The following is a 57,671-nucleotide window of genomic DNA, read 5'->3' as shown; positions in this document are numbered from 1 at the left end:
ACGTGTCGGCGAACTCGTACAGCTCCTCAGCGTGCTGGACGAGGGTCGCGGCATAGGCGGGGTCGTCCTCGGCGAACAGCAGGGAGGACGATGCCATGGCGGCGGCCGTCTCGCCCGCAACGTCGGAGCCGGGGCAGGAGGTGTCGACGCGGTAGGCGGGCCGCTCCATCTGCATCACCTCGGCGGGACCCCACCAGCGGTGGTCCTCGTCGCCGTCGCCGACCTGGGCGTACAGGACGTTCGGCTCGGGGTGGGCACGGATGAAGTAGTCGTTGACCCAGCGGAGATTGTCCTTCAGCTCGTCGAGCTGGTCCGACTGCTCGTACCCGTCGCCGGCGGCGAGACCGCCCCAGGCGAGGAGGGTCGCGGAGGCGGCCATCGGGAGGCCGAACTTGACGTGGTCACCCGCGTCGTACCAGCCGCCGGTGAGGTCGAGACCGACGTCGGCGCCGTCGTCGAGGGCGGAGTCGCCGCGCCAGCTCACGGGGTTGTCGTCGGGGAGATCGCCGGACCGCTGGGCCTGGTAGAAGAACATCGACTTCTGCAGTGCCTCGGCGTAGTTGAACGCCGGCTCGGCCGCCGCCTCCTGCTGGACCGCCCCGCTCGCCGCCCTGGCGGTGGCGCCGCCGGTGGCGAGCGGCACCAGGAGGGCGGCGGCGAGCGAGGCGGCGGCGCATCCCGCCAGGGCGGTGCGGGTGCGGCGGCGGCCGGACCCGGCGGCGGGGACGCCGGGTCCTGGCGTGGTCTGGGGTCTTCTCCGGGGTGACATGTGCGGCCCTTCTCCATGCGGCGGGGGGTGCGGAACCGCCGCCGGGTGGTGGCCGCCGCACACCCGGGCGGGCATGCGGCGGCCAGGGGTTGGGAGCGCTCCCACCCGGCGGCGGCCGTCAGCGGGGTCCGGCGGATCGGCCGGCCGGACCTGGTGCGGTGGCACACGTTCTGGAAGAGGAGGAGGACGCGGGCGGACGAGAGGGCCGCCCCGCGCCCGGGAGGGCGTGCGCGCCCGTCCCGGATGACATCGCGACCCGTCGACGCGTCACCCGGGACGGGCCGCCGTCCATCGCTGCTCGTCCCCGGCAACGGCGGACGGACGGTACCCGCTGCCCGCCGGACACCCCTCCCGCGAGGGGTCCGGAGCGGCTTGCACCACGGCGGGCGCGGGATCCCGGCTCAGACGACGGAGCCGGAGGCCGGGCGCCGGGTCACCGGTCCGCCCCCCGGCTGCGCCGGCTGAACGCGCTGCGCCGGTTGGCTTCCCGGATCGACTGCGGGAGCAGCGGCCGGCGGTCCTTGCCGCTCGGCTCGTCGGGCTCCGCGGACGGGGCGGCGGACGACGGGTCGGGGAGGGCGGCGACGGTCTCGCCGCCGGCTGACGGGCCGGCGCGCCAGGCGGGCTGACGCGTGGCCGGTATGCCGTTGGGGGGTGGCATGATGCGGCCCTTCTCGATGCTGCGGGCTGTACGGCACGAGAGAACCGCCGGGTGCGAGCCACACCCGCGCGACCGATGGGAGCGCTCCCACCCGGCGGTAGTGAACCTCATAGTGGGGACAGCCTCCGTCGCCGTCAACACCTTGCGCGTTCCCTTTTTCAATTGACCCGGCCGGAAGGGGACTCCCCCGTCCGTGGCGGGTTGCATCCCGTGAACGGGCGGACGGCCGCAGCGGGTCGAACACGCCGGCCGGGACCCTCACGGCTTCGACCGTTGAAGCATCGCCGCCGGAGTCGGCCCGGACTCCGGAACCTCGCTCCCGCACCGGGACCCGGCCGGCGGATCGTGTCGCGGACCCACGGCACGGACAGGCGCACCGCGGATCGGCTCGCGATCCCACCCCGCGGCTGCGCGCACGCTCCGGCAACGCAGCGAAGCGCCGCGGCCGGAATCGCCGGACAGGCAGGGCTCACCGTCGGCTCCCGGACACCCGGAACCGCCGGCACTTCGACGCGTCCGCACTCCGGCCGATCGGCCCCGCGCCCACCCCAGCGCACGGCTCACCCGGGCGACGCCCGGAGCGCATCACTTGTGGCTCGCCGCCTCATGCGCCACCGGCAACCCGCCAGTTCCTGCCGCGGAGCGACGGCAGGACGGGCGGCAGATCGCAGCGCGACCCGATGCAGGGAAACGGGCAGTGCACGGCTCGCCCCTCGACGCCCGAAGTCGAGCCAACCGCCCGAGAAACCGTGCTCAGGTCACCAGCCCCCGCACAGGCGCATGCCGGAGCGCCCCGCGCATGACTCCTACCCGGATGGACAGTGCCCTTCCTGCCCCAGCAGGTGAACCGGCGACGTGCCCACCGACCGAACATCCGGAGTCCGTCCGGCGGATCCTGGCGCGGCTCGCGACGTCGGACGCGGTGCAGCGCATGGCGTCGGATCGCAGCCCATGCCCGTCGCACTCGCACGGCACGGCAACGCGGCGGGGCGCGACAGCCGGCGCCGCGGGACAGACGGGACCGACCGGGCCGGCCCGCGGCCGTTCGCGGCCGCCCGCGCCGCTACCCTGTCGTGGGCCGCCGCACCGCGTTCCGAGCACCCTCACTGCCGAGCACGCTCTCTCTCCGGCACCATCGCCTGCCCGCCCGGCGCATCCGAAACGGGCGCACACGGCCAACAGGACGCCCTTGATTCGCCCCCTGCGCCCCCGAGCTTCCGGACGTTCCACGCGCTCGCCGGCTCCGATCGGCGCCGATGTTCTCACCGGCACCCCGGAGCCGGCCCCGTCCGCCCCGGGGCCGTCCGATCACCGTCTCCCACAAGCGGATGGACTGATTCCCCCCCACATGCCGACCCCGCGCTCCGGGCACAGTGCCGGTTCCGTCCATGGCCGGACGCATCGCGCCGCAGGAGCAGGCTCACCGAGGGCCGCCTCCGGCGACGCCATGGCCGGAATCCGCCCCTCGCCCTGTCACGCCCGACCTTGCTCCCGGCGCCGCGTTGCGCAGCCGAATGCCGCTGAAGCCGAGCGTGGAGGTGACGACCGCGTCCCAGAACTCCCACAGGTTGTCGAGGACACGCAGTTGGATCCCCGCCTCCTCGTGGAGCGCCAGGAGGTCACCGACCCGCTCCGGCGGTCCGAGCGGCTCGACGGTCTCCGTCGCCACCCATGCGTGCACCGGCTCGCCGAACGGCCGGAACCGGTCCGCCGGCAACCGGTACGCGTACAGCCGCACGTCCGCCATGCGCCGCAGCCACCGGTACTCGACGGCGTGCACACGCCGGCCCCCGCCTGGCCCGAGGACGCGGAGCCGGTCCTCCTCCGTCGTGCCGGGGACCGTCCACGCCAGGGCGCGGGGGCACTGGCGCGGGAACCAGTAGTCCGGCGCCCGCTCCCCGTCCACCGCCCAGACGTACGGTTCGGACTGCCGGGCGGTCGCCGCGACATGCGGGCGGAAGACGGGAATGGCGGGGTCCTCCGAGAAGTGGAGGACCTCCTGCGGGCCAGGACGCATCCGGCCCTTCTAGCACAGCGGCTCCCCCGTGCACCCGTCCGGCACCCGCCGTTTCCGGCCACCCCCGAGCGACTCGGCACACCATATGATCTTCACGTCACAGCGACACAAAACTCGCGAGCGCGGGCGTCCGGATTCCGGTACCGCAAGGGAAAAACCCGTTGATTTTCGGCTCCCGGCCCCACGAACCTTGCGAGGTTGTCCAGCACCACCTACTCCCCTTCTGGGACACCATGCACCTTCGTGATCTCCCGTACGCCGACCCCGGAGACCCTGACGTACGGTCCGGCTTCCGCTTTCTCGTCTGGCTCTTCCGGTGCCAGCTCGGCGGCCAGGCCAAGGCCCTGCTGTGGGGCACCCTCCATCTGGGCTCGATCGCCGCACTGCCGGTGACCATGGGCCTCGCCATCGACGCCGTGGTGGACAGCTCGGGCGGTCGGCTGGCCACCACCGGGCTCCTCATGCTCGGCATCACCGTCGTCATGACCATCGCCGACACCATGCTGCACCGGTCGGCGGTCACGAACTGGATCACCGCCGCCGCCCGTGTGCAGCAGCTGCTGGCCCGCCGCGCCGCCGAACTGGGCGGGCTCCTGACCCGCCGGGTCGCCGCCGGCGAGGTCGTCAAGGTGTCCACCGGGGACGTGGAGAAGATCGGCTGGTTCGTCGAGTCGTTCTCCCGGTTCGCGGCCGCCGTGGTCGTCACCGCCGGCGTCTGCACGGGGCTCGTCCTCTTCGAGCCGGGGATCGGCCTCCTCGTGACCGCCGGGGTGGCCCTCGTCGTGCTCAGCGTGTGGCCCCTGCTGCCCGCGGCGGCCCGGCGCGCCGACGCCGAGCGCGCCAAGTCCGGGCGCGCCACGGAACTGGCCTCCGACACGGTCGCGGGGCTCCGCGTCCTGCGCGGCATCGGCGGCGAGGAGCTGTTCCTCGAGCGGTACCGGCACGCCTCCCAGGAAGTGCGCGGCGCCTCGGTGCGCAATGCCCGTATGTGGTCGCTGATCGACGCTCTCCAGGTCGTGATGCCGGGACTGCTGCTCATCGCGGTCGTCTGGCAGGGCGCGAGGCTCGCGCAGGACGGCCGGCTCGGGGCCGGGGAGCTGGTCACGGTGTACGCGGCCGTGAGTTTCCTGATGTTCCCGCTGCGGCTCTTCCAGGAGGCCGCGATGGCCTTCACGTTCTCCCGGCCGTCCGCACGGCGTGCCGTGCGGGTGCTCGCGCTGCGGCGTGAGCGTGCCGCCGGCTCGCCGACGGCCGCACAGGCCGGACCGCCGGCCGGTGACCTGTGGGACCCGGCCACGGGGCTGCGGGCCGCCCGGGGCCGGCTGACCGCCGTGGTCTGCGGCGACCCGGACTTCGCCGAGCGGCTCGCCGCACGGCTCGGCGGACACGCTCCCGACGGCCCGGGCGAACCCTCCGTCCGGCTCGGTGATGTGCCGCTGGACGACCTCCCGCTCGCCACCGCGCGCACCGCGGTCGTCGTGCAGGACAAGGACCCGGTCCTGCTGTCCGGGACCCTGCACGAGCTGCTGGATGTCCCCTCTTCCGGCCGGATCACCATGGACGACGCGCTGCGGACCGCCCAGTGCCAGGACGTGCTGGCCACCCTGGCGCAGGCCGCTCCGGAGGGCAGCCGGGACCCGATGCGCGCGCGGATCACCGAACGCGGCCGCTCCCTCTCGGGCGGACAGCGCCAGCGCCTGGCCCTGGCCAGATCGCTGGTGACCGACGCCGAGGTGCTGGTGCTGGACGAACCGACCTCGGCGGTGGACGCCCACACCGAGTCACGGATCGCCGAAGGACTCGGCGGCCTGCGGACCGGGCGCACCACCGTGGTGTTCACGTCGAGCCCGCTGCTGCTCGACCACGCGGACGATGTCGTCTTCCTGCTCGACGGCAAGGTCACCGCGAGCGGCCCGCACCGCGACCTGCTGCGGACCGAACCGGCGTACCGCGCCACCGTCACCCGGGAGCCCGACCCAGGGGCCGACGACGGCACCGACCCGCTCGACCGTCCCACCGCATTCGCCGAGGAGTCCGCATGATCGGCGTCGAGCCGCCCGCCCACGACCCGTCGTCGACAGAGCACACGACCACCCTTCCCGTGGCCGGCCGGGACACCGTCCGGGCCTATGTCCGTGAGCTGCTGCGCCGCCACCGCCGGGCGTTCATCGCCCTGATGGCGGTCAACTCGATCGCCGTCATCGCGTCGATGATCGGGCCTTACCTGCTGGGGCGGGTGGTGCAGGACCTCGCCGACGGCGCGCGGGAACTGCACCTCGGCCGGACGATCGCGCTCTTCGCCGTGGCACTCGCCATCCAGGCGTTCTTCGTGCGGCTGGTGCGGCTGCGGGGCGCGGTCCTCGGCGAGCGCATGCTCGCCGACCTGCGGGAGGACTTCCTCGTCCGCGCCGTGGGGCTGCCGCCCGGCGTCCTGGAGCGCGCGGGAACCGGCGACCTCCTCGCCCGGATCAACACGGACGTCGACCGGCTGTCGAAAGCGATGCGCGAGGCCGTGCCGCAGATGTCCATCGCCGTGGTCTGGGCGGGGCTGCTGCTCGCCGGCATCCTGCTCACCGCGCCCGCGCTCGGCGCCGGCATCGTGGTGGCCGTACCGCTGCTCGTCGTCGTGTGCGTGTGGTACTTCCGGCGCGCGCCCGCCGGCTACCGGGCGGAGGCCGCGGGCTACGCCGCGGTGGCCGCCGCCCTCGCCGAGACAGTCGACGCCGGCCGGACCGTGGAGACCCACCGGCTGGAGTCCGAGCGGGTCGCCCTGTCGGACCGCCGTGTGGCCCAGTGGGCCGGGTGGGAGCGCTACACCATGTGGCTGCGCACCATCCTCATTCCGACGATCAACGTCTACCACGCCATGATCCTGGCGGGTGTGCTGCTGCTCGGCGGGACGTTCGTCCTCCAGGACTGGATGACGGTCGGCCAGCTCACGACCGGTGCGACCCTCGCCCAGATGCTCGTGGAACCGGTCGGCATGATCCTGCGCTGGCTGGACGAACTCCAGGTCGCGCAGGTTTCGCTGGCCAGGCTGGTGGGAGTGCGCGAGGTGGAGAGCGAGGCGGGCGACGCGTCGGAGACTCCCGACGGCCGGGACATCGCGGTCGAGCGGGTCCGCTTCGGCTACCTCGCCGACCGTGACGTGCTGCACGACGTGTCGCTGCGCATACGGCCCGGGACCCGGCTGGCGCTGGTGGGGCCTTCCGGTGCCGGGAAGTCCACCCTCGGCCGGCTGCTGGCCGGCATCTACGCCCCGCGGCGCGGTGCGGTGACGCTCGGCGGAGCGCGGCTGTCCCGTATGCCGGCGGAACGGGTCAGGGAGCAGGTGGCGCTCGTCAACCAGGAGCATCACGTGTTCGTCGGTCCGCTGCGGGACAACCTGCAGCTCGCCAGGACGGCGGCGACGGACGCGGAGCTGTGGGCGGCCCTCGAGGCGGTGGACGCCGCCGGGTGGGTGCGCTCCCTCCCGGGCGGCCTCGACTGCGAGGTGGGGTCCGGCGCGGTGACCGTGACACCGGCGCAGGCCCAGCAGATCGCGCTGGCGCGGCTGGTCCTGAGCGACCCGCACACGCTCGTCCTGGACGAGGCGACGTCGCTGCTCGATCCGCGTGCCGCCCGGCAGCTGGAGCGGTCGCTCGGCCGGGTGCTGGAGGGCCGCACGGTGATTGCTATCGCCCACCGGCTGCACACGGCGCACGACGCCGACCTGATCGCCGTGGTCGAGGGCGGCCGGATCAGCGAACTGGGCAATCACGACGAGCTGGTGGCCGCGGACGGCGCCTACGCGGCGCTGTGGCGCTCCTGGCACGGCTGACCGGTCCGCCGTGCCGACGCGCGGCACGGCACGGGGCGCGCTCGCCGGCTCGGGCCGGCGGGCCGTCCCGTACCCGGGCACGGTGCGTGGTCCGGTCAGAAGGTGAGGAGGGTCGCTCCGATGCCGCCGGCCGCTCCGATCACCATGAACGCCGGCATGAGGACCTTGTTCTCGACCCAGGCGCCGGCCCTGAAGCGCATGAACTGGGGCGTGCCCACCGGGTACCAGCGCTTGCCGGCTATCGGCAGGGGCCACAGGACGGGGCAGCCGGAGATCGTGAGGGCGTCCCCCAGCGTGTGCACGATGGCGCCGAGGGCGATCGGGAGGCCGAGCCACAGGTAGGGCTCCTGATGGAACAGCCAGGTCGATCCGTTGCCCGGCTCGTCGAGGACGTCGGCGATCAGCCAGGCGCTGGTGGCCCCCAGGAGCCAGACCAGGACGTCGCTGGAGACCCGGGCCGCACGCCAGAAGAGCCCCTCGACGGCGAGCACCATGTGCACGAAGAGCGTGAAGAGGACGGCCCAGCGGCCCCAGAGGCCGGCCGCGGCCGAGAAGGCCGCGCCGCACAGGAGCGCCCAGATCCAGGTGTGGGTCAGTGTGCGGTGGCCACTGCTGCGTTTCCGTTCGCCCTTGGCGCGCGTCGTGTTGTAGACGAATTCCGCGATCTTGTCGACGATGCCGGCCAGGGCTTTCGACAGGGGTCCGAAGGCGCGGGATATCGTCGCCGACTTGTGGTCCAGGTCGGGGGCGAGGGCCGCGCCCGCGCAGATCAGGGCGCCCGACAGCAGGACCGGCCAGGGCATCGGGTGGTCCGCCCAGGCGGCGCCGGCTCCGGCGAGAAGCCAGGCCATCGCCCCTGACAGTGAGTGTGCCGGTCCCATCATGGTCTGGCCCCGCCCCTTCGTCGTGCCCGGACGCGCGGGGTCGTCCCGGCTCCGGCGAAACCGTGTCGGCCGCACAGCGTAGCGGCTGGTGATCTTCGCCCGGCCGTCCGGTTCCCCCTCGGAGGACGGATGCGGGCAGTATGGAGCGGTGACCCTTATCGATCAGATGCCGACGCAAGCCGATCCCGATGCTCTCTACGAGGCGTTCTCGTCGTGGACGAGTCAGCGCGGAATCACGCTGTACCCCGCCCAGGAGGAGGCGCTGATCGAGGTCGTCTCGGGGGCGAACGTCATCCTGTCCACCCCGACGGGGTCCGGCAAGTCCCTGGTGGCCGCGGGGGCGCACTTCGCCGCGCTGGCACGGGACGAGGTCACGTTCTACACGGCGCCGATCAAGGCGCTGGTGTCGGAGAAGTTCTTCGACCTGTGCAAGATCTTCGGGACCGAGAACGTCGGCATGCTCACCGGCGACGCGTCGGTGAACGCGGACGCCCCGGTCATCTGCTGCACCGCCGAGGTGCTGGCGTCGATCGCGCTGCGGGACGGCGCGGACGCGGACGTCGGCCAGGTGGTGATGGACGAGTTCCACTTCTACGCGGAGCCGGACCGTGGCTGGGCCTGGCAGATCCCGCTGCTCGAACTGCCGCAGGCGCAGTTCGTGCTCATGTCGGCGACCCTCGGGGACGTCTCGCGTTTCGAGGACGACCTGACGCGGCGGACCGGTCGGCCGACCGCCGTCGTCCGGTCGGCGACGCGGCCGGTCCCGCTCAGCTACGAGTACCGGACGACGGGGCTCACGGAGACGCTGACCGAGCTGCTGGAGACTCACCAGGCGCCCGTGTACATCGTGCACTTCACGCAGGCGCAGGCGGTGGAGCGGGCGCAGGCGCTGATGAGCATCAACATGTGCACGCGTGAGGAGAAGGACCGGATCGCCGCCCTCATCGGCAACTTCCGCTTCACCACCAAGTTCGGCCGGAATCTGTCGCGGTACGTGCGGCACGGTATCGGTGTGCACCACGCGGGGATGCTGCCGAAGTACCGCAGGCTGGTGGAGAAACTCGCCCAGGCCGGCCTGCTCAAGGTCATCTGCGGCACGGACACCCTCGGTGTGGGCGTGAACGTGCCGATCCGCACCGTCCTGTTCACCGCGCTGACGAAGTACGACGGCAGCAGGGTCCGGGTGCTGCGGGCGCGGGAGTTCCACCAGATCGCGGGCCGCGCCGGGCGGGCCGGTTTCGACACGGCCGGCCTGGTCGTGGCGCAGGCGCCGGACCATGTGGTGGAGAACGAGAAGGCGCTCGCCAAGGCGGGGGACGATCCGAAGAAGCGCCGCAAGGTGGTCAGGAAAAAGCCGCCGGAGGGGTTCGTCAACTGGAGCGAGGACACGTTCACCCGGCTGATCGCCGCCGAACCCGAGCCGCTGACCTCCCGGTTCCGGGTGACGCACGCGATGCTGCTCGCGGTGATCGCGAGGCCGGGGAACGCTTTCGACGCCATGCGGCGGCTCCTGGAGGACAACCACGAGCCGCGCAGGCAGCAGTTGCGGCACATCCGGCGGGCGATCGCCATCTACCGGTCGCTGCTGGACGGGGGGATCGTGGAGCGTCTGCCGGAGCCCGACGCCCAGGGCCGGATCGTACGGCTGACGGTGGATCTCCAGGCCGACTTCGCCCTCAACCAGCCGCTGTCGACCTTCGCCCTCGCGGCCTTCGAGCTCCTGGACCCGGAGTCCGACACGTACGCGCTGGACATGCTGTCGGTGGTCGAGTCGACGCTGGACGACCCGCGGCAGATTCTCGCCGCCCAGCAGAACAAGGCGCGCGGCACCGCCGTGGCGGAGATGAAGGCCGAGGGAGTGGAGTACGAGGAGCGGATGGAGCGGCTGATGGACATCAGCCACCCCAAGCCGCTGGAGGAGCTGCTGTTCCACGCGTACGGGGTGTACCGGAAGAGCCACCCGTGGGTCGGTGATCATTCGCTGTCCCCCAAATCGGTGGTGCGGGACATGTTCGAGCGGGCCATGACGTTCTCCGAGTTCGTTTCGCACTACGAGCTGGCGCGGACGGAGGGCATCGTGCTGCGGTATCTGGCCGGCGCCTACAAGACGTTGGAGCACACGGTGCCGGAGGACCTGAAGTCGGAGGACTTCCAGGACATCGCGGCCTGGCTCGGCGAGCTGGTCCGCCAGGTGGACTCCAGCCTCCTCGACGAGTGGGAGCAGCTCGCCAATCCCGGGGAGGAGGACGCCGAGGAGGCGCGGGAGCGGGCCGACCAGGTGAAGCCCGTCACCGCGAACGCCCGGGCCTTCCGTGTGCTCGTGCGCAACGCGCTGTTCCGCAGGGTGGAGCTGGCCGCCCTGGACCGCACCGGTGAACTGGGCGAGCTGGACGGCGAGTCCGGCTGGGACGCCGCCGCGTGGGAGAGCGCGATGGAGGGCTACTGGGCGGAGTACGACGAGCTGGGCACGGGTCCGGACGCCCGGGGGCCGCGGCTCCTGTCGATCGATGAGCGTCCGCAGGACGGTCTGTGGCGGGTGCGGCAGACCTTCCAGGATCCGGCCGGCGACCACGACTGGGGGATCTCCGCCGAGGTCGACCTGACCGCTTCGGACGCGGAAGGCCGCGCCGTCATCAGGGTGATGGACGTCGGGCAGTCGTGAGCGCGGTCCGGTCGGCGCGTGCGGCGGGGTCGCGGGCCTCGGCGAGCGCGATGGCGAGCCTCTCTCGGTGGTGCCGCTCCTCGTCCGGGCCGGTGGTCGTCAGCAGCGCGCCGACGGCGAAGAGGAAACCGGGTGTCTCCTCGGGCACCGGGCCGGTTCCGGGGCCGTGACAGGAGCGGGCGAGCGGCGGCAGCAGCCGGTGCAGGCGCAGGCGCTCGCGTGGATCGGGGACGGCGGTGGACAGGGCCGACGGCGCGAGTACGGCCGCGTGCACGGCGGCGCGCCGCCACGCGTCGGGCGCCTGCCCGGCGAGCTGGGCAGTGCGGCGGGAGCGCCAGTGGAGCGGCCGCCAGTCGTGGCCCCTGCGGAGGGCACGGCGCAGGCTGTCGGGCGCGCGGCCCCGGAGCAGGCCGGGGTTCCGCTCGGCGAAGGCGCGCAGTTCGGCTGCCGGATAGCGCCAGGCGATGACGCGGTGCCGGGTGACGTGGAAGTCGAGGGGCCGGAAGCAGCCGCCCCGTGCCAGCCGGGTGAACCGGGCCGGGCTGACGGCCAGGAGGTCGGCTGCTCCGGTGGCCCCGACCAGGCGCGTGGCCCGACGCAGGGCCGGGGTGAAACCGCCGCCCGCGCGGAGCCTGCCGATCTCGGCGCGTGGGATCCGCGGCTCCCACGAGGTGGTGCACGCGACGGCACGGACGAGGCCGAGCCGCACGGCCGCCTCCACCTCGGCCGGACTCGCCCCCAGCTCACCGGCGGCGTGGCGGAGGCCGACGGCGGATGCGGAGGCGGCGTCCTCGGGGTCGCCGGGCGTGCTGCGGGGGTGGACGGGTGCGTACTGAAGAGACATGGGGATGATCCTCCCGAGTCGGTCGATCACTCTCGGTGATCACCGTACACGCGAGAGTCACGCTCCGCAATACTCTGAGGCTCTTTCACTCCGGAGAGTGACCGCGACGGCTCGGTGCCGCCGCCGTCAGGTGGCGTCCCTGACCGCCAGCCCCATGTGCTCGCCCACCTTGCTGACGAGAAGCGTCATCTCGTAGCCCACCTGCCCGATGTCGGCGTCGCCGCCGGCCAGGACGCACAGGCAACTGCCGTCCCCCGCTGCCGTGACGAACAGCACGCCGTCGTCGAACTCGATCATCGTCTGCCGGACATCGCCGCACCGGAAGTGCTCCCCCACCCCCCGGGCGAGGGAGTGCAGCCCCGACGCGACGGCCGCAAGATGCTCCGCGCTGCTGCGCTTCAGGCCCCGACTGGCGGAGGTGACCAGGCCGTCGCTGGACAGCAGCAGCGCGTGCCGCACGTGCGGCAGACGCTGGGCCAGATCGTCAAGCAGCCAGTCAAGCGTGGTACTCAGTGCCATCCCCAGCTCCCCCTTCTCGTGAGACGACTGCTGTGTCAGCCTTCCCCAGGAAGTCGGCCCGGGCAACCATCCGGTCGCTACCGGCATGCGGTTCACGACAGGTCGTTCCCCGCTCGTCACATTCACCATTTCGAGTGACAGCGCGCCCAGCGCCCCGGAGCCTCCCGGTACGCGTTCCCGGGCCTGCGCGCCATGGGGTACCCTCGGCGTCCGCTTCAGCACTAGTCAAATTTGAGGACCCGTCACGCCGTGACCGCGAGCCCGCTGCCCACCCCCCTCGTCACCGCCCTCACCGCCTGTTCGGCCGTCTTCCTCCCCGCCGACCCGCCCCGCGACGCGCGCATCGCCTTCTGGCGGCCGGACGGGACCCCGCCCGCGCCCGAGGGAGCCGTCCCGGACGCCGCGACGACGGCGGAGTCCGGGACCGTCCGCGTCGTCCTGCGCACCGACGACGGGACGACGGCCGCCGTCACCGTGCCCGCGCTCCTCCTACCCGTCGCCGACGCCCTCCCCGTCCTCACCCGTGCCCGCGCCGCCGGCACCGGCACGGCGGCTGCCTACTGGGGCTCCGCCGCCCTCACCGCCCTCCAACTCGCCGCCCGCGGCCGCCTCCTGCCCGGCCTCAGCGCCTCCGACCACGACGCGTGGCGTCTGGGGCCTCTCACCACCGCCGATCAGGACCGGCTCCGCGACCTGGCCGCCGCCATGCCACCCCACGCCCACGCCGCCCCGCTCCCCGGGGCCACCGGGCAGGACGGCTCCGCGCCACCCCTGCTCCTCCCCCACCCGATGCCCCTCCTGCGCTCCTTTCTCGACGCCGTCGCCGACACCCTGCCGCGCACCCCCGCCGCCGCGATCGCCGCGGGCGGCAGCGCGTTCACCGGCCGTCCCGCCCACCGCCTCCCCGCCCGCCGGAAGTGGGCCGCCGACATCGCGACCGGCCACGACGCGGGCGTCCGGCTCTCCCTGCGCATCGAGGCCCTCGCCGGATCCGCGCGCCGGGACGGCGACGACCCGCCGCCTCCCCGGCTCCGCGCGGTCCTCCAGGTCCACAGCCTCGCGGACCCCGCGCTGCTCGCTGACGCCGCCGACGTATGGGCAGGCACCGCGACGGCCCTCGGCCCCCGCGCCCGCACCGACACCCTCCTCGCCCTGCGCCGGGCGGCCGCCGCCTGGGAACCGCTCACCCCGCTCCTCACCGCCGCCGTGCCCGACGCGCTCGATCTCGACGACGAGGACGCCGGCGCCCTGCTCGGCACGACGGCCTCCCGTGCCCTGGCGGCCGCCGGCATCGAGGTCCACTGGCCCCGCTCGATGGCCGCCGCCCTGACCAGCCACGCCGTGGTCGGACCGGACGACGGCGACGGCGGTCCGGCCGGCGGCACCCCCCGGTCAGCCGCTCCGGGCCTGCTCGCCCCGGACGCCCTGCTCTCGTTCTCCTGGCGCTTCGCCGTCGGCGACACCCCCCTCACCCGCGAGGAGCTGGACCGCCTGGCCGAGGCCGGCCGCCCCGTCGTCCGTCTCCGCGACCGGTGGGTGCTCATCGCCCCGGACGACGTGCGCCGCGCCCTCGCCAGGCAAGACCGCAAGGTCACGGTGCTCGACGCGCTCGCCGCGTCCCTGACCGGCAGCGCCGACGACGGCGCGGGCGGACAGATCGAGGTACGGCCCACCGGCCGTCTCGCCGCCCTGCGCGATCTCCTCTCCGACCCCGAACAGTCCGGCGCCGACGACCTCGCCCCACCCCCCGGCCTCGACGCCACCCTGCGCGGCTACCAGAAACGCGGCCTCGCCTGGCTGCGCCGCATGACGTCCCTCGGCCTCGGCGCCTGCCTCGCCGACGACATGGGGCTCGGCAAGACCGTCACACTGATCGCCCTCCACCTCGCCCGGCAGACGGAAGCGGCGACCGCGGGACCCTCCCTCGTGGTGTGCCCCGCTTCCCTCCTCGGCACATGGCAGCGCGAACTGGCCGCCTTCGCCCCCGGCACACCCGTACGCCGCCACCACGGGACGGCCCGCGACCTCGACGCGCTGCGCCCCGGCGAGGTCGTGCTCACGACCTACGGGACGCTCCGCAGGGACGCCGCGCTCCTCGCCGGCGCCACCGACTGGTCGCTTGTGATCGCCGACGAGGCGCAACACGTGAAGAATCCGTTCTCCTCGACGGCACGGCAGCTCATGACCGTCCCGGCGCGCGCCCGCGTCGCGCTCACCGGCACCCCCGTGGAGAACAACCTCACCGACCTGTGGGCCGTCCTCGACTGGACCACCCCGGGGCTGCTCGGTCCCCTGCCGGTCTTCCGCTCCCGGTACGCCGACGCCGTCGAGGACGGCGACCCCGCCGCCGCCGAGCGGCTCGCCCGCCTGGTGCGGCCCTTCCTGCTGCGGCGCCGGAAGTCCGACCCCGGCATCGTCCCCGAACTGCCGCCGAAGACCGAGACCGACCACGGCACGGCCCTCACGCCGGAACAGGCCGGGCTCTACGAGGCGGTGGTCCGCGAGGGGCTCGCCGAGGTCTCCGGCGCGGACGGCATCGCGCGGCGCGGGCTCGTCGTCAGACTGCTGACGTCGCTGAAACAGATCTGCAACCACCCGGCGCAATACCTCCGTGAGGAGTCCCCGCGCCTCGCCGGACGCTCCGGGAAGCTGGAGCTGTTCGACGAGCTCATCGACACGATCATGGCGGGGGACGCGAGCGTCCTCGTGTTCACGCAGTACGTGCGCATGGCGCGGCTCCTGCAGAGGCACCTCGCCGAACGCGGCATCGACGCGCCTCTCCTGCACGGCGGTACGCCCGTTCCCCGGCGCGAGGAGATGGTGCGGCGTTTCTCGGCCGGCGAGGCTCGCGTCTTCCTGCTGTCGCTCAAGGCAGCGGGCACCGGCCTCACCCTGACCCGCGCCGAGCACGTCATCCACTACGACCGCTGGTGGAACCCCGCCGTCGAGGCCCAGGCCACCGACCGCGTGCACCGCATCGGGCAGCAGCGGCCCGTCCAGGTGCACCGGCTCATCGCCGAGGGCACCGTCGAGGACCGCATCGCCGCGCTGCTGGCCCGCAAGCAGGCCCTGGCCGATGCCGTACTCGGCCCGGCGGGGGCGGCCGCGCTGACCGGCCTCTCGGACGCCGAACTGGCCGAACTCGTCGCCCTGGACCGCACAGTGACCTCGACACCGACGACAGCAACGATGCCCGTGGAGAGTGATGCGCGCAGTGGACAGTGATGACATCGGTGGCCACGACGACGCCGAACGGGTGCTCGCCGCCCTGCCACCCGCGCCCGGCCGCGGCTTCGCGGCCACCTGGTGGGGGCGCGGCTGGCTCAAGGCTTTGGAGGACACCGCGCTCGACAATGCCGGTCTGGCACGCGGACGCCGGCTCGCGCGCGCCGGAGCGGTCGGCGCGGTCTCCCTGCGCCCCGGGCGCCTGACGGCCGTGGTGCGCGACGCGGACGGCGTGCGCTACCGGGCCGATGTCCTGCTGCGCGTCCTGACGGGCGCCGAGTGGGACCGTCTGCTGGACACAGCCGCCCGCGAGGCCGGTCACCTCGCCGCGCTGCTGGACCACGAGATGCCCCGGCACCTGGCGGCGGACGCCGCGGCGGCCGGCGTGGATCTGCTGCCTGTCATCGGCGATCTGGAACCCGCCTGCGAGTGCGGGGAGTGGGCACACTGCGCCCATACCGCAGCACTGGCGTACCAGGTGGCCCGCCTCCTCGACACCGATCCGTTCCTCCTGCTGCTCCTGCGGGGGCGCCAGGAGCGAAGGCTGATCGACGCGCTGCAACGACGCGCCGCGCTCCACGCCCCCGCGCCGGCGCGCACGCCCCCGCGTCCCGACCCGTATCCGCCCGTGCCCGCTGACGAGGCGTACGCCCGTGCCGCGGATCTTCCGCCCCTCCCGGAACCGCCGGGGACCGTCACGGGACCGGTGGAGGTCCCCGATCTCGGACCCGAACCGGTGCGCCCGCCGGACGAGCCGGACGGCGACACCACCGCCGTGCCGGGCCTGCGGGCACTGGAGTTCCTGATCGCCGACACGGCCGTGCGCGCCCGGCGGCTCCTGGCCGAGTCATTGCGCCCCGGGCACGCCGCCACGTCTCCGCCGGCGTCCCTGACACTGTGGCAGGACGCTGTCCGCATGGCCGCGGGACGACCGCCCGAACCCGTCGCGGCCAGGCTCGCGGAACACTCCGGGCGGCCCCGCGCCGAGTTCGAGGCAGCCGTCGCCGCCTGGCCGCTGAGCGGCACCGGTAGTGGAGCCGCGCAGGAGGACGGAACGTGAGCGGCCGCCCTGCCCCCGCCGTACAGGACGGTGAGGAGAGGGCGGCCGTAGGGCAGGGGCGTCAGGCGAGGGACTCCAGCACCGGGTAATACCCTCCGGCGTGGCCCTCGGCGTTGGGGTGATAAGAGTCGCCGATGGGGAGGGTGACGCTGTGGATCCACTCGTCGCCCGAACAGATCTCGTGCCCCGAGAAGGCGGGACGCACGTCGCCGTAGGTGAAGCCGTGGTCGGCGGCGCGCTTGGAGATCACTGAACTCAGGTTGTCCGAAGCGCCGTTGATCGCGGCCCGCGACTGCTCGCTGATGCCGAGGAGGCAGCTTCCGTTGAGCTTGTACATGCGCGGGTAGCCCAGGACGACGACCTCCGCGTTGGGTGCCGCCTCGGCGATCGCGTCGTAGACGGTGTCCAGTTCGCCCGGGAGGGTGTCGGCGATGTAGGCGTTCGCGGTGTCGATGGCTTCCAGGCAGGCGCTCGTGCCCTGGAGGACGCACGCCTGCATGGTGTCGCCGAAACCGGCGTCGTTGCCGCCGATGCTGATGCTGACCAGCGTGGTGTCCGCGTCGAGGGGGCCGAGCTGGTCGGCGATGACGTCGTCGGTACGAGCGCCGGAGCAGGCGGCGAAGTCGAAGGAGTCGGGGTCGTTGGCCTCGGCCCACAGGGACGGGTAGGCGTTGTCGCTGCGGCGGCAGTCGCCGGAGGCGGCGTCGTAGGAACCGGCGCCGTTGCCCGAAGAGTAGGAGTCGCCGAGGGCCACGTAGGCGGTCGCCGCGGCCGGGGCGGGAGCCGCCGCGGCGGCCGTGGGGGCGAGCGCGGCGGCGCCGAGCGCGAGGGCCGCGGCGGCGGCACCCGTCACAAGACGGCGGAGGGGCATGGAACCTCCCAGGGAAGGTCGTGCGGGGGGACGGTGGTGCATGAGCGCCTTACCCTCCCGAAGTTGTGCCCATGCCAAGGGGGTTGCGCGGGTCGCGCGGACACATCAGCGGGCGGGGCGGCGTCCGACACCCCGGTGAACGACCGGACCCGCCGAAGGTGACGCCGGGGGTTGTCGAAAGAGCCGCACGGATCTAGCGTGATCGAACAACAAGGCACAGACATCAACATCCTGGCGGGACGGTGGCGGCCGTCCGCCGGTGCCCGAGGAGTCGCATGCACACCCCTTCAGCGGACGACCGGCTTCCCTACCACGAGGACCCGTCCCCAGGGACCGGCACGCTGCCCCCGCGCGCGTGGTGGGCCGAATCGGATGCCGCCCGGCTCTCGCTGAACGGCAGGTGGTCCTTCCGCCTGACCGGGCACGCGGGCGGCACGGGCGAGGACTTCGTCCGGGACGACGCCGACATCGCCGGGTGGGACGAGATCACGGTGCCCGGCCACTGGGTGCTCCAGGGCCACGGAGCGCCCGCGTACACCAATGTCACCTACCCGTTCCCCGTCGATCCGCCCCGCGTCCCCACCGACAATCCGACGGGTGATCACCGGCGGGTGTTCGATCTGCCGGCGGACTGGCCCGCGGACGGCGAGACCCTGCTGCGCTTCGAAGGCGTCGACTCCTGCGCCCGCGTCTGGCTCAACGGCACCGAACTCGGCACCTTCCAGGGCAGCCGCCTCCCCCACGAATTCGCCATCACCCACCTCCTGCGCCCCACCGGCAACACCCTCGCCGTCCGCGTCCACCAATGGTCCGCCGGCAGCTACCTCGAAGACCAGGACATGTGGTGGATGCCCGGCATCTTCCGCGACGTCACCCTCCACCACCGCCCCCACCACTCCCCCACCGACTACTTCACCCACGCCACCTACGACCACACCACCGGCCACGGCACCCTCCGCATCGACACCGACCAACCCGGCCGCATCACCATCCCCGAACTCGACATCGACATCCCCACCGGCCACACCACCCGCATCCCCGTCCAACCCTGGACCGCCGAAACCCCCCACCTCTACACCGGCCACCTCACCACCCCCGGCGAAACCATCCCCCTGCGCATCGGCTTCCGCACCATCACCATCGACAACGGAACCCTCAAGATCAACGGCCGCCGCATCCTCTTCCGCGGCGTCAACCGCCACGAATTCCACCCCGACACCGGCCGCACCCTCACCCCCGACACCATGCGCCACGACATCCTGCTCATGAAGCAGCACAACATCAACGCCGTCCGCACCAGCCACTACCCACCCCACCCCGCCTTCCTCGACCTCTGCGACGAACTCGGCCTCTACGTCATCGACGAGGCCGACCTCGAAACCCACGGCTTCACCGCCTTCGAGGGCTGGCGCGGCAATCCGGTGGCCGACGACCGCTGGACCCCCGCCCTCGTGGAACGCGCCCGCCGCATGGTCGAACGCGACAAGAACCGCCCCTCCGTCGTCATCTGGTCCCTCGGCAACGAATGCGGCACAGGCCCCGGCCTCACCGCCATGGCCGCCTGGATCCGCGAACGCGACCCCTCCCGCCCCATCCACTACGAGAACGACCCCACCTACCCCGACAGCGACATCTACTCCCGCATGTACGCCCCGCACGCCGAAGTCGACGCCATCGGCCGCCACGAGGAAGAACCCCTCGACGACCCCGAACTCGACGCCCACCGCCGCTCCCTCCCCTTCATCCAGTGCGAATACGCGCACGCCATGGGCAACGGCCCCGGCGGCCTCGCCGACTACCAACGCCTGTTCGAAACCCACGAACGCTGCCAGGGCGGCTTCGTCTGGGAATGGATCGACCACGGCCTCACCAAGCACACCCCCGACGGCCGCACCTACCACGCCTACGGCGGCGACTTCGGCGAGCCGATCCACGACGGCAACTTCGTCTGCGACGGCCTCCTCTTCCCCGACCGCACCCCGTCCCCCGGACTGATCGAGTACAAGAAGGTCATCGAGCCCGTCCGCATCGTCCCGGACCCGGCCGCCAGCACCGTCCGCGTCACCAACCTGCACGACTTCGCGGACACCTCACACCTCGCTTTCACCTGGCGGCGCGAGGACGACGGTGCGCCGGTCGCGGACGGGCCGCTGCCCGTCCCGGTGCTCGCGCCTGGCGAGTCGGCCGACGTCGCGCTGCCCGCCCCGGTGACCGGCGGCGGGCAGGACGCGGAAGCGGTGTGGACCGTGACGGCCGCCCTGGCCGCCGACGCCCCGTGGGCGCCCGCCGGTCACACCGTCGCCTGGGGACAGGCGAACGTCCCCGCCGCCGCCCCGGCGCCGGCCCGCCCGGTCCACGCACCGGCACGGGAGGCGGACGGTATCCGTCTCGGCCCCGGCGTCTTCGACCCACGCACCGGCGCGCTGCTGTCCGTCGGCGGCCTGACGCTGCACGAGGGGCCGCGCGTCGACCTCTTCCGCGCCCCCACCGACAACGACCTGGGCGCACCCTGGGTCGAGGAGGTCCGCGCGGGCATCGCCTGGCGTCAGCTCGGCCTCAACCGGCTGACGCACCGCGTCGACGCCGTCGCGGAGGAAGGGGACGGCCTCACCGTCCGCACCCGCGTCGCCCCGGCCGGCACCGATCTCGGGTTCGCCGCCGACTACCGCTGGAGCGCGGCCGGCGACGAACTGCACCTCACCGTGACCCTGGCGCCCGAACAAGGGGTGTGGCCGTGCCCGCTGCCGAGAGTCGGTGTGCGGTTCGGCCTGCCCGCGGCGTACGGAGCGGCCTCCTGGTACGGCGGCGGCCCGGGCGAGGCGTACCCGGACACGCGTGCCGCGTCCGTGCTCGGCCGCTACGCGATGACCGTGGACGCCCTGCAGACGCCGTACGTCCGGCCGCAGGAGAACGGCGCCCGCACCGACGTCCGCTGGGCCGAACTGCGCGCCGACGACGGCACGGGCGTGCGCGTCGCCGCGGCTCCCGACCCGTTCTGGTTCACGGCGCGCCGCTGGACCAGCGAGCAGCTCGACGCCGCCGAGCACACGGTCGACCTGGAGCCCGGCGACACCGTCTGGGTGAATGTCGACCACGCGCTGCACGGCATCGGCAGCCAGTCCTGCGGACCGGGGCCGCTGCCCGCGTACGTGCTGACGGTGGCGCCGGTGACGTTCTCGTTCCGCTTCCTCGCCCTCCACGGCGGCGTCCCGGCCGCCTGAGCCCGCGCCTCCCGCGTCAGAGTTCCTTGCGCAGTCCCGCCAGGACCGCCTCGGTGCGGCGCGGGGGCGCGGCCTGCGCGCACACCCGGTCCAGCGCTTCGCGGAAGGCGGAGACCTCCCCCGGCGTCTCGTGGAACGTGCCGCCGGTGACCGTCTCGCTGCAGGCCACGTCCGGCAGTTCGGCCACGGGGAACCGGAACAGGTGGAACGGCCCGTACATCCCCGGGTGCGCCCCGGCCGCGAACGGCATGATCTGGAGCCGCACCGAGGGCTGCCCCACGGCCTCGACCAGGCGGGCCAGCTGGGCGCGGAGCACGGCGCGCGGCGCGACGGGCCGGCGCAGGACCGTCTCCTCGGCCACGAGCCACACCTGCGGCGGATGCGGGCCGGTCAGCACGTCCTGCCGCGCGAGCCGCAGGGCCACGAGCCGTTCGAGACGCGCGGCCGGAACCTGCGGATGCGCGGCGCGCAGCACGGCGGCGGCGTAGGCCTCCGTCTGCAGCAGCGCGGGCACGCAGTACGGCTCGTACGCGCGGATCTGGCTGGCCTCGCTCTCCAGGCTCAGGAACGTCCCGAGCCAGTCCGGCAGCACGTCGCGGTAGCCGTGCCACCAGCCGGGCCGGTTGGCCTCCCGGACGAGCGCGAGGAAGGCGTCGATGTCCTCCTGCGCGGTGACGCCGTAGCTGCGCAGGAGCTTCTCGACGTACGGGATCTTCAGTCCGACCTGGGCCTTCTCGATGCGGCGGACCGTTCCGTGGGTGACGTCGAGCGCGATGGCCGCCTCGTCGAAGGAGACTCCGGCCGCCTCCCGCAGATCGCGCAGCCGCTTGCCGAGAACGACCCGGAGCACGGTCGCCCCGCCGCCCACCCGTCCGCCCGTCACGCCGGTTCCTCCCCCGTGCCGGCCCCCTGCCGGCGACCGGGCCGAGTCTGCCATGCCGTGTCCGGACGGGACAGACTGCGAACAGCAGTTCTGGAATTCGCAGGATGACTCTTGCCGGAATGCGACGGGCGGGACCACAGTAGGGGGCGTGGCTTCCTCCCCGCGCACTCCCTCCCTCGAACGGCGCGAGAGCGCCGCCCGTCCCGACGGGGTCCTGCGGTTCCGCCTGCCGGCCCTCGACACCTCGGCCGCCGAGGCGCGGCGGCGTGTGCGACGGCAACTCGCCGTGTGGGGCGTCCCGGAGGAGACCTCGGACAACGCGCAGCTCGTCGTGTCCGAGCTGGTGACCAACGCGCTGCGGCACACCGGCAGCGCCTCGATCGGGTGCGAGGTCGGGCTCCGCGGCGCGCTGGTGCGTGTGGCCGTGTCGGCGGCGGGGCGGGGACCCGGCCGGGTCCCGGGTGCTGCGGGATCGGACGAGGAGTCGGGACGCGGCCTGCTGCTCGTGTGCTCCCTCGCGGCGATGTGGGGCGTGCGCCCCCTGGACGCGGGCCGGGCGCACGAGGTGTGGGCCGAGCTGTCACCGGAGGGTCCAACGGTCTGACGCGCCGGGCGTGTTCGGGTCGGCCGCCCGGGGTCCTGTTGTGCGGGGGCGTGGCACGATCGATCCGCACACACTCCCCCACGTCCGATCACGAACCGTCGGCGATCACCGCCGCACCCACCACGGGAGGCCCGTCCGCCATGACGTCGCACGCCTTCGCGCCGGCCCCGCACCGGCTCTGGTACCCGCGCCCCGCCCGCGCCTGGCTGGAGGCCCTGCCGGTGGGCAACGGCCGGCTCGGCGCGATGGTGCACGGCGGCGTGGCCGCCGAGGAACTCCAGCTCAACGAGGACACCGTCTGGGCAGGCGGCCCTCACCGGTACGACAATCCGCGCGCGGCGGAGTCGCTGTCCGAGGTCCGCCGGCGGGTGTTCGACGGGGAGTGGGACGAGGCGGCGGCGCTCGTCGACCGGGACCTGATGGGAATCCCGGTCCGCCAGGCGCCGTATCAGACGGTCGGCGCGCTGCGGCTGACGTTCCCCCTCCGGGAACCCGTCGGCGGCTACCGGCGGGAGCTTGATCTCGCGCGGGCGGTGCACACCGTCGCGTTCACCCACGCCGGCGTACGCCATCAGCGCGAGGTGTTCGCCAGCGCGCCGGACCAGGCGATCGTGGTGCGGCTGACGGCCGACGCCCCGGGCGCGGTCTCGTTCACGGCCGCCCTGGACGGACCGCTGGCCGAGCGCACCGCCTCCCCGGCGGCGGACACCATCGCCCTGCACGGACGGGGCGGCGACATGGGGGACGTGCCGGGTCAGGTCCGGTTCACGGCGCTGGTCCGTGCCGTGTGCGAGGGCGGCGGAGCGGACGTGCGCTCGGCGGACGGCGTTCTCACCGTGACGGGCGCCGACGCCGTGACGCTGCTGATCACCGCGGGCACGAGTCACGTCGACTGGCGCGACGGCGCGAGCGGCGACCCCGGGGCGCGGGCCGGCGGCGACCTCGGCCGCGCCGCCGGACGTCCGTACGCGGATCTCCTGCGGCGCCACACCGAGGACTTCGGCGCGCTGTTCGGCCGGGCCGATCTGGAGATACCCGCGACCGCCGCGGCAGCCCTGCCGACCGACGAACGCGTGGCGGCCTTCGCCGACGGCGGCGACCCGCAGCTCGCCGCGCTCTGCTTCCAGTACGGCCGCTACCTGCTGATCTCCTGCTCACGGCCCGGCACGCAGCCGGCGAATCTCCAGGGGCTGTGGAACGACCTCACCGACCCGCCGTGGGGCTGCAAGTACACGATCAACATCAACACGGAGATGAACTACTGGCCCGCCGGCCCGGCCAATCTCCTGGACTGCCTGGAGCCGCTCTTCGCGCTGCTCGCCGACCTCCGCGTCTCGGGCGCGCGGACGGCCCGCGACATGTACGGCGCCGGCGGCTGGGTGGCGCATCACAACACCGACCTGTGGCGCGGGACGGCGCCGGTGGACGGGGCGTTCTGGGGGATGTGGCCCACGGGCGGCGCGTGGCTGGCCCTCGCGGTGTGGGAGCACCACCTCTTCACCGGGGACACGGACGCGCTGCGGGCGCGGTACCCGGTCCTCGCCGACGCCGCGCGCTTCTTCCTCGACGCGCTGGTCACCGATCCGCGGACCGGACACCTCGTGACGTGCCCGTCCCTCTCCCCCGAGAACGCGCACCACCCGGGGGACGGCGGCTCGCTGGCCGCGGGACCCGCCATGGACGGCCAGATCCTGCGCGACCTGTTCGCCGCGGTGGACGCCGCGGCGGGCGTGCTGGGCGTGGACGACGAGCTGCGGACGCGGGTGCGCGCGGCGGCGGACCGGCTTCCCCCGATCCGCGTGGGCGCCGTCGGCCAGATCCAGGAGTGGCAGGACGACTGGGACGCGGACGCTCCCGAGCAGGACCACCGGCACGTGTCGCACCTGTACGCCCTGCATCCGGGCGCGCGGATCACGCGGGCGACGCCCGAGCTGTTCGCCGCCGCGCGCACGACACTGGAGCGCCGCGGGGACGCGGGCACCGGCTGGTCACTGGGCTGGAAGATCAACTTCTGGGCGCGCCTCGGCGAGGGGGACCGGTCGTACAGCCTGCTGTCGCGCCAGCTCACGCCCGAGCGCACCGCGCCGAACCTGTTCGACCTGCATCCGCCGTTCCAGATCGACGGGAATTTCGGCGCGACGGCGGGCATCACGGAGTGGCTGCTCCAGAGCCACGCCGGTGAGCTGCACCTGCTGCCCGCGCTGCCCGGCGCGATCCCGGAGGGCCGGGTCCGCGGCCTGCTGGCCCGCGGCGGGTTCGAGGTGGACGCGGCCTGGTCGGGCGGTGCGCTGACGCGGGCGCGGATCGTCTCCCGGCTGGGCCGGCCGCTGCGCGTCCGGGCGGCCGCCGATCTGACGGTCGAGGGACCGGAGGGGACGGTGGCGGGGATCACGCGCCCCGAGGCCGGGGTGCTCTCCTGCCGGACCCGCCCGGGCGGCGTGTACGTCCTGCGGCCGGACCGGACGGGGTGAGGATGACCCAACGGGGAACCAAGGAAGCACCAAGGGAGTTTCAAGAAAGGAAGCTCGTGACTTTACTATCTGATTAATCGCGCGTCGCCTCGTCCAGGGTGCGCGCCGACTGCCCTCGGAGGACCGGAGGAACCGTGGACGTGTCGTTGACCATGTGGGTGCTGACGGTGGTGGCGCTGAGCGCCTTCATCGCGGTCGACTTCTTCTTCGGGCGAAAGCCCCACGAGGTCTCCCTGCGGGAGGCGGGCACCTGGACGATCGTGTGGATCGTCCTGGCCTGCCTCTTCGGCCTCGGACTGCTCGTGTTCGCGGGCGGCCAGCCGTCGGGCGAGTTCTTCGCCGGCTATGTCACCGAGAAGTCGCTGAGCGTCGACAACCTCTTCGTCTTCGTGCTCATCATGGCGAAGTTCTCGGTGCCGACCCAGTACCAGGCGCGCGTCCTGATGGTGGGCGTCCTGATCGCCCTGGTGCTGCGGGCGTGCTTCATCGCCGCCGGCGCCGCGCTGATCTCGACGTTCTCGTGGGTCTTCTACCTCTTCGGCGCCTTCCTCGTGTGGACCGCCTGGAAGCTGATCCAGGAGGCCCGCGCCGACGAGGAGGACGAGGAGTTCGAGGAGAACCGCTTCCTCAAGATGGTCGAGCGGCGCTTCCCCGCCACCGACCAGTACCACGGCACGCGGATGACCATCCGGGAGAACGGGCGCCGCCTCATGACGCCCATGCTGATCGTCATGCTCGCCATCGGCAGCACCGACATCCTCTTCGCGCTCGACTCGATCCCCGCGATCTTCGGTCTCACCGAGGACCCGTACATCGTCTTCACGGCCAACGCGTTCGCCCTCATGGGCCTGCGCCAGCTCTACTTCCTCATCGGGGGCCTGCTGCGCAAGCTGGTGCACCTCTCCTACGGCCTGTCGATCATCCTCGGCTTCATCGGCGTCAAGCTCTTCCTGCACGCCCTGCACGAGTCGGGCGTGCACGTGCCCGAGATCAGCACCGCCCTCTCGCTGGGCGTAATCTGCGCCGTCCTCGCCGTGACGACCGTGACCAGCCTGTACGCCACGCGCGGCGAGCGGGCGCGGGAGCACACCGACAGCTCCGTGTGACCTCGCGCACGGCTGCGGGAACCGGCGGGCGGAGCACCGCGTTCTCTCTGTGACAGAAGTCCGCGCGGCGGCGGAGGGGAGGAGCCCATGAACGGCACACCGGCGGGAGGGGACGACCCGCGGCGTGACGAGTGGGACGGCAGCGGGGACGACCCCTGGGACGGGCTCGTGCTCGACGAGGGGTTCGTGCGCGGCGCGGAGGTCAAGGAGCCCTCCGCCCGCACGCGGATGCTCACCGAGCGGTGGCGGAAGGAGGCGCCCGCCCCGCAGCCGTGGCGCTCCGACACCCCGCCCGCCGGCTGGGTGCACGACCCGGGCAAGGGCCGAAGACGCCGCTGGTTCCGCAGGAAGGGCCGGGACGGCGAGGGCTGAGGTGAAACGCACCTCCCGCGACATCCGCACGGCCAACCGCCACCGGATCCTGCGGCAGGTCATCGCCGAATCCCCCGTGTCCCGTCCGCGTCTCGCGCGCGGCAGCGGCCTCTCCCTGGCGACGGTCGCCACCCTCGTCGGGGAACTGCTCGACCTCGGCCTGCTGGTGGAGGCCGGCCACGAGGACTCCGGCGGCGGCCGGCCGCGCGGCCTGGTCGCCGTGAACCCGCGCGGCGGCGCACTGGTCGGGGTCGACCTCACCGACACCCACGTGCACGTCGAGGTGGTCGACACCGCGCTGCGCGTCCTCGCCCGCGCGAGAGCGCCGTACCGTCCCGCCGGCCGCGCCCCGGCCGAGGCGGCGCGGGAGGTCGCCCGGGTCATGCGCGCCGCGGTGGCCCGCGCGGGCCGGGTCCGCGTGCTGGGCGCGGGCATCGGCGTCCCCGGCTCCGTGGAGCGGGACGGCGGCGTCCTCGTCCACGCACCCGCCTGGGGATGGCACCACGTCCCCCTGCTCGCCCTGCTGCGCGAGCACGTCCCGTACCGGCTCTACCTCGACAGCCCGCTGCGGACCTGCGTCGTCGCTGAGCTGTGGTGGGGCGCCGCGCGTGAGGTGGACGACGCCGTGGTCGTCAGTCTCGGCACGTGCGTCGGTGCCGGGCTCGCGCTCGGCGGCACGCCCTACCGGGGCGCCGGGGGTGGGGCAGGCGAGTGGGGGCACACGACGCTCGTCCCGGAGGGCCGCCCCTGCCGGTGCGGCCGCCTGGGCTGCGTCGAGGCGTACGCCGGGGCGTCCGGCATCGTGCGGAGCCTGCGGGAGAGGGCGCCCGACAGCGCGCCGGTCCGGGCCGGTGACCCGGCCTCGGCCCTCGGGGCGCTCGCCGAGGCGTGCGCCGCCGGGGACCCGTGGGCGCGGCATGTCGTGGCGCACACCGCCGGCCTCCTCGGCAGCGCCATCACGGACCTGGTGAACCTCCTCGACCCCGGCCTCGTCGTCCTCACCGGCTGGGTGTCCCGCGCCCTCGGCACGGCGCTTCTCGACCCGGTGAGGGAAACCGTCGCCCGGTACGCGCTCCCCCGTGCCGGACCGGGCGGCACCGGGGTCGTCCTCAGCCGTGTCCCGGCCAACCCGGTGAGTCTCGGCGCCGCCGCGCTCGCCCTGGAGGGCCTGCTCGGCGGAGTACCGGCGGTCGCCTCCGCCCGCGCCGTATCCGCCGCGCACTCCGCCCGCTAGGGTGACGCGGGATCCGCGAGAGGAGACCCATGTCCGTCCCGGAGCACGTCCCGCCGCACGCCATCGACACCGGTGAGCCGCCCGGGCCGGGCGCCGGCGCACCCCTGCTGCTGGTGCACGGCTGGGGCAGCGACGCCGAGGACTGGTTGCCTCTCCTCCCCCGCCTCGCACCGCGTCACCGTGTCATCGCGGTCGACCTCCCCGGACACGGGCGGACGCCGGATCGCCCCGACCGCTGCTCGCCGCCCGCGCTGGCGGACGAACTGGCCGGCCTGCTGCGCCGCCTCGGCACGGGAGCGGTCGTGGCGGTCGGCCATTCGCTGGGCGGCCAGGTGGCCACCGCGCTGGGTGTGGGCCACCCGGAGCTGGTGCGTTCCGTCGTCACCGTCGCGACGTCCTTCGGCGGCGACCCCTCGCTGGCGCAGCGCATGGCGGCCGAACAGGAGGCGCTGCTCCGCGAGGGCGCGCCCTGGGCCGTGCGCTGGGTCGGCCGCGCGTTCAACGACCGCAGTCCGGCCGCCGTCCGCGCACGCCACGAGGCACTGATCGCTACGGTCGATCCGCTGGTGCTCCACCGCTACCGGCACGTCACCTACCTCGCGCCCGGCTCGCTCGGGCTCCGCCCGGCAGCCGACGCGTACCTGCGCCGCCGTACCCGGCCGACCCTCGCCGTGCACACGTCCGCCGAGGCCGCCGCCCTGGACCGGGAGACCCGTACGCACCCGGACTCGCGGACCGTGCTGTGGGAGGGCATCGGCCACTACGCGCACGAGGAGCGCCCGGACGATCTCGCCGGCCTCCTGCTGGAGTGGTGCGCCGGACCCGGCGGCCGGACACCCGGCGACGCCCGCTGAGACCGACGGCTCCGGTCCCCTTCCCGCGCGGGGAGGGGACCGGAGCCGTGGCCCGGCGACGGCGTCAGCCGCGAGCGCCCAGCAGGTGGTCCATGGCGAGCTGGTCCAGCGCCTCGAACGCCATCCCGCGTGCGGCGGCGGCCTCCGGGTCGAAGTCCTCGAACGCGCTGCGGTCCGCCAGCAGCGCCTCCGGCGTCTCGCCCTCGGCCAGCGTCGGCGTGGCCAGCTCGTCCAGACGGGCCGCGGCCAGCGCCTCCTGGACGGCGGGGTCCGCGCGGAAGGCGGCGGCGCGCTCCTTCAAAATCAGGTAGTTGCGCATGCAGCCGGCGGCCGAGGCCCACACGCCGTCGAAGTCCTCGGTGCGCGGGGGCTTGAAGTCGAAGTGGCGCGGCCCCTCGTAGCCGGCGCTCTCCAGCAGGTCCACCAGCCAGAACGCGGACCGCAGGTCGCCCGCGCCGAACCGCAGGTCCTGGTCGTACTTGATGCCGCTCTGGCCGTTCAGGTCGATGTGGAACAGCTTGCCGGCCCACAGCGCCTGGGCGATGCCGTGGGGGAAGTTGAGCCCGGCCATCTGCTCGTGGCCGACCTCCGGGTTCACGCCGAACATCTCCGGGCGCTCCAGCCTCTCGATGAAGGCCAGGGCGTGGCCGACGGTCGGCAGGAGGATGTCGCCGCGCGGCTCGTTCGGCTTGGGCTCCAGCGCGAAGCGCAGGTCGTAGCCCTTCGAGACGACGTACTCGGCCAGCAGGTCGAACGCCTCCTTGAAACGGTCGAGCGCCGCCCGCACGTCCTTGGCCGCGCCGCTCTCGGCGCCCTCGCGGCCGCCCCACGCCACGTACGTCTCGGCGCCCAGCTCGGCGGCCAGGTCGATGTTGCGCATGGTCTTGCGCAGGGCGTAGCGCCGGACGTCGCGGTCGTTGGCCGTGAAGCCGCCGTCCTTGAACACCGGGTGGGTGAACAGGTTCGTCGTGGCCATGGGCACGACGAGGCCGGTGGCGTCCAGGGCCTGGCGGAAGCGCTTGATGTGGCCCTCGCGCTCGGACTGCGAGGCGCCGAACGGGATCAGGTCGTCGTCGTGGAAGGTGACGCCCCACGCGCCCAGCTCGGCGAGGCGGGTGACGGACTCGGCCGGGTCGAGGGCCGGGCGGGTCGCGTCCCCGAAGGGGTCACGGCCCTGCCAGCCGACGGTCCACAGACCGAAGCTGAACTTGTCGGCGGGAGTGGGCTGGTATGACATGCGGTTTCCTCGGCTCCCCAGTGCGTGAGTGTGCGGCCTATTTCGTCAGGGCCGTTTACAAATTAGTATGCGTAAGCCCGCCGCGGAACCCCCCGTGCCCCCGGCCTTCGAGAGGACGCTCACATGGCCGTACCAGACGGTCCCCTTGTCATCGGCGTGGACAGCTCCACGCAGTCCACCAAGGTGCTGGTGGTCGACGCCGCCACCGGCCGGGTCGTCGCGCGCGGCTCGGCGCCGAACGTCGTCACCCCGGAGCGTGACAGCGACCCCGAGCAGTGGTGGCAGGCCCTGACCGCTGCGGTCGAGCAGTGCGGTCCCGCGGCCGCGCAGGCCGCCGCCGTCGCGGTGGCCGGGCAGCAGCACGGCCTGGTCACCCTGGACGCGGACGGCCGTCCCGTCCGCAACGCCCTGTTGTGGAACGACACCCGCTCCGCGCCCCAGCGCGACCGGCTCCTCGCCGACCTCGGCGGCCCCGCGGCCTGGGCGGAGCGCACCGGCAGCGTGCCGGCCGCCTCGTTCACGGTCACGAAGTGGGCCTGGCTGCGCGAGAACGAACCGGAGGCCGCGGCCGCCACCCGCGCGGTGCGGCTGCCCCACGACTACCTCACGGGCCGGCTCACCGGCCAGGAGGTCACCGGCGGCACCACCGACCGCGGCGACGCGTCCGGCAGCGGCTGGTGGTCGTCGGCCGCCCAGGACTACGACGCGGAGATCCTCGGCCACGTCGGCCTCGACCCGGCGCTGCTCCCCCGCGTCGTCCCCGCCGGCGAGGCCGCGGGCACCGTCCGCCCCGGCCTGCCGCTGCCGCCCGGCATCCCGGTGGCCGCCGGCACGGGCGACAACATGGCGGGCGCGCTCGGTCTCGGCCTCACCCCCGGCGCGCCCGTCCTCAGCCTCGGCACCTCGGGCACCGTATACGCCGTCTCCCGCCGGCGCCCCGCCGATCCCAGCGGAATCGTGGCCGGCTTCGCCGACGCCGGCGACGCCTGGCTGCCGCTCGCCTGCACCCTGAACTGCACGCTGGCCGTCGACCGCTTCGCCGCCCTCCTGGGCCGCGACCGGGAGGCCGTGGAGGCGGGCGGCGAGGTCACCGTCCTGCCGTTCCTCGACGGCGAACGCACCCCCGACCTGCCGTACGCCACCGGTCTGCTCCACGGCCTGACCCACGCGACGACCGGCGGGCAGATCCTCCAGGCCGCCTACGACGGCGCCGTTTTCGCACTCCTCCAGGCACTCGACCTGGTGCTGGACGACGACGCCGCCCCCGACGCCCCGATCCTGCTCATCGGCGGCGGCGCACGCGGCACCGCATGGCGCGACACGGTCCGCCGCCTCTCGGGGCGCCCCGTCCGCATCCCGCGCGCCGACGAACTGGTCGCCCTCGGCGCCGCGGCCCAGGCGGCCGGTCTGCTGCTGGGACACGACGCGGCGGCCGTCGCCCGCGGCTGGGACACCGCCGCCGGCACCGACCTCCCCGCCGTCGAACGGGACGACGCCGCCCGCGAACGCCTGGCCGCCGCCCTCACGGACGCCGGCGCGCTCCTGCGGCGCCGCTGACAAGGGCGCGCACGGTGACCATCCCGAGATCCGCCCCCAAGGCGCAGGCCGAGATGCGGCAGCACAACCTGGCGCGCGTCCTGCACACCGTGGCCGCGGCGGGGCCGCTGTCCCGTGCCGACGTGGCGGCCCGCATCGGCCTCACCCGGGCAGCGGTCTCCACCCTCGTCGACGAGCTGCTGCGGGGCGGCCTGCTGCAGGAACGCGGCCCCGGCAGGTCCGGCACGGTCGGGCGGCCCGGCACACAGCTCCTCGCGTCCGACCGGGGGCCGTGCGGCATCGGTGCCGAGATCGGCGTCGACCACCTGGCCGTCTGCGTCATGGACCTGCGCGGCACCGTCCGCGTGCGCGCCGACCACGAGGCGCGCAACCAGGGCAGCGACCCGGCGGCCGTCCTCGCCACGCTCGGCGGCATGCTGCGCGGCGCGGTGGAGCGGGCGGCCCGCGCGGACCTGCGTCCGGCCGGCCTCGCCGTCGCCGTCCCCGGCCTGGTGCTCAGGGACACCGCGACCGTGCTGCGCGCCCCCAACCTCGGCTGGCACGACAGCGACCTGGCCGACCTGCTGCCGCCCGGGCTCGGCCCCCTCACCGTGGAGAACGAGGCCAGCCTCGGCGCGCTCGCCGAGCTGTGGTCCGGCCCCCCGATACCGGACCGGGACAGCTTCATCCACGTCTCGGCCGAGATCGGCATCGGCGCCGCCGTCGTCGTCGACGGCGAGCTCCTGCGCGGCGCCCACGGCTTCGCCGGCGAACTCGGCCACGTACCGGTCCGCCCCGACGGCCCGCCGTGCACCTGCGGCGGGCGCGGCTGCCTGGAGGTGTACGCCGGGGAGGACGCCGTCCTGCGGGCGGCGGGCATCGAGCCGGGTCCCGGCGTCCGGATGGCCGCCCTGACGGCCCGCTGCGAGGCCGGTGACCGGATCGCGCTGCGGGCCGTGACCCGCGCGGGCACCGCCCTCGGCATCGCCCTGTCCGGCGCCGTCAACCTGCTCGATCCGCGCCGCGTCGTCATCGGCGGCAGCCTCGCCCGGCTCGCGCCCTGGCTCCTGCCGCCGGTCGGGCGCGAACTGACCCGCCGCACCGCCGTCGCCGCGGGCGGGCGCACGACTCCGGTCCCGGTCACCGCGTCGCCCCTCGGCCCCGACGGCCCCCTCATCGGCGCCGCGCGCTCCGCCGTACAGGCCGCCCTGGACGCGCCCGGCACCCTGCTCGCGGGCTGACGGTCCGGCCGCGCCGCCGGGCGCCACCCCACAGGTCGGGCCAATGACGGAACGCCACGCCCCCTTGGCAGCAGGTGTGCCGGGCCGTCAGCATGGGCCGATCGGCCGTCACGCCCCCGGGAGTCCCCATGCCCCAGCGCTCCGGTTCCGTCCCGTCCAGCCGCCCGTCCCGCCGCGCCCTGCTGCGCGGTGGCGCGGCCGCCGCAGCGGCAGGCACCGCTCTGGCCGTGGCGGCCGGGCACGCGCTGGCCGGCCAGCGCGGTGGCCGCGCCGACGGCGGGGCGGAGGCGCCCGTCGGCACCCTGGACTACCCGTGGTCGGAGTGGGTCCCCGCCTCCCCCTCCAACTACACGGTGGCGAACCGGCCCGCGGCCTACCCCATCGAGTACGTCGTGATCCACGTCGCGCAGGAGACGTTCGCCGACACGCTCGCGATCTTCTCCGACCCGTCCGCCGAGGTGTCGTCGCACTACGTCGTCGCCTCGGACGACGGCCGGGTCGCGCAGTGCGTGGAGGAGAAGAACATCGCCTGGCACGCGGGCAACTGGTCGTACAACACCCGCAGCGTCGGCATCGAGCACGAGGGCTGGGTGGACGAGCCGCGGTGGTTCACGGACGCCCTGTACGAGGGTTCCGCACGCCTGACGGCCCATCTGTGCTCGACCTACGGCATCCCCGTGACGCGGGCACACATCATCGGCCACAACGAGGTCCCCGGCGCGACGCACACGGACCCCGGTCCGCTGTGGGACTGGGACCGGTACATCGCCCTCGTGCAGGCAGCCGACCCCTCGTGACCGGCCCGGCGCGGCACATGCGCCCCCGGCCTCCGCGACACGCGGGCGGAGCGCTTTTCATCACATCGGGCTAATAATCACCCATCCGGCCCCGCAGCGCGCCGGCGGCCCGCAGCATCTCCCCCGTGAAGAACTGGCAGCGCATGCGCCGCACCGGCGCCCGGGCCGTGTGCGCGCTCCTCCTCGCCGCCGGTGCCGGCGGGGCGGGCGCGGTCGCCCACGACGGCGACGGCGACGGGCGGGGCGGTGAGCACCGGCACGGCCGGGGAGCGTGGGTCTGCACCTGCGAGGTCGTGGCCGCCGCGTGGGACGGCGGGGCGTACGTCGCCGTCACGCCCGCGCACGCCCACTGCCCGCCGTGGGGGCACTGGCCATGGCCACCGCAGCCCTGGCCGCCCGAACCGTGCCCGCCGCCCGAGCCCTCGCCCACCCCGACGCCCTCCCCCACCCCTTCGCCCACCCCGTCACCGACTCCCGAGCCGACGCCGTCGCCATCACCGACACCCCCGGCCGAGCCGTCACCGGAGCCCGTCCCCGCGCCGCCCGCTCCCGAGCCGACGCCCACCCCGCCGGCGCCCGCGCCGGAACCGGAGCCGGAGCCGAGCGAGCCGCCGCCCGCCCCGCCCGAACCCGAGCCGAGCGAACCGCCGCCCACCGAACCGGCACTGCCGCTCACCGCCGGGCTCGCCGCCCCGCCACCGCGCGAGACCCCCGACACCGGGGGATCCCTCGTCAGCCGCACGCTCCTGGTCGTCGCCCCGGCCGTGCTCGCGGCAGCCACCCTGCGCCCCCGCGCCCGCGGCGGCGCGCCCTCGTCCCGTTCCCGTGCCCACTAGGAGACCGCGGTGTCCGACTGGCTCGCCCTGACCGTCATCATCGTCGCGACGTGCGGCGTCGTCCTGTTCGCCGTCGTCCTGCGCCAGCGCAGGGCCGGCGCCGACGACGACCCCTCGCAGACCCCCGACGTCATCGAGTACATGACGATGATGCTGGGCGTCGTCTACGCCATCGTCCTCGGCCTCGCCATCGCGGGCGTGTGGGAGGCCCGCGGCGAGGCCGAGGAGTGGGTCCGTCAGGAGGCCCAGGCCCTCCACGAGATGGACGAGCGCGCCGACGTCTTCCCCCCGGACGTGCGCGACGCCATCCGCGCCGACATCCACGCGTACGTCTCCCACGCCACCGGCGAGGAGTGGACCGTGCTGCGCGACGAGGGCTCGCTCACCGAGGAGGGCGACCGCCTGCTCGACGCGCTGCGTGCGACCGTCACCGGTCGCGAGCCGGAGACGGTCCGCGAGGTCGAGTCGTACCAGGGCCTGGTGGACCAGGCGGCGGCCGTGGACGAGGCGCGGGCCGGCCGGCTGTCGAGTGCCGAGCCGACGATGCCGGTCGAGGTCTGGATCGGCCTCCTCACCGGCGCGGTGGTCGTCGTCGGGATGATCTTCGCGCTGCAGATCCAGCGGTCGGCGCGGGAGCTCGCGCTCGCGGGGCTGTTCAGCGCGATGATCGCGTTCCTGCTGTTCCTCGTGTGGCACTTCGACGCGCCGTACGCCCGGGCCATCTCGGACGCGACCGAACCGTTCGCCGCCTTCTTCCCCGGCATCGCGGGGTCGTCCTGACGCCCTGGCGGAGTGTCAGCGCGCGGCGGTGAGGCCCGCCGCGCGCGCGACACGGCGCACGGTGTCCAGGCGGTCGCGCGGCTCGAAGGCGGAGAGCGTGAGGAGGATCTCGTCGGCCCCCGTGCGGCCGGCGAGACCGGCGAGGACCCCGGCCATCCGCCGCTCGTCGCCGCGGAGGGCGCCCGCCCGCGCCTCCTCGTAGTACCGGCGCTCCCGGTCGGTCATGGCGCGGGCGAGGATCTCGCCGGGCGGCTCCAGCGGCGGAAACACTCCGAGCGTCCGCGACCGCGCCGTGGCCCACGCCTCGGGCACCTGCCGCAGCGCCGCCTCCTCGTCGCTCGCGGCGACGGCGGCGTTCACCGCGACGACGACGTAGGGCCGCTCGCCGTGGGCACCGGGCACGAAGGCGGCCCGGTAGCGGTCGATCGCCGCGAGCGTCCGGCTCTCGTCGGCCATCCGCGCGATCACGAGCGGCAGCCCCCGTGCCGCCGCGATGTCCGCGCCCGAGCCCGTGGCCAGGACGAACGGCGGCACCCGCAGCCCTTCGGCGGGCAGCGCGCGCACGGATCCGCCGCCCGTGAAGTACCCGAGCAGTTCGTCGATCAGCTCCCCGAACCGCTCGGCCTCCTCCCTGCCCGCCCCGAGGGCGTCGCGCACGGCGCCGACGAAGCCGACCGACCGGCCGAGGCCCATGTCGATCCGGCCGGGGAAGAGGGACTCCAGCACGCCGAACTGTTCCGCCACGACGAGCGGTCGGTGGTTCGGCAGCATCACGCCGCCCGTCCCCACCCGGATGCGCCCCGTGGCCGACGCGACGGCCGCCGCGAGCACGGTCGGCGCGGACCCGGCGATGCCCGGCACACCATGGTGCTCGGCCACCCAGAACCGGTGCAGCCCGAGGGCCTCCACCTCCCGCGCCAGGGCGACGGTCTCCCGCAGCACGCCGGCCGGCGTGCTGCCCCGCCGGATCAGGGCACGGTCGAGGACCGACCAGCGCACCGACCGCAGGACACCGGCGACTTCTCCGTCTTCTCCGCTCACGTCCGGGCCAACAAGGCCGCCTCCCGGGAATTCCCGGTGTCGTCCCATTCACACACCCGGTCGCACCAGCGGGTGAGCAGGACCCGGTCGTGCCCCACGGCGAGCAGGGCGGCCCCGTGCTCGGCCCGGTACTCCTCCACGAGGGCGACGAGCGCGGCCGTCGTCGAGGCGTCCAGCATGGCGGTCATCTCGTCGCAGATCAGCAGCCTGGGGCGGAGCAGCAGGGCACGGGCGAGGCACGCGCGCTGGAGCTGCCCGTCGCTGACCTCGTGCGGGCGGCGGCGCAGCAGGTCGCCGCCGAGCCCGACCGCCTCGGCGAGGCTTGCCGCGCGGCCGGCCAGCTCCCGGTGCCGGCCGGTGGCCCGCGCCGGTTCGGCGATCAGGTCGCCCAGGGAAAGCCGGGGATCGGCGGCGAGCCGCGGCTGCTGGAAGACGACACCGACGGCCGTGCGCAGGCGGCGTGGGGCGCGGTGGCGGAAGCCGGTCACCGTCTCGCCGCCGAGCCGGACCGTCCCGGCCGTCGGGCGGTGCAGGAGGGCGGCGACCCGCGCCAGGGTCGACTTGCCGCAGCCGCTCGGGCCGAGCAGCCCGACGGCCTCCCCGTCCGCCACGGTCAGCGACCGGTCGCTGACCACGGGGACGCCACGGTCGTAGCCGGCGGTGATGCCGGTCAGCTCAAGCATCGGCGGACTCCTGGACGTGGTGGCAGGCGACGCCGTCCGCGAGCGGCGGCAGGTCCGCGCACGCGGCGTCCGCGCGGGGGCAGCGTGCGGCGAACGCGCAGCCGGCGGGCAGGGCGTCGAGTTCGGGCGGCAGGCCGGGGATGGGGGTGAAGCCCCGCTCCGGCAGTGCGTCGAGCAGGCCCGCGGCGTACGGGTGGCGCGGCCCGGGGGCGCCGAAGAACGCGGGGGCGGACGCGAGTTCGACGATGCGGCCGGCGTACATCACGGCCACGCGGTCGGCGATCCGTTCGGCCGCCGCGAGGTCGTGCGTGATGACGAGGAGGCCGCGGCCCTCGTCCGCGTGCCGGCGCAGGGCGGCGACGGTGTGCGCGACGAGGTCGCGGTCGAGTCCGGTGGTCGGCTCGTCGGCGATGAGCAGCGGGGCATCCCCGACGAGGGCGAGGGCCGTGGCCGCGCGCTGGGCGAGCCCGCCCGACAGTTCGTGCGGGTGGCGGTCGAGGTGGTCGGCGGGGAACTTGGCACGCTCGGCGGCGCGCGCCACCGCGCCGGGCAGCTCGGCCCGGGACGCGCCGGTGAGTTCCCGCACGGTCTCGGTCAGGTGCGAGCGCACGGTGCGGACGGGGGTGAGGTGGGCGGCCGGGCTCTGCGGGACGAGCCCGATGCGCCGGCCGCGCACCGCCTTGGCGAGGGTCCGCTCGCCGGCCGTGAGCAGGTCGGTCTCCGGCTCACCGGCCCGCGTGCCCGCCAGGACGGCGCTGCCGCGGAGCTGGGCGTTGGCCGGCAGGAGCCCGAGGAGGGCGCCCGTGAGGACGGACTTGCCGCAGCCGCTCTCGCCGACGAGCGCGAGGCACTCCCCCGCCGCGAGGTCGAAGGAGACGTCCTGGACGGCGGTGATGTGGCGGCCGCGCGGCATGCGGAAGCGGACGGACAGGCCGCGTACGGACAGCAGGGGGGTCACAGGACCAGCTCCGATCGGCGGCGCGGGTTGATCCGTTCGCGCCACGCGCCGGCCAGCCCGGCGATGGCGAGTGTCGGTATGACGATGAACAGGCCGGGGAAGAGCGTCGGCCACCAGTCGCCCGCGGCGAGCGCGCCCCGGGCACTGTTGATCATCGTGCCGAGGCTGGCCTGGTGCGCGGGGATGCCGAGGCCGAGGAACGACAGCGACGACTCGTGCCACAGGGCGTGCGGCACCATGAGGACGGCCGCCAGCCCGGCCTGCGGGAGCACGGCGGGCAGCAGGTGCCGCAGGACGACGCGCCGGCGGCCGGCGCCGCCGGAGATGGCGGCGTCGATGTACGGGCGCGACCGCAGCGACAACACCTCAGCGCGGACGATGCGTGCCGTGGACACCCAGTGCGTGAGCCCCACCGACGCGACGACGGGCCAGATACCGGGCCTGAACATGGCGACGATGAAGATGCCCATCAGCAGGTGCGGCACAGCGGTGAAGGTGTCGACCAGACGCATCAGGAACCGGTCCGTACGCCCGCCGACCGCACCGGCGACGCACCCGATGAGGATGCCGAGGACGGCCGCGACGAGGGCCGCGACCAGGCCCACGAGGAGGGAGACCCGCAGCCCGTAGACGCTGCGCAGCAGCAGGTCGCGGCCCACGTCGTCGGTACCGAAGAGGTGCTCGCCCGACGGCGGCAGGAGGCGGGCCGTGAGGTCGACGGCCTGCTGGTCGACGGGGAAGAGCAGCGGTACGAGCACGACGGCGGCCACGGCGGCCGCCACCAGGACGGCGGAGACCGTGACCCGCACGGTCCGGGTCCCGCGCCGCGCCGCGGTCGGTGTGTGCCAGGGGGCTTCGGTGGTGATGGCCATGGGATTCACATCTCGTCGTGGCTGACGCGGGGGTCCGCGAGGCCGTAGAGCAGGTCCGCCAGCAGGTTGCCGGCGAGGACGGCGAGGGCGGAGAGCACGGTGAGCGACGCCAGCAGCGGGAAGTCGGCGGACGTGGCGGCCCGCACGATGGCCAAGGCGATACCGGGCCAGCTGAAGACGGTCTCCACCAGCAGGGCGCCCGTGATGAGTTCCGGCACACGGGTGCCGACCAGGGTCAGCACGGGCAGCAGGCCGGAGCGGAGGGCGTGCCCGAGGAGGACGGTCCGTTCGCTCAGCCCGCGGGACCGCGCGCCCCGCACCGGGTCCTCGCGCATGGCGTCCGACACGCCCTGGCGGACGTACAGGATGAACCACGGCAGTTGCGAGACGGACAGGACGGCTGCGGGCAGCACGAGGTGGCTCAGGACACCGCCCGCCGTGACGGTGTCGCTGCCGGCGTCGGTGAGGCCGCCCGCCGGCAGGACGTCGAGCCGCAGGGCGAACAGCCACATCGCGAGCAGCGCGAGCCAGAACGCGGGCGCCGCCTGCAGGGCGTACGCGAGCGAGCTGACCACCCGGTCGAGCATGCGGCCGGGGCGGCGGGCGGCGGCCACCCCGAGCGCGGTGCCGAGCAGCACCGACACGACGAACGCCACGGAGCACAGCAGCGCCGACCAGCCGATGCGCTCGCCGATGACCTGGGCGACGGGCTGCCGCAGGGACAGCGAGTCGCCCAGGTCTCCGGTGACGGCGGACCTGAACCAGGCCCACCACTGCTCGGCGAAGCTGCCGTCCGCGCCGAGGTTCTCCCGCAGGGCGTCCAGCGTCTCCTGCGAGGCGCCGACGCCGCCGTCCCCCACGTACTGCCGTACGGGGTCGAACGGCGACGCCGCCGCCACGGCGAACATGCCGAGCGTCACCAGGACGAGCACCGGCACGGCCGCCAGCAGGCGGCGGCCGGCCAGCCGTGCCATGGCCGCCCAGGGCAGGCGGCCGGCGGTCATCCGCGGACCTGCCAGTCCTCGACGTTCCACCACGGGCCGTGCCCGAGGCCGTGGTCGTGGGGCTCCGGCTGGGTCGTCACACCGTCCCAGCGGTCGGCCATGACGTACACGTGGTCGATGTGGGTGAGGAAGGTGTAGCCGGGGTCGTCCACGAGCGCGTGCTGCACCGTGTCGTACGCCTCGGCGCGGGCGTCCTGGTCGGCGGTGCGGCGGGCCAGGTCGAGCTGCTCGTCCACGGCGGGGTTGTCGTAGTGGCCCATGTTGTTCCAGCCGTCGCCGGCGAGGCTCGAGTGGAGCAGGCCGTACAGCTCGAAGTCCGGGTCGCCCGGGTTGCCGCCGCCGGAGAGGACGGCGTCCTCGGCGAGGTGGTCGTCGATGACCTCCCACGAGGCCGACTCCACCGTGATGTCGACGCCGATCTCCTTGGCGTCCGTGGCGTAGGCGAGGGCGTGGTCCTGGCGCAGCCGGTCGCCGGCCGGGTACCAGAGCGTGAACTCGGCGCGCTGCCCGTCCTTGGCGCGGACGCCGTCGTCGCCCTCGGTCCAGCCGGCCTCGTCGAGGATGGCGCGCGCGGCGTCGGGGTCGTAGGCACGCTCGGTGCCCTCGGTGAACCAGGGGCTGGTGGTCGGCACCGGTCCGTAGGCGGGCCGTCCCGCGCCCTGGAGGATGCTGTCGACCATGAGTTCGCGGTTCACGGCGACGTCGAGGGCGCGGCGGACGGCGTTGTCCCCGGTGACGGGGTTGCCGGTGGGGAGGGTGACGGCGCGGAAGTCGGCGCTCTGCGCGGCGAGCGTCGTCATGCCGTCCTCGTCCGCGAACGTGTCGGCGAGGGCGGGCGGCAGCACGGCGGCGTCGAGGTCGCCGGAGCGCAGCCGTGTCGCGCGTACGTCGTCGTCGGGGACGATCGCCATGGTGAGGCGCTCGACCTCGGGGGCGCCGTCCCAGTAGTCGGGGTTGGCGCGCAGGCTGATGCGCTCGCCGGGTGTCCAGCCGGTGACGACGTACGGGCCGGTGCCGACGGGCTCGGTGTTGTAGGGGCCGGTGTTCACGTCCTGGCCGCCCGCGGCGTCGGCGGACGCGATGGGGAGGACGGTGCGCTCGGCGAACGGCGTGTAGGGGTAGGCGAGGTCGAAGACGACGGTGTGCTCGTCCTCGGCGTGGACGCCGTCGAGGGCGTCGAGCTCGTCCTTGTAGGGGTTGTTGGTGCCCTCGTCGAGGATCGTCTCGTAGGTGAAGACGACGTCGTCGGCCGTGAAAGGCGTGCCGTCGCTGAACTCCACGTCCTCGCGCAGCCGGTACGTGTAGGTGAGGCCGTCGTCGCTGACCTCGGGGAGTTCGGTCGCGAGAGCGGGCTGGAGCGCGAGGTCCTGGTCGTGGCGCAGGAGGCCGTCGAAGATCTTGGAGTTGCCGTCCTTGCCGTAACCGAGGAGCGGGCTGAGGGTTTCGGGCTCGTTGGCTATGCCGATGACCAGCGAGTCCTGGCCGGCGGAACCTTCGTCGTCCCCGTCGGACGGGGCGGAGCAGGCGGCGGCTGCGAGCAGCGCGGTCGCGGTGGCGAGCGCGGTCCGGAGCGTCCTGACCGTCATGGATACCTCTACTGTAGGCCGAACGTTATTGCGAATCGCTCGCAATTAAACAGTAAAGGCTTCGTATCGGACACCCCGCCCCGGTGACGGGGGCGTTCCCGGGAGCTGTACGCCCCGCGAACGCCCCGCCCGCCTCACGCGCCCGCGTGGCCCCGCAGCCCGCGCGCCGCGAGCCAGTCGAGCTGCTCGCGCGCCTGCGAGGCCCGGCCGCCCGAGTGGTCCCCGAACTGCCAGACGGTGATCGCCTTCTCGCCCGCGTACCGGTTGTACGCCGCGTACACGGTGGACGGCGGGCACACCGGGTCCATCAGCGCGACGCTGAACAGCGCCGGCGCGCTCGCGCGGGCGGCGAAGTGCTGGCCGTCGAAGTAGTTCAGCGTGCGGAACAGGCGGTCGGGGTCGTCCCGCTTGTGCCAGCCGAGATAGCGCACCAGCTCCACGTACGGGCCGTCCGACGCCGTGTCGGCGCCGCGCCGGTAGTGGCACAGGAACGGCACGTCGATCAGCGCGCCGGCCACCGCGTCCCCGACGAGCCCGGCCGTCGCCAGCGCGAGCCCGCCGCCCTGGCTCCCGCCGGACACGACGATCCGCGACGCGTCGACGGCCGGGTGCTCGCGCAGCACGTCCACGGCCCGCACGCAGTCCGCCATGACACGCCGGTAGTAGTGGTCGCCGGGGCTCTCTATGCCCTGCGTCATCAGGCCCTCGACCCACTGGGACGTCGGCCGCCCGTCGGGGTCGGGCGTGTCGTGGCCCTGCGCGCGGGTGTCCACGACGAAGTGGGCGTAGCCGGCGCTGGCCCACAGCAGGTGCTCGTGCGGCAGGCCGCGGCCGCAGGAGTAGCCGAGGTAGGTGATGACGGCGGGGAGCGGCTGCGTGGCGCCGCGCGGCAGGACGAGCCAGCCGGCTATCGGGTGCCCGCCCCAGCCGGGGAACCGCACGTCGTACACGTCGACCGTCACCAGCGGGGTGTCCGTCACGGGGAGGAACACGGCCGGCGCGCCGTCGGCGGCGCGCGCCGCGGCGAGGGTCCCCGTCCAGAACTCCTCGAAGTCGTCCGGCGCGGCCACGTCGGGACGGTAGTCCCGCAGGTCCTCGAGGGGCATGTCGGTCAGCGGCATACGTTCCGCCCTTTCGTTGAAGTGCCGCCGGAAAGCTACGTCGCCGCCGCGCGGCCGGTCAACGCCTGTTCAGCGGGCTGCGCGCCCCGCCCGGTGGTACGGATGGGGCATGGACTGGATCGCCTCCCCCGACGCGTGGCTCAGCCGGCTCGTCCTCCAGCGCGGCCTGGCCGTCATCTACCTGATGGCGTTCCTCTCGACGGCGCGCGAGTTCACGGTGCTGGCGGGCGAGCACGGCCTGACACCGGCGCCGGCCCTGGCGCGCCGGGTCCCGTTCCGCAGGGCGCCGAGCCTGTTCCGCGTGGTGCGGTACACGGACCGCTCACTGCTGGTCGTGGCCTGGACGGGCGCCGCCTTCTCACTGGCCCTCGCGGCCGGGCTGGGGGACGTCGTACCGCTCTGGACGTCGATGCTGCTGTGGGCCGTGCCGTGGGCGCTGTACCTGTCCATCGTGAACATCGGCGGCATCTGGTACGCGTTCGGCTGGGAGTCACTGCTGCTGGAGGCGGGGTTCCTCGCGATCTTCCTCGGCAACGACACGATCGCGCCGCCGACGTTCGGCCTCTACCTGATGATCTGGCTGGCGTTCCGCGTCGAACTGGGCGCCGGCCTGATCAAGTGGCGCGGCGACCACTGCTGGCGGAGGCTGACGTGCCTCTCGTACCACCACGAGACGCAGCCGATGCCAGGACCGCTGAGCTGGTTCTTCCACCGGCTGCCCGGGCCGCTGCACCGCGTGGAGGCGGCGGCGAACCACGTGAGCCAGCTCCTCGTCCCGTTCGGCCTGCTGCTCCCCCAGCCGATCGCGTCGTGGGCGGCGGTCGTGGTCGTCGTGACACAGCTCTGGCTCGTCCTCTCGGGGAACTTCGCGTGGCTCAACTGGGCAACGATGCTGCTGGCCGTCGCGGCCATCCACCCGGCGCGCCTGCCGCTCCTCCCCGACCCGCCTCCCGCGCGGCCTGACGCACCGGTGTGGTTCACCGTCGTGCTGTGGGCGGTGACGGCGCTGGTGGCCGTCCTGAGCTACTGGCCGGTCCGCAACATGCTCTCGTCCCGCCAGTCGATGAACCGCGCGTACAACGGCCTGCACCTGGTCAACACCTACGGGGCCTTCGGCTCGGTCACGCGCGTACGGCACGAGATCGTCCTGGAAGGCACCCGCGACCCGGACCCGGGCGAGGGCGCGCGCTGGGAGGCGTACGAGTTCCACGGCAAGCCGGGGGATGTACGGCGGCTGCCGCGGCAGTTCGCCCCGTTCCACCTGCGCCTGGACTGGCTGATGTGGTTCGCGGCGCTGACCCCGTCACTGCCGCGCGCGTGGATGGGCGACCTGATCCAGCGCCTCCTGGCGGGCGACCGGGCGACACTGCGCCTGCTGCGGAAGAACCCGTTCCCGGACACACCGCCGGCGTACATCCGCGCCAGGGTGTACCGCTACCGCTACTCGACGTGGCGGGAACTGCGGACGACACGCGCATGGTGGCAGCGCACGGCACTCGACGACCAGATCCCCCCGACCCCTGCGACCAGCGGCTGAGCGAGCACCCCCACGAATGCGGTATGGTTCTGCTGCGCGAACGGCAAGGGGCCGAACCCCCGAGCCGGACAAGCACCGGGACGTGGCGCAGTTTGGTAGCGCACTTGACTGGGGGTCAAGGGGTCGTGGGTTCAAATCCCGCCGTCCCGACGGGTAACGAGCAGGTGAGAAGCCCTCTCCGCAAGGAGGGGGCTTCTTTTATTGGGTCCAGTGACGCTTCTGGGTCCCATCTGGGTCCTGGGGTCAGGCCCGGGTCCGCAGCAGCGCGTCGAGGACCGGGACCGGAGACGACGGGTGCATCGCGCGCCGGGCGTCGAGTGACGCCTCCCACAGCTCAGTGAGACCGCGCACGAGCGCGCCCCTCATCGAGTCCGTCACGTGCGCGTAGTCGGCCGACACCGACGTGTCGATGTGCCCCATCCGCTCGTCCATCAGCACCTTCGGTGTGCCGATCTCCTCCATCACCGTCCGGTGGCCGTGCCGCAGCCCGTGGCGCGTCAGCCCATGCCGGATCGGCGTCCAGCACGCGGTGGCCGCGCCTCGGCTCCACGACCGCGCGCCGGCACACCGGGCCACGGTTCCCCCAGGACCGGCACGAGGCGCCGCGGCTGCGGCGCCTTCGGCGGGTACCAGCCCGTCGCCGTCGGCGTGAAGATCCACGTCGCGAAGCCACTGCGGCGCCAGTGGGCAGCCCGCTCGTTGCCCTGCCCGCTGCGGACTTACCCGAGCTTCGCGGCGGCCCGCAGTTCTGACCTGGCCTTGCAGGCCCCGGTGAACCCCGCCGTCCGACACACCGGCCGCATCCCGCAAGACCTGGAAGTCGTCGACGGTGCTGCGGATGTCCTCCGCGAAGGCCCGAGGCGAGGGCCGCCGCCGAGACGTCGGAGCAGACGGTGTCTCGCCCTGATGAGACCAGGGCCGAGGGCGGGGCTGATCCAGCGACGCACTGGTGACGCGAGCAAGAACGCAGCGGCCTCCGGAACCGTTGCGCGGCGGGGGACCAGACGGGGACCAGGGATTGTGCGCGCCAGTGAACGACCTGCCTTTGATCGAACGGCGCATCGTGCGGGACCTCTGTCCTGGTGAGGGAAAAGGGTGGACTCGATGGACTGGGGGTCAAAAAGTCGTGGGGTCGAATCCCGCCGTCCCGACGGTGCGACAGGCGCCCTGACAGGGACAGGAGTCCCAGGGGCGCCTTTTCGCTGCCCGACGGCTGCCACTCACCGATCCTCGGTGACGCGCGCCAAGTCGCCCGGGGCGAGGCTCCAGTGACTTCGACCCGGCGCGTCGACTCTCGTGGTGGTTCCGGGTGAGACTGCTTGCGTAGCTTCGCGGTGTTCGGGCGGCAGGCGTTGCCCTCGTAATCGCGGCCGTGACAGGTGGTCGGTGTGGACCAGCAGTAGCAGGGCTGCGTGTTCCGGTGTGCAGCCCTGCTGAGGCGGAGCGCGGGTCATGAGCCGCAGCAGCCGCCCGGAGAGGGTTCGTGGTCCACAGCGGCATGGGTGCCGAGGCCGAGTTGGATCAGTTGCGGTGCCGGAGCGCAGCATCCGCCCGCCGAGTCCTGGTCGAAGAGCCCGGCGCCGCCGCACACCCCCGTCTCGGGAAGGGTGAGTTCGACACGCTGGGCGGCTTCCGTGTCCCCGGCGAGGGCGGCGGCGATGGAGCGGACCTGTTCGTAGCCGGTCATGGCGAGGAAGGTGGGGGCGCGGCCGTAGGACTTCATCCCGGCCAGGAAGAGGCCCTTCTCGGGATGGGAGAGTTCGGCTGCGCCGTGAGGGTAGACGGTGCCGCAGGAGTGGGCGTTGGGGTCGATCAGGGGCGCCAGCCGCACGGGCGCGGAAAGGCGTTCGTCCAGGCCGAGGCGGACCTCGGACAGGAAGGTCAGGTCGGGGCGCAGGCCGGTGAGCACGATGATGTGGTCGACGGGCTCGGTGCGGCGGCCGTCGTCGGCGACCAGCAGCAACTGATCGCCGTCGTGCTCGACGGTGGTGGTGCGGAATCCGGTGATGGCATCGGCGTGGCCGTCGTCGATGGCGGCTTTGGCGGCCAGGCCGAGGGCGCCGCGGGCAGGGAGCTGGTCTGCGGTGCCGCCGCCGAAGGTGGAGCCGGAGATGCCCCGGCGCAGTACCCACACCGCGTGCGTGCCCGGGTCGGTCTCGGCGAGGCCGGCCAGGCCGGCGAGGGTGGTGAAGGCGGAGGCGCCGGTGCCGACCACAGCGGTGCGCCGGCCGGCGAATGTGGCGCGGACGTGCGCGTCCGTCAGGTCGGGGACGCGGTAGGTGATCCTGCCCTGCTCGGACAGGGCGCGCTCGCCGGCGGCGGGGTAGCCGTCGGCGCCCAGGGGGTTGGGGGTCGCGTAGGTGCCGGAAGCATCGATGACGGCGCGGACCGTGATCCGCTCTTCGGCGCCGTCGGCCGTGATGAGGTGCACGGTGAAGGGCTGGGTGTCGCGGCCGGAGTCGACCACGCGGTCCCGTCCGGCGCGGGCCACCCCGGTGACGGTGGCGCCCCAGCGGACACGGTCGCCGAGGGCGTCGGCCAGGGGCTGGAGGTAGTCGTCGGCCCACTGCGCGCCGGTCGGGCAGACGGTCGGGTCGGGGCGTACCCAGCCGGTGGCGGCAAGCAGCTTCTCGGCGGCGGGATCGACCAGCTCGGCCCAGGTGGAGAACAGCCGCACGTGTCCCCATTCGCGCACTGCCGCGCCGGCACGCGTGCCGCGTTCCAGGACCAGGGGTTGGATGCCGCGCCCGGTCAGGTGGGCGGCGGCGGCAAGCCCGATGGGGCCTGCCCCGATGACGACGACGGGCAGATGGGCGGACTGCGGCATGATGAGCGCTCTCTCACTGTTTTGACGTCTGTCGATATCCGGAGGTTGCCACGCGATATCGACAGGTGTCAACATAGAGGCATGTCGAAGCAGAAGAGGGTGGAACTCCCGGTACTCGAACCGGAAGCCGGGATGGCTCCGTGCTGCCCGCCGCTGACGGCCGGGGAGCTGTCGGCGCAGGATGCCGAGAAGATGGCCGTGATGTTCAAGGCGCTGTCCGACCCGGTGCGGCTGCGCCTGTTCTCGAAGGTCGCCTCCCACCCGGGCGGCGAGGCGTGCGTGTGCGACATCCAGGACGTCGGCGTCTCCCAGCCCACCGTCTCCCACCACCTGAAGAAGCTGCGGGAGGCCGGGCTGCTGACCTCCGAGCGCCGCGGCACCTGGGTCTACTACGCCGTGGCGCCCTCGGTGGTGGCCGCGATGTCCGCCATGCTCGACCTGCGCACCACCGCCTGACCCCGGCCTTCGCGGTGGCGGCGACCCGGCTGAGGCGCAGTCGACGAAACGGCCATCGCGGCCTACACCATGGTTTCCCGCTTCCTCGTGGCGCTGGCGGTCTGAAGCACCTGTCGCACGGCGCGTCGCACACGGCGCTCCATCGAACAGGCGGCCGACCGGGTGCCTCCAGGTGCGCTTGGGCAAGTGGTGCTCGGCCAGGGGCAAGGCGGCACGGCTCTATACGCTGGGCCAGAGCAGTCGAGGAGTGACCGGTGAGTGAGCACGAAGTCGCGCCCGGCAGGGCGTCGAGCGCGTCGCCGGCGGTTGGCCGGGCGCTGGACATGCTGGTGTACATGGCCGCGCGTCCGGGGCTGGTGCAGGCCGCTACGCTCGCCCGTGACCTGGGCATCCCGCGCTCCTCGGCGTACCACATCCTCACCGTGCTGGCCGACCGGGGCTTCGTCACCTACGTGCCCGCGGAACAGGCGTACGGGCTGGGTGTCACGTCGTTCGAGGTGGGCTCCGCCTATCTGCGCCACGAACCGCTGGAGCGGCTCGCCCGACCTCTGCTGCGCACCCTCGCGAACCGCCTGGGGCAGACGACGCACCTGGGCATCCTGCACGGGGCGGAGACGGTCTACCTGCTCAAGGAACGCCCGCCCGCCGGCCGGAAGGGCGACGTGGACATCGCCCTGGTCACCGACATCGGTGTCCGTCTGCCGGCGCACCTCACGGCCAACGGCCCCGCCATCCTCGCCCACACGTCCGAGGCGCAGGTGCGGGCACTCTTCCCCCGGCCGGGCGACCTGACCACCCGCACCGGCAAGGGGCCGCGCACGCTGAGGGGGCTCCTCGACGAGCTGGCCGGGGAGCGTGCGCGCGGCTGGTCGCAGGAGGACGAGCTGGTGACCCGGGGGTTCCGTTCGGTGGGAGCGGCGGCGTTCGACCACCATGAGCGGCCCATCGCCGCCATCAGCACCACATGGCGCCGCCACCACGGCCGGCACGACGCCGACGAGGTGTGCGAAGCCCTGCGGCACGCGGCGGCCCGTCTCACCGCGGCCGTCTCGGGCCACGTGCCCGGACCGGGGTGAGCACTCCGGGGCCGCGCAACGGGACTCGGGTGGGATCGCCGCACCGCGAAAGCACGAGGTGTCTCGGATACGAGAAACAGCACGGTCGACGCTGGAGGAGCGTCCAGCATCGGCGTGTCATGGGAGGGCAACCACTCGATCCCCGTGTAAGGACCGCACATGAGCAGAGTTCCCCCCGACACGCCCGGCACCGTCCGCGCTCCCCGCGGCACCGAACTGAACTGCCTCGGGTGGCAGCAGGAAGGCGCCCTGCGGATGCTCATGAACAACCTCGACCCCGAGGTCGCCGAGCATCCCGAGGACCTCGTCGTGTACGGCGGCACCGGCAAGGCGGCCCGCAACCGTGCGTCGTACGACGCCATCGTCCGTACGCTGAAGACGCTGAAGGACGACGAGACGCTGCTGGTGCAGTCCGGCAAGCCGGTGGGCGTGATGCGGACCAACGAGTGGGCTCCGCGCGTGCTGCTGGCCAATTCCAACCTCGTCGGCGACTGGGCGAACTGGGAGGAGTTCCGGTCGCTGGAGGCCCGCGGGCTGATGATGTACGGCCAGATGACGGCCGGTTCGTGGATCTACATCGGCAGTCAGGGCATCCTCCAGGGCACCTACGAGACGTTCGGCGCCGTCGCCCGCAAGAAGTTCGGCGGCAGCCTGGCCGGCACCATCACCCTCACCGCCGGTCTCGGCGGCATGGGCGGCGCCCAGCCGCTCGCCGTCACCATGAACGACGGCGTGGCCATCTGCGTGGACGTCGACCCCACCCGCATCGAGCGCCGCATCGCCCACCGCTACCTGGACGTCGCGGCGGACGGCCCCGACCACGCCCTGCGGCTCGCCGTGGAGGCGCGCGACGCCCGCACGCCCCTCTCCATCGGCCTGTGCGGCAACGCCGCCGAGGTCTTCCCCGAGCTGCTGGAGCGGGGCGCGCCCATCGACATCGTCACCGACCAGACGAGCGCGCACGACCCGCTGTCCTACCTGCCCGTCGGGACGAGCCTCGCGGAGTGGTACGAGCAGGCCCGTACGGACCCCGCCGGCTTCACCGAGCGTTCCCGCGCCTCCATGGCCCGGCAGGTCGAGGCGATGGTCGGCTTCCTCGACGGCGGCGCCGAGGTCTTCGACTACGGCAACTCGATCCGTGACGAGGCCCGCAAGGCCGGCTACGAGCGGGCGTTCGACTTCCCCGGCTTCGTGCCGGCCCACATCCGGCCGCTGTTCGAGGAGGGCCTCGGCCCGTTCCGGTGGGCCGCCCTGTCCGGGGACCCGAAGGACATCGAGGCCACCGACAAGGCCATCATGGAGCTGTTCCCCGAGAACGAGCACCTGCACCGCTGGCTGAAAATGGCTGGTGAGCGGGTGGCGTTCGAGGGCCTGCCCGCCCGCATCTGCTGGCTCGGCTACGGCGAGCGTCACCGTGCCGGTCTGCGCTTCAACGAGATGGTCGCCTCCGGCGAGTTGTCCGCCCCGGTCGCCATCGGCCGCGACCACCTCGACTCCGGCTCGGTGGCCTCGCCCTACCGGGAGACCGAGGCGATGCTCGACGGTTCCGACGCCGTCGCCGACTGGCCGCTGCTCAACGCCCTGGTCAACACGTCCTCCGGTGCCTCGTGGGTCTCCATCCACCACGGCGGCGGTGTGGGCATGGGCCGCTCCATCCACGCCGGCCAGGTCTGCATCGCCGACGGCACCGAACTCGCCGCCCGCAAGCTGGAACGCGTCCTGACCAACGACCCCGGCATGGGCGTCATCCGGCACGTCGACGCCGGGTACGAGCACGCCGCGGCGGTCGCCAGGGAGCGCGGTGTACGCGTCCCGATGACCGAAGGCGGCGCCGCGTGAACTCCGTCCCGTCCGTGCAGGAGGTCCGCACGGACGTCCCGGCCCCTGTATGGGCCGGTCGGGACGACGGTCCCGGCGCCGAGAACCTGCGCTGGCACCATGCCGTCCACCTCGATCCCGGGCGGGCGGCGCCGGGCGAGATCGCCTTCGTGGGCTTCCGCAGCGACGAGGGGGTCCGCCGCAACAAGGGCCGGCCGGGCGCCGCGGCCGGACCGGCGGCGCTGCGCGGTGCCCTCGCGTCGATGGCGCTGCCGGAACCGCTGCGGGCGCTGGACGCCGGGGACGTCGAGGTCGCCGGGGACGGTGACGACGTCCTGGAGGCTGGGCAGGAACGGCTGGGGCGCGCGGTCGCCGCGCTCGTGGACCGCGGTCACCCGGTGATGGTGCTGGGCGGCGGTCACGAGGTGGCGTACGGCAGCTACCTCGGGCTGGCGCGGACGCGCGCGCTGCGCGGGGGCGGCCGCCTCGGGGTGCTGAACCTCGACGCGCATTTCGACCTGCGCGACGACGTCCGGCCCAGCTCCGGCACGCCCTTCCTCCAGATGGCGCGGAGCGAGGAGCGGCGGGGCCGCAGCCTCGACTACCGGGTGCTGGGCATCAGCCAGCCGAGCAACACCCAGCGGCTGTTCTCCACCGCGTCCCGGCTCGGTGTGCGCTGGCTGGCGGACACCGACTGCGGCCCGTCGGACGTGGAACGCGCCCTGGCCTTCGTGGACGATTTCCTGGCGAGCTGCGACGTCGTGCACCTGAGCGTCGACCTCGACGTCCTGCCCGCCGCGGTCGCGCCGGGCGTCAGCGCGCCGGCCGCCTACGGGGTGCCGATGGAGGTCGTCGAACGGGTCTGCGTCCGGGTGGCGGCCAGCGGCAAGCTCGCGGTCTGCGACATCGCCGAGCTGAACCCGGAGTTCGACGTGGACCAGCGCACGGCCCGGGCCGGCGCCCGCCTGATCCACCGAATGGCGACCACCCGGACCTGACGGGTCCCGCGCCGGCGTGCCATGCGACGTCGTTCCGCTGTGTACCGATGAACACGCGTCTCCTTCCCGGCCCGGGAAGGAGACGCGCGGCCCCGGTGAACCCTCAGCAGCCGGTACCGAAGTCGAATCCGTGTGTCGCACGGGTGTCCGGTGCGGCCATGCGGGCCGGGACCCCTCCCTGACCACCTGGGCAGGCACGAGCACCGGGCGCAGGGGGGGACGAACGTGGTGGAGGCGACCTCGGAGAAGTTCCGCACCACGCGCGGGTCGTAGCGTGGCCGGTCGCGGATCTCAACCGCCCCGGGGCCGGAGTTCACCGACGCCGGAGGGCGGCTCGTCATGCACCGGAACGGTTCCCCGCGCACGCCGAGCCGGCCCGCCGGACCGACGACACCAACGGCACCCCTGGGCGGTAGGCGAGGTGCACGTGTGAGGGAGCGTTCAGGACGACGAGGTCGGCCCGCGCCCCCGGGGAGAGACGGCCGACATCCGTGCGGCGCAGGGCGCGCGCGCCTCCGGCGGTCGCCGCCCAGAGCGCCTCGTCGGGCGTCATCCGCATCTCCCGGACGGCCAGGGCGATGCAGAACGCCATGGAACTCGTGTACGAGGAGCCGGGGTTGCAGTTCGGGGAGAGGGCGACCGTGGCGCCCGCGTCGAGGAGCCGGCGGGCGTCCGGGTAGGGGGAGCGGGTGGAGAAGTCCGATCCCGGCAGCAGGGTGGCGACGGTGCTCGTCTGCGCGAGGGCGTCCACGTCGGCGTCGGTGAGGTAGGTGCAGTGGTCGGCGGAGGCCGCGTCGAGTTCGACGGCGAGCTGCACTCCCGGGCCGTGGGAGAGCTGGTTGGCGTGGAGCCGCGGCACCAGCCCCCGGGACGCCGCGGCGGTGAGGACCGCCCGCGCCTGGTCGCCGTCGAAGGCGCCCTCCTCGCAGAAGACGTCGGCCCAGCGGGCGTGCGGCGCGCACGCGTCCAGCATGGGGCCGGTGACGAGGTCGACGTAACCGGCCGGGTCGTCCGCGAACTCCGGCGGCACCAGGTGGGCGCCGAGGTAGGTGACCTCGTCGGTGTGCGCCGCGGCGATGCGCACGGCACGTTCCTCGTCCGCGACCGTCAGGCCGTAACCCGACTTGGTCTCCATCGTGGTGGTGCCCTGCCGCAGCGCCTCGCGTACATGGCGGCGCACCGTCGCGTGCAAGGTGTCGGCGTCCGCCGCCCGGGTCGCCTCCATCGTGGTCCGGATGCCGCCGGCGGTGTAGGGACGTCCCGACATCCGGGCGTTGAACTCGTCCGTGCGGTCCCCGGCGAAGACCAGGTGGGAGTGGGAGTCGACGAAGCCGGGGATGACGGCGCGGCCGCCGGCGTCCACCCGCTCGTCGGCCGCCGGTGCCCGGTCGGCGGGGCCGGCCCAGGCGATCCGCGAACCCTCGACGAGGAGCGCGGCATCGGTGAGCAGTCCGAGCGGTCCCTTCCCGAGGGCGGGGTCGTTGGTGACCAGCGAGCCGATGCCCGTGACAAGGATGCTGGATGGGTGGTGCGCGTCCATGCGATCACTCCTGGTAGTGCGGGGAGCCGGCCGTCGACCGGGAGGGGCGGCGGGGTCAGAGCAGCGGGCCGGTGACCGACTCCGCGGCGGCCAGGGCGCGGCCGGAGGCGACGTACTGGACGGCTGCCTCGATCTCGGGGGCGAGCCAGCGGTCGGTGCCGGGGCCGTCCACGGTCTCGCGCAGGCCGTCGCGCACCGCCGCGGTGGCGGGCGAGGGCGCGAGCGGCGCGCGCAGGTCGAGGGCGCGAGCGGCGGTGCACAGCTCCACGGCGACGACGCGGCCGAGACCGTCGAGGGCGCGGCGCAGCTTGCGGGCGGCGGACCAGCCCATGGAGACGTGGTCCTCCTGCATGGCGCTGGAGGGGATCGAGTCGGTGGAGGCCGGCACGGCGAGCCGCTTGAGCTCGGAGACGATCGCGGCCTGGGTGTACTGCGCGATCATGTGGCCGGAGTCCACGCCGGGGTCGTCGGCGAGGAAGGCGTTGAGACCGCGGTTGCGGGCCGGGTCGAGGAAGCGGTCCGTGCGGCGCTCGGAGATCGAGGCGACGTCGGCGACCGAGATGGCGAGAAAGTCGAGCACGGCGGCGACCGGGGCGCCGTGGAAGTTGCCGTTGCTCTCCACCCGGCCGTCAGCGGTGACGACCGGGTTGTCGATGGCGGAGGCCAGCTCGCGGGAGGCCACCAGCTCGGCGTGGGAGAGGGTGTCACGGGCGGTGCCGTGGACCTGGGGCGTGCAGCGGAGCGAGTAGGCGTCCTGCACGTACGTGCACTCCGGACCCGTGTGGCTGGCCACGATCGCGGAGCCGGTGAGCAGCGTCCGCAGGTTCGCGGCGCTGTCGGCCTGGCCCGGGTGCGGGCGCAGGGCCTGGAGGTCGGCGGCGAAGACCGCGTCGGTGCCGAGCTGGCCCTCGACGCTCATCGCGGCGGCGATGTCGGCCGTACGGAGGAGGCGCCGCAGGTCGTGGGCGGCCAGCGCCAGCATGCCGAGCATGCCGTCGGTGCCGTTGATGAGGGCGAGGCCCTCCTTCTCCTCCAGGACGACCGGAGTGATGCCCGCGCGGGCGAGCGCCTCGTCCGCCGGCCTGCGCACGCCGTCGGCGGTGCGGACCACGCCCTCGCCCATGACGGCGAGCGCGCAGTGCGCGAGGGGGGCGAGGTCGCCGGAGCAGCCGAGCGAGCCGTATTCGTGCACGACCGGGGTGATCCCGGCGTTGAGCAGCGCGGCGTACGCCTCGGCGGTCTCGGTCCGTACGCCGGTGCGGCCGGTGGCGAGCGTGGACAGTCGCAGCAGCATCAGCGCGCGGACGACCTCGCGCTCGACCTCGGGCCCCGAGCCCGCCGCGTGCGAGCGCACCAGGCTGCGCTGGAGCTGGGCGCGCAGCTCGGTGGGGATGTGGCGTGTGGCCAGCGCACCGAAACCGGTGGAGACGCCGTAGTGAGGCTTGGCGTCGTCGGCGAGGGTCTGAACGACCTCCCGGCTGCGGGCGATCTCCTTCACTGCTTCGGGGGCCAGGACCACCGGGGTTCCGAGGCGGGCGACGGACACGACATCGTCGGCGGCAAGAGCACCGACACCAACTACGACGTTCATGTACCTATCAAGCCGCAGGCCAACCGCGTCCGCGAGGGGTGACCCATGGTTTCTGTCTGGTATCTCAGACATCCCGGCGTCTGGGATACCAGACACTCCGGCCTGCCCGGCTCCCCGGACGGTTCCCCGGCTGGTCTACGCTCACCCCCATGGGTATCGTCCCGGCCGCCGGGCAGGTGCTCGCCGTGCTGCGCTACCTCGCGCGCCAGGCGGCTCCCGTTCCCGCCGCTGCCATCAGCCGCGACGTCGGCCTGCCCCGTTCGACGACGTACCACCTGCTCGACACCCTGACGGCGGAGGGCTTCGTGGTCCACCTGCCGGAGGAGCAGCGCTACGGACTCGGTGTCAGCGCCTTCGAACTGGCCTCCGGCTATCAGCGCCAGGCCCCTCTTCAGCGCCTGGCGCGGGCGCCGCTGGCCGCGCTCGTCGACCGGACGGGGCACAACGCCAACCTCGCCGTACTGCACGGCCGCGAGGTCATCTACGTCATCGAGGAACGCGCGCCGGGCCGGGCGCCGCTGGTCAGCGAGGTCGGGGTGCGGCTGCCGGCCCATCTGACCGCCAGCGGTCGGGCGGTGCTCGCGCTGCTGCGTCCCGCGCAGGTGCGGGCGGTCTTTCCCGACCGGTCGGCGTTCATCGTCCGGCACGGCGTCGGCCCTTCCTCGCTGACGGCGCTGCGAGGACTGCTGGCCGAGGTCCGGCGCCGGGGCTACGCGACGGAGGAGGGGGAGGTCACGCCCGGGCTGTCGTCCATCGCCGCCCCCGTGCTTGACCACCGTGCCCACCCGATCGCCGGGGTCTCCGTCACGTTCCCCGGCGACGCGGCCGACGGGGCGGAACGCGGGCGCATCGCGGACCACGTGGCACGGACCGCGCGGGAGGTGACCCGGCGGGTCGGCGGCGTCACACCCGCGTGAGCGACGTCGGGATCGGGGGCGCGCACCACAGGGCCGGGCCGGCTCACCACGGCCTGATCGAGCACATCCCCACCCGCCGCCCCTCGTGGTCCAGCAGATGTCCCATTCCCTTCTCGGTCCGCACACCCAGGACGCGGTCGGTCACTTCGAGGCTCGGGAGCTGGGCGCACGCCGCCGTCTCGCGCTGCTGGACCGAGCCGACGTCGCGGAGCCAGTAGGTGGCCAGCACGTTGGAGGAACCCGTGACGGCGGCCAGCAACCGGCACTCGGACAGAGTGGCGAGGGTGCGGTGCAGACGGTTGACCTCACCCACCCCGGCCCGGCCGCGGAAGGTGACCGACACCGGGCCAAAGGGATGTACTGGCAGTACGTCCTTCGATGATGTCTCGCTGCCGGGGACAGGTGCGGGTTACCTGGTTGACGTGGCGTTTTCCGTCTGACCCTTCTCGTGCCCTGAGCCACACCTGTCCGTCTCGACGCTAGGAGCAAGCCCGTGCAGATCACCCGCAGCTCGATCGACACCGCCAAGGGACCCGCCGACTGGTTCACCGGTGACGTCTACATCGACCCTGTCGCCGCCGCCCCGGCACCGTCGCGGGTCACCGCGTCGCTGGTCCACTTCATGCCCGGTGCCCGCACCCACTGGCACCGCCACCCGCTGGGCCAGACGGTCTTCGTCACCGAGGGCGTCGGCCTCTGCCAGCGCCGCGGCGGTCCGGTGGAAGTCATCCGGCCCGGCGACCGCGTCCTGTTCGAAGCCGATGAGGAGCACTGGCACGGCGCCGCGCCGAACCGGCTCATGGTCCACCTCGCCATCAACGAGGGCGACGACGACCACGCCGTCGTGCACTGGCTGACCCCCGTCACGGACGAGGAGTACGCCGCCGCTCCAGCCGCCGGCTGACCCGGTCCCGGCGTCCGCACACGGGGCGGGAGGGCGCGTTCGAGGCGAACGTCATCCACGAGCCGCGGCACGACCGCGTTCGGCACCGGGACCGCCTCCCGCCTCACCGCGCCGGCTTCCCATGGCCTCGTTCGACGGGGAACGACCCGGGCGGACCAGGCCGTGTTCGTAGGCGTGCACGACGGCCTGGACGCGGTCGCGGAGGCCCAGTTTGCCGAGCACACGGCTGACGTGCGTCTTCACGGTGCCCTCCGTCAGGTGGAGGCGTCCGGCGATCTCGAGGTTGGACAGGCCGCGGGCCATGAGGACGAGCACCTCGCGCTCGCGCTCGGTGAGGTGCCCCGTACCGCTGTCGAGGAGCGCCGGCGAGGGAGCGGTCTCGACGTACCGTTCGAGGAGGCGGCGGGTGACGCTCGGCGCCGTGACCGCGTCGCCGCGGTCGATGACGCGGACCGCGGCGAGCAGGTCGGGAGCCAGGGTGTCCTTGAGGAGGAAGCCGCTCGCCCCGGCCTGGAGCGCGGCATACACGTAGGCGTCCAGGTCGAAGGTGGTCAGGACCAGCACCCGCGTCTCGGCGGTGGCGGGATCGGCGCGGATGCGGCGCGTGGCCTCCACGCCGTCGACGCCGGGCATGCGGATGTCCATCAGGACGATGTCCGGCCGCAGGGCGGCGGTCATGGCGACCGCTTCCGCGCCGTCGGCCGCTTCCCCGACGACCCGCAGGTCGGCCGCCTGTTCCAGGAGCACCCGGAATCCGGCGCGGATCAGGGCCTCGTCGTCGGCGAGGAGGATGCGGATCACAGGGTCTGCCCTTCGACTGATACTGCGGTGCGGCCGGCCGCCACGCGCTCCGGGGGCGTCCGGCCGGGGTGACGCAAAGGCAGGACGGCCCGGACGGTGAAACCGCCGTCGGCGCCCTGCCCCGCGGTGAAGTGCCCGCCGAGCAGTGCGACCCGCTCGCGCATGCCGCGCAGACCCAGCCCGCTGTGCCGCTTGCGGTCATCGGGAGAGGTCCGCGTGACGCCGCCACCGTCGTCGCGGACCTCGATGCGGACCTCCGTCGCGCCGTGATCCACCAGGACCTCCGCCGTCGCCCCCGGCCCGGCGTGCTTGATGGTGTTCGTCAGGGCCTCCTGGACGATGCGGTACGCCGCCAGGTCGACGGACGACGGAAGCACGGTGGGGGTGCCCTCGACGCGCAGGCGCGCCCGCGTGCCGGCGCGGTGCACCCGGGAGAGCAGTGCGGGGAGCTGGTCGAGCCGGGGCGGGGTGAACCACGCGTCCTCCGCGTCTCCGACCGCGGTCAGCACCTCGCGCATGTCCGTCAGGGACTCACGGCCGATGGTCACGATGGTGTCCAGCGCCGCCCGCGCCTCCTGCGGCGGATCGTCCAGTGAGACCGCGGCGACCTGGGCCTGGAGCACGATGACGGACAGGCCGTGCGCGACGACATCGTGCATCTCCCGGCTGATCCGCGCCCGTTCGGTCATGGCGGCCAGCGCGGCCTGCCGGTCGCGCTCGTGCTCCAGGTCCTCCATCCGCGCGCGGAGCTGGCCCAGATACGCGAGCCGGTCGCGCACGGCGGTACCGGCCGCCCACGCGGCGAGCAGGGCGAGGACGACCACCACCAGCGCGGTCCACGGACCCACCGCCTGGCCTTCGTCGACTCGCGTCAGGTCGGCGGGCGCGTACGGCGGCCCCGGTCCCTTGTCGATGTGGACCGCCGTGACGGGCAGTCCCGGCACGGGCCGGCCCCGGGCGGCGTAGGACGCGCACCACCCGCCCACGACCAGCAGCAGACCGCACAGCGCCGCCAACGACGTCCCGCGCCGGCATCGGGCGGCGACCGTACCCAGCAGGAGCGGCACGCCGAGGTCGACGACGGTCGGCGCCTCCAGGGCCAGATGGACGACACCCGCGAGCGTGCAGACGACCAGCATCACGACCGGCCGGTACCGGCGCAGCGCGACGGCCGCCGCCATCACAGCCGTCGCCGTCCACCACAGGTACGACTCGGGCCGGCCGCCCGTCGGCCCGTGGATCAGCAGGTACGCCGCGATGAGCCCGCACGCCGGCGCCGTGTCGCTCACCAGCGGGCACCGGGCGAAGGCGCGCAACACCGCGGACAACCGTCTTCCCATGAGTCCGTGAGCCTACGGCCGGCCGTATAAGCACCAGGTATGCCTCAGTGCCCGGGCGGCGGGGAGCGTACGACTTCCGGCAGAGGCGAGGATGTGT

General features: G+C 73.8%; 46 protein-coding genes, 1 tRNA gene and 1 pseudogene (1 of these 48 running past the window's edge). 25 read left to right on the top strand and 23 right to left on the bottom strand.

The window, feature by feature from the left end; translation table 11 throughout:
• The 3 genes from EMA09_RS27070 to EMA09_RS27060 all read right to left on the bottom strand — a co-directional run.
• Positions 1–769: the 5' portion of a glycoside hydrolase family 9 protein gene (locus EMA09_RS27070; RefSeq protein ID WP_129843580.1), read on the bottom strand. It extends 1,271 nt beyond the left edge of the window; 769 of the gene's 2,040 nt are visible here — the first part of the coding sequence; its start codon is at positions 767–769; its stop codon lies beyond the left edge, outside the window.
• A 433-nt stretch (positions 770–1,202) separates the two neighbouring features.
• Entirely contained in the window at positions 1,203–1,430 is a 228-nt protein-coding gene (locus tag EMA09_RS27065) for a hypothetical protein (RefSeq protein WP_129843579.1), read from the bottom strand.
• Positions 1,431–2,850: 1,420 nt separating this feature from the next.
• Entirely contained in the window at positions 2,851–3,447 is a 597-nt protein-coding gene (locus EMA09_RS27060; RefSeq protein WP_129843578.1) for a DUF6886 family protein, read from the bottom strand.
• Between the two features lie 233 nt (positions 3,448–3,680).
• Between EMA09_RS27060 and EMA09_RS27055 the strand changes: the two genes are divergently transcribed.
• On the top strand, positions 3,681–5,489 hold the full coding sequence (locus EMA09_RS27055; RefSeq protein ID WP_129843577.1) for an ABC transporter ATP-binding protein: 1,809 nt from the start codon (positions 3,681–3,683) through the stop codon (positions 5,487–5,489).
• Positions 5,486–7,267 (top strand): ABC transporter ATP-binding protein, encoded by a 1,782-nt coding sequence (locus tag EMA09_RS27050; protein WP_129843576.1) that lies wholly within the window; start codon positions 5,486–5,488, stop codon positions 7,265–7,267. The genes EMA09_RS27055 and EMA09_RS27050 overlap by 4 nt, the downstream gene beginning before the upstream one ends.
• Before the next feature lie 95 nt (positions 7,268–7,362).
• Here EMA09_RS27050 and EMA09_RS27045 read toward each other — a convergent pair whose 3' ends face one another.
• Positions 7,363–8,151: a metal-dependent hydrolase gene (locus EMA09_RS27045; RefSeq protein WP_129843575.1), complete on the bottom strand. Its 789-nt coding sequence runs from the start codon at positions 8,149–8,151 to the stop codon at positions 7,363–7,365.
• Positions 8,152–8,299: 148 nt separating this feature from the next.
• Between EMA09_RS27045 and EMA09_RS27040 the strand changes: the two genes are divergently transcribed.
• Positions 8,300–10,813 carry a DEAD/DEAH box helicase gene (locus EMA09_RS27040; RefSeq protein WP_129843574.1) on the top strand — a complete coding sequence of 838 codons (2,514 nt, stop codon included), beginning with the start codon at positions 8,300–8,302 and terminating at the stop codon, positions 10,811–10,813.
• Here EMA09_RS27040 and EMA09_RS27035 read toward each other — a convergent pair.
• Together EMA09_RS27035 and EMA09_RS27030 are read right to left on the bottom strand one after the other, a co-directional pair.
• A complete protein-coding gene (locus EMA09_RS27035) occupies positions 10,785–11,657 on the bottom strand; it encodes a DUF6397 family protein (protein WP_129843573.1) in 873 nt (290 codons plus the stop codon). The two genes, EMA09_RS27040 and EMA09_RS27035, sit on opposite strands and share 29 nt — an antisense overlap.
• A gap of 126 nt (positions 11,658–11,783) precedes the next feature.
• Entirely contained in the window at positions 11,784–12,176 is a 393-nt protein-coding gene (locus EMA09_RS27030; RefSeq protein WP_129843572.1) for a roadblock/LC7 domain-containing protein, read from the bottom strand.
• Positions 12,177–12,425: 249 nt separating this feature from the next.
• On the opposite strand from EMA09_RS27030, the gene EMA09_RS27025 reads away from it, so the two are divergent.
• Both EMA09_RS27025 and EMA09_RS27020 read left to right on the top strand, forming a co-directional pair.
• A complete protein-coding gene (locus tag EMA09_RS27025; protein WP_129843571.1) occupies positions 12,426–15,401 on the top strand; it encodes a DEAD/DEAH box helicase in 2,976 nt (991 codons plus the stop codon).
• Positions 15,391–16,461, top strand: a complete 1,071-nt coding sequence (locus EMA09_RS27020; protein WP_129843570.1) for an SWF or SNF family helicase — start codon at positions 15,391–15,393, stop codon at positions 16,459–16,461. Before EMA09_RS27025 ends, EMA09_RS27020 begins: the two co-directional genes overlap by 11 nt.
• 61 nt (positions 16,462–16,522) lie before the next feature.
• Here the strand turns inward: EMA09_RS27020 and EMA09_RS27015 are convergent, their stop codons facing one another.
• Positions 16,523–17,332 (bottom strand): SGNH/GDSL hydrolase family protein, encoded by an 810-nt coding sequence (locus EMA09_RS27015; RefSeq protein WP_129843569.1) that lies wholly within the window; start codon positions 17,330–17,332, stop codon positions 16,523–16,525.
• A gap of 275 nt (positions 17,333–17,607) precedes the next feature.
• On the opposite strand from EMA09_RS27015, the gene EMA09_RS27010 reads away from it, so the two are divergent.
• Positions 17,608–20,553 carry a glycoside hydrolase family 2 TIM barrel-domain containing protein gene (locus EMA09_RS27010; RefSeq protein ID WP_129843568.1) on the top strand — a complete coding sequence of 982 codons (2,946 nt, stop codon included), beginning with the start codon at positions 17,608–17,610 and terminating at the stop codon, positions 20,551–20,553.
• A gap of 16 nt (positions 20,554–20,569) precedes the next feature.
• On the opposite strand, the gene EMA09_RS27005 is transcribed toward EMA09_RS27010, so the two are convergent.
• Positions 20,570–21,436, bottom strand: a complete 867-nt coding sequence (locus EMA09_RS27005) for a helix-turn-helix transcriptional regulator (protein WP_168220600.1) — start codon at positions 21,434–21,436, stop codon at positions 20,570–20,572.
• A 148-nt stretch (positions 21,437–21,584) separates the two neighbouring features.
• On the opposite strand from EMA09_RS27005, the gene EMA09_RS28735 reads away from it, so the two are divergent.
• The 6 genes from EMA09_RS28735 to EMA09_RS26975 all read left to right on the top strand — a co-directional run bounded on the left by EMA09_RS28735 (position 21,585) and on the right by EMA09_RS26975 (position 28,077).
• Positions 21,585–22,040, top strand: a complete 456-nt coding sequence (locus EMA09_RS28735) for an ATP-binding protein (protein WP_240796592.1) — start codon at positions 21,585–21,587, stop codon at positions 22,038–22,040.
• A 140-nt stretch (positions 22,041–22,180) separates the two neighbouring features.
• The gene (locus EMA09_RS26995; RefSeq protein WP_129843566.1) at positions 22,181–24,511 is read left to right on the top strand and encodes a glycoside hydrolase family 95 protein; all 2,331 of its coding nucleotides are present in this window, start codon (positions 22,181–22,183) and stop codon (positions 24,509–24,511) included.
• A gap of 134 nt (positions 24,512–24,645) precedes the next feature.
• Positions 24,646–25,617 (top strand): TerC family protein, encoded by a 972-nt coding sequence (locus EMA09_RS26990; protein WP_129843565.1) that lies wholly within the window; start codon positions 24,646–24,648, stop codon positions 25,615–25,617.
• A gap of 87 nt (positions 25,618–25,704) precedes the next feature.
• Complete coding sequence (locus EMA09_RS26985; RefSeq protein ID WP_129843564.1) at positions 25,705–25,989, top strand: hypothetical protein; 285 nt, start codon at positions 25,705–25,707, stop codon at positions 25,987–25,989.
• A gap of 1 nt (position 25,990) precedes the next feature.
• Positions 25,991–27,223 carry an ROK family transcriptional regulator gene (locus EMA09_RS26980; protein ID WP_129843563.1) on the top strand — a complete coding sequence of 411 codons (1,233 nt, stop codon included), beginning with the start codon at positions 25,991–25,993 and terminating at the stop codon, positions 27,221–27,223.
• A 29-nt stretch (positions 27,224–27,252) separates the two neighbouring features.
• Positions 27,253–28,077, top strand: coding sequence for an alpha/beta hydrolase (locus EMA09_RS26975; RefSeq protein WP_129843562.1), 825 nt, complete (start codon positions 27,253–27,255; stop codon positions 28,075–28,077).
• A 64-nt stretch (positions 28,078–28,141) separates the two neighbouring features.
• Here the strand turns inward: EMA09_RS26975 and xylA are convergent, their stop codons facing one another.
• Complete coding sequence (gene xylA, locus EMA09_RS26970; RefSeq protein WP_129843561.1) at positions 28,142–29,314, bottom strand: xylose isomerase; 1,173 nt, start codon at positions 29,312–29,314, stop codon at positions 28,142–28,144.
• 123 nt (positions 29,315–29,437) lie between these two features.
• On the opposite strand from xylA, the gene xylB reads away from it, so the two are divergent.
• The 5 genes from xylB (at position 29,438) to EMA09_RS26945 (ending at position 34,504) form a co-directional block, all read left to right on the top strand.
• Entirely contained in the window at positions 29,438–30,871 is a 1,434-nt protein-coding gene (gene xylB, locus EMA09_RS26965; protein ID WP_129843560.1) for a xylulokinase, read from the top strand.
• A 53-nt stretch (positions 30,872–30,924) separates the two neighbouring features.
• Positions 30,925–32,091 (top strand): ROK family transcriptional regulator, encoded by a 1,167-nt coding sequence (locus EMA09_RS26960; protein ID WP_129844323.1) that lies wholly within the window; start codon positions 30,925–30,927, stop codon positions 32,089–32,091.
• Positions 32,092–32,219: 128 nt separating this feature from the next.
• The gene (locus EMA09_RS26955; protein ID WP_129843559.1) at positions 32,220–32,888 is read left to right on the top strand and encodes a peptidoglycan recognition family protein; all 669 of its coding nucleotides are present in this window, start codon (positions 32,220–32,222) and stop codon (positions 32,886–32,888) included.
• Positions 32,889–33,013: 125 nt separating this feature from the next.
• Positions 33,014–33,724: a hypothetical protein gene (locus EMA09_RS26950; RefSeq protein WP_129843558.1), complete on the top strand. Its 711-nt coding sequence runs from the start codon at positions 33,014–33,016 to the stop codon at positions 33,722–33,724.
• A 9-nt stretch (positions 33,725–33,733) separates the two neighbouring features.
• Positions 33,734–34,504 (top strand): DUF4239 domain-containing protein, encoded by a 771-nt coding sequence (locus EMA09_RS26945; RefSeq protein ID WP_129843557.1) that lies wholly within the window; start codon positions 33,734–33,736, stop codon positions 34,502–34,504.
• Positions 34,505–34,519: 15 nt separating this feature from the next.
• Here the strand turns inward: EMA09_RS26945 and EMA09_RS26940 are convergent, their stop codons facing one another.
• The 7 genes from EMA09_RS26940 to EMA09_RS26910 form a co-directional block, all read right to left on the bottom strand.
• Entirely contained in the window at positions 34,520–35,545 is a 1,026-nt protein-coding gene (locus tag EMA09_RS26940; protein ID WP_240796591.1) for an MsnO8 family LLM class oxidoreductase, read from the bottom strand.
• Positions 35,542–36,228 (bottom strand): ATP-binding cassette domain-containing protein, encoded by a 687-nt coding sequence (locus tag EMA09_RS26935; protein ID WP_129843555.1) that lies wholly within the window; start codon positions 36,226–36,228, stop codon positions 35,542–35,544. Before EMA09_RS26935 ends, EMA09_RS26940 begins: the two co-directional genes overlap by 4 nt.
• Complete coding sequence (locus EMA09_RS26930; protein ID WP_129844321.1) at positions 36,221–37,141, bottom strand: ABC transporter ATP-binding protein; 921 nt, start codon at positions 37,139–37,141, stop codon at positions 36,221–36,223. Before EMA09_RS26930 ends, EMA09_RS26935 begins: the two co-directional genes overlap by 8 nt.
• Before the next feature lie 41 nt (positions 37,142–37,182).
• Positions 37,183–38,058 carry an ABC transporter permease gene (locus EMA09_RS26925; RefSeq protein ID WP_129843554.1) on the bottom strand — a complete coding sequence of 292 codons (876 nt, stop codon included), beginning with the start codon at positions 38,056–38,058 and terminating at the stop codon, positions 37,183–37,185.
• 5 nt (positions 38,059–38,063) lie between these two features.
• The gene (locus EMA09_RS26920; RefSeq protein WP_129843553.1) at positions 38,064–39,062 is read right to left on the bottom strand and encodes an ABC transporter permease; all 999 of its coding nucleotides are present in this window, start codon (positions 39,060–39,062) and stop codon (positions 38,064–38,066) included.
• Positions 39,059–40,648 carry an ABC transporter substrate-binding protein gene (locus tag EMA09_RS26915; RefSeq protein ID WP_129843552.1) on the bottom strand — a complete coding sequence of 530 codons (1,590 nt, stop codon included), beginning with the start codon at positions 40,646–40,648 and terminating at the stop codon, positions 39,059–39,061. The genes EMA09_RS26920 and EMA09_RS26915 overlap by 4 nt, the downstream gene beginning before the upstream one ends.
• Positions 40,649–40,782: 134 nt before the next feature.
• On the bottom strand, positions 40,783–41,769 hold the full coding sequence (locus tag EMA09_RS26910) for an acetylxylan esterase (RefSeq protein WP_129843551.1): 987 nt from the start codon (positions 41,767–41,769) through the stop codon (positions 40,783–40,785).
• Positions 41,770–41,878: 109 nt separating this feature from the next.
• Here EMA09_RS26910 and EMA09_RS26905 point away from each other — a divergent pair, with 109 nt between their 5' ends.
• Complete coding sequence (locus EMA09_RS26905) at positions 41,879–43,306, top strand: lipase maturation factor family protein (protein WP_129843550.1); 1,428 nt, start codon at positions 41,879–41,881, stop codon at positions 43,304–43,306.
• 76 nt (positions 43,307–43,382) lie between these two features.
• Positions 43,383–43,456: transfer RNA gene (locus tag EMA09_RS26900), tRNA-Pro, on the top strand.
• A 93-nt stretch (positions 43,457–43,549) separates the two neighbouring features.
• On the opposite strand, the pseudogene EMA09_RS29190 reads toward EMA09_RS26900, so the two are convergent.
• Both EMA09_RS29190 and EMA09_RS26890 read right to left on the bottom strand, forming a co-directional pair.
• Positions 43,550–44,067, bottom strand: a pseudogene (locus EMA09_RS29190) (LacI family transcriptional regulator); the annotation flags it as partial.
• Between the two features lie 689 nt (positions 44,068–44,756).
• A complete protein-coding gene (locus EMA09_RS26890) occupies positions 44,757–46,133 on the bottom strand; it encodes an NAD(P)-binding domain-containing protein (RefSeq protein ID WP_129843549.1) in 1,377 nt (458 codons plus the stop codon).
• Positions 46,134–46,214: 81 nt separating this feature from the next.
• Between EMA09_RS26890 and EMA09_RS26885 the strand changes: the two genes are divergently transcribed.
• The 4 genes from EMA09_RS26885 to hutG all read left to right on the top strand — a co-directional run bounded on the left by EMA09_RS26885 (position 46,215) and on the right by hutG (position 50,481).
• On the top strand, positions 46,215–46,589 hold the full coding sequence (locus EMA09_RS26885) for a metalloregulator ArsR/SmtB family transcription factor (RefSeq protein WP_129843548.1): 375 nt from the start codon (positions 46,215–46,217) through the stop codon (positions 46,587–46,589).
• A 254-nt stretch (positions 46,590–46,843) separates the two neighbouring features.
• Positions 46,844–47,665, top strand: coding sequence for an IclR family transcriptional regulator (locus EMA09_RS26880; RefSeq protein WP_240796590.1), 822 nt, complete (start codon positions 46,844–46,846; stop codon positions 47,663–47,665).
• A gap of 159 nt (positions 47,666–47,824) precedes the next feature.
• Positions 47,825–49,504 carry a urocanate hydratase gene (gene hutU, locus EMA09_RS26875; RefSeq protein ID WP_129843547.1) on the top strand — a complete coding sequence of 560 codons (1,680 nt, stop codon included), beginning with the start codon at positions 47,825–47,827 and terminating at the stop codon, positions 49,502–49,504.
• A complete protein-coding gene (gene hutG, locus EMA09_RS26870; protein WP_240796589.1) occupies positions 49,501–50,481 on the top strand; it encodes a formimidoylglutamase in 981 nt (326 codons plus the stop codon). Before hutU ends, hutG begins: the two co-directional genes overlap by 4 nt.
• Before the next feature lie 337 nt (positions 50,482–50,818).
• On the opposite strand, the gene hutI is transcribed toward hutG, so the two are convergent.
• A complete protein-coding gene (gene hutI, locus EMA09_RS26865) occupies positions 50,819–52,021 on the bottom strand; it encodes an imidazolonepropionase (protein WP_129843546.1) in 1,203 nt (400 codons plus the stop codon).
• A gap of 55 nt (positions 52,022–52,076) precedes the next feature.
• Complete coding sequence (gene hutH / locus EMA09_RS26860) at positions 52,077–53,612, bottom strand: histidine ammonia-lyase (RefSeq protein ID WP_129843545.1); 1,536 nt, start codon at positions 53,610–53,612, stop codon at positions 52,077–52,079.
• A 149-nt stretch (positions 53,613–53,761) separates the two neighbouring features.
• Here hutH and EMA09_RS26855 point away from each other — a divergent pair, with 149 nt between their 5' ends.
• The gene (locus EMA09_RS26855) at positions 53,762–54,529 is read left to right on the top strand and encodes an IclR family transcriptional regulator (RefSeq protein WP_129843544.1); all 768 of its coding nucleotides are present in this window, start codon (positions 53,762–53,764) and stop codon (positions 54,527–54,529) included.
• A 43-nt stretch (positions 54,530–54,572) separates the two neighbouring features.
• On the opposite strand, the gene EMA09_RS26850 is transcribed toward EMA09_RS26855, so the two are convergent.
• The gene (locus EMA09_RS26850; protein ID WP_129843543.1) at positions 54,573–54,872 is read right to left on the bottom strand and encodes a hypothetical protein; all 300 of its coding nucleotides are present in this window, start codon (positions 54,870–54,872) and stop codon (positions 54,573–54,575) included.
• 150 nt (positions 54,873–55,022) lie between these two features.
• On the opposite strand from EMA09_RS26850, the gene EMA09_RS26845 reads away from it, so the two are divergent.
• Complete coding sequence (locus tag EMA09_RS26845; protein ID WP_129843542.1) at positions 55,023–55,433, top strand: cupin domain-containing protein; 411 nt, start codon at positions 55,023–55,025, stop codon at positions 55,431–55,433.
• Between the two features lie 51 nt (positions 55,434–55,484).
• On the opposite strand, the gene EMA09_RS26840 is transcribed toward EMA09_RS26845, so the two are convergent.
• Positions 55,485–56,234 carry a response regulator transcription factor gene (locus tag EMA09_RS26840; RefSeq protein WP_129843541.1) on the bottom strand — a complete coding sequence of 250 codons (750 nt, stop codon included), beginning with the start codon at positions 56,232–56,234 and terminating at the stop codon, positions 55,485–55,487.
• Positions 56,231–57,523 (bottom strand): sensor histidine kinase, encoded by a 1,293-nt coding sequence (locus tag EMA09_RS26835; RefSeq protein WP_206306013.1) that lies wholly within the window; start codon positions 57,521–57,523, stop codon positions 56,231–56,233. Before EMA09_RS26835 ends, EMA09_RS26840 begins: the two co-directional genes overlap by 4 nt.
• Between the last annotated feature and the right edge of the window lie 148 nt (positions 57,524–57,671).

The organism is Streptomyces sp. RFCAC02 (genome assembly GCF_004193175.1).
Classification (GTDB): domain Bacteria; phylum Actinomycetota; class Actinomycetes; order Streptomycetales; family Streptomycetaceae; genus Streptomyces.
The sequence above is the reverse complement of the archived record's forward strand: the minus strand, read 5'-3'. Positions and strand labels throughout refer to the sequence as shown.

Bases quoted from the DNA above. Each gene is read 5' to 3' on its own strand.
- EMA09_RS27055 (WP_129843577.1), top strand. From the start codon at position 3,681: ATGCACCTTCGTGATCTCCCGTACGCCGACCCCGGAGACCCTGACGTA.
- EMA09_RS26910 (WP_129843551.1), bottom strand. From the start codon at position 41,769: ATGCCGCTGACCGACATGCCCCTCGAGGACCTGCGGGACTACCGTCCC.
- EMA09_RS27030 (WP_129843572.1), bottom strand. From the start codon at position 12,176: ATGGCACTGAGTACCACGCTTGACTGGCTGCTTGACGATCTGGCCCAG.
- xylB (WP_129843560.1), top strand. From the start codon at position 29,438: ATGGCCGTACCAGACGGTCCCCTTGTCATCGGCGTGGACAGCTCCACG.
- EMA09_RS26925 (WP_129843554.1), bottom strand. From the start codon at position 38,058: ATGGCCATCACCACCGAAGCCCCCTGGCACACACCGACCGCGGCGCGG.
- EMA09_RS27010 (WP_129843568.1), top strand. From the start codon at position 17,608: ATGCACACCCCTTCAGCGGACGACCGGCTTCCCTACCACGAGGACCCG.
- EMA09_RS26955 (WP_129843559.1), top strand. From the start codon at position 32,220: ATGCCCCAGCGCTCCGGTTCCGTCCCGTCCAGCCGCCCGTCCCGCCGC.
- EMA09_RS27065 (WP_129843579.1), bottom strand. From the start codon at position 1,430: ATGCCACCCCCCAACGGCATACCGGCCACGCGTCAGCCCGCCTGGCGC.
- xylA (WP_129843561.1), bottom strand. From the start codon at position 29,314: ATGTCATACCAGCCCACTCCCGCCGACAAGTTCAGCTTCGGTCTGTGG.
- EMA09_RS26985 (WP_129843564.1), top strand. From the start codon at position 25,705: ATGAACGGCACACCGGCGGGAGGGGACGACCCGCGGCGTGACGAGTGG.
- EMA09_RS26885 (WP_129843548.1), top strand. From the start codon at position 46,215: ATGTCGAAGCAGAAGAGGGTGGAACTCCCGGTACTCGAACCGGAAGCC.
- hutU (WP_129843547.1), top strand. From the start codon at position 47,825: ATGAGCAGAGTTCCCCCCGACACGCCCGGCACCGTCCGCGCTCCCCGC.
- EMA09_RS26975 (WP_129843562.1), top strand. From the start codon at position 27,253: ATGTCCGTCCCGGAGCACGTCCCGCCGCACGCCATCGACACCGGTGAG.
- EMA09_RS26995 (WP_129843566.1), top strand. From the start codon at position 22,181: ATGACGTCGCACGCCTTCGCGCCGGCCCCGCACCGGCTCTGGTACCCG.
- EMA09_RS26960 (WP_129844323.1), top strand. From the start codon at position 30,925: ATGCGGCAGCACAACCTGGCGCGCGTCCTGCACACCGTGGCCGCGGCG.
- EMA09_RS27035 (WP_129843573.1), bottom strand. From the start codon at position 11,657: ATGTCTCTTCAGTACGCACCCGTCCACCCCCGCAGCACGCCCGGCGAC.
- EMA09_RS26890 (WP_129843549.1), bottom strand. From the start codon at position 46,133: ATGCCGCAGTCCGCCCATCTGCCCGTCGTCGTCATCGGGGCAGGCCCC.
- EMA09_RS26905 (WP_129843550.1), top strand. From the start codon at position 41,879: ATGGACTGGATCGCCTCCCCCGACGCGTGGCTCAGCCGGCTCGTCCTC.
- EMA09_RS26930 (WP_129844321.1), bottom strand. From the start codon at position 37,141: ATGCCGCGCGGCCGCCACATCACCGCCGTCCAGGACGTCTCCTTCGAC.
- EMA09_RS26935 (WP_129843555.1), bottom strand. From the start codon at position 36,228: ATGCTTGAGCTGACCGGCATCACCGCCGGCTACGACCGTGGCGTCCCC.
- EMA09_RS26855 (WP_129843544.1), top strand. From the start codon at position 53,762: ATGGGTATCGTCCCGGCCGCCGGGCAGGTGCTCGCCGTGCTGCGCTAC.
- hutI (WP_129843546.1), bottom strand. From the start codon at position 52,021: ATGGACGCGCACCACCCATCCAGCATCCTTGTCACGGGCATCGGCTCG.
- EMA09_RS27050 (WP_129843576.1), top strand. From the start codon at position 5,486: ATGATCGGCGTCGAGCCGCCCGCCCACGACCCGTCGTCGACAGAGCAC.
- hutH (WP_129843545.1), bottom strand. From the start codon at position 53,612: ATGAACGTCGTAGTTGGTGTCGGTGCTCTTGCCGCCGACGATGTCGTG.
- EMA09_RS26915 (WP_129843552.1), bottom strand. From the start codon at position 40,648: ATGACGGTCAGGACGCTCCGGACCGCGCTCGCCACCGCGACCGCGCTG.
- EMA09_RS26920 (WP_129843553.1), bottom strand. From the start codon at position 39,062: ATGACCGCCGGCCGCCTGCCCTGGGCGGCCATGGCACGGCTGGCCGGC.
- EMA09_RS27045 (WP_129843575.1), bottom strand. From the start codon at position 8,151: ATGATGGGACCGGCACACTCACTGTCAGGGGCGATGGCCTGGCTTCTC.
- EMA09_RS27060 (WP_129843578.1), bottom strand. From the start codon at position 3,447: ATGCGTCCTGGCCCGCAGGAGGTCCTCCACTTCTCGGAGGACCCCGCC.
- EMA09_RS27015 (WP_129843569.1), bottom strand. From the start codon at position 17,332: ATGCCCCTCCGCCGTCTTGTGACGGGTGCCGCCGCCGCGGCCCTCGCG.